We start from the raw sequence: 57,358 nt of genomic DNA, 5'->3' as shown, positions 1-57,358 counted from the left end.
CGCGCCGCCGGGCTTCCCGCCCGGCGGCGTTTCCCTTTTCAGCCGGCTTCGCCGTGCTTATGTGGGTGGTCTCCGCAAGCCCGCCTGATTCTTCTTATCGTCTATCTCGCGCCCGATTCCGGCGCCGCCACCCAGGGACATCCTCCATGCTTCGCGATCCGATCGAGACCTACAACAATCTCGTCCCGATGGTGGTCGAGCAATCGAGCCGGGGCGAGCGCGCCTTCGACATCTATTCGCGCCTGCTGCGCGAGCGCATCATCTTCCTGACCGGGCCGGTCGAGGACCATTCCGCCTCGCTGATCGTGGCGCAGCTGCTGTTCCTCGAGGCCGAGAACCCGAAGAAGGAAATCTCCTTCTACATCAACTCGCCCGGCGGCGTGGTGACGTCCGGCATGTCGATCTACGACACGATGCAGTTCATCCGCTGCCCGGTGACGACGCTCTGCGTCGGCCAGGCCGCCTCGATGGGCTCGCTGCTGCTGACCGCCGGCGCCAAGGACATGCGCTTCGCGCTGCCCAACGCCCGCATCATGGTCCACCAGCCCTCCGGCGGCTTCCAGGGCCAGGTCACCGACATCCTGATCCATGCCCGCGAGGTCGAGAGCCTGAAGCGCCGCCTGAACGAGATCTATGTCAGACATACCGGCCGCAGCTACGAGGACATCGAGGCGGCGCTGGAGCGCGACAACTTCATGACCGCCGAGGCCGCGCGCGACTTCGGGCTGATCGACAAGGTCATCGACAAGCGGCCCGAAGACGCGGCTCCCGCGGCGGCCTGAGGCGGGATGCCGGCCCGCGGCGCGAGAACCCGTTGCCTGTGGGTTGGCGCGGGCTCCGGGAAGGGCCATATTGCATGACATCCGGCCCCATGTTTGCATGGGGAATCGAGCGAGCGCAGCGACGCCGCCAAAAAGTCCGGTTTTGGGTCAGGCTGGGTTCGGACGCGCCGGATCGAGCGTTAACCGAATGATCGTGATCTCGGCGGCTATTATGACGGAGAGACGACGGTTGCATCCGCCCCGGCTGATGTGGATGCCGGCTCCCGGAATGGAGATGGATGATGAGTAAGGTCAGCAGCGGCGATTCGAAGAGCACGCTCTACTGCTCCTTCTGCGGCAAGAGCCAGCACGAGGTGCGCAAGCTGATCGCGGGCCCGACCGTGTTCATCTGCGACGAATGCGTCGAGCTCTGCATGGACATCATCCGCGAGGAGTCGAAATCCGCGCTGGTGAAGTCGAAGGACGGCGTGCCGACGCCGCGCGAGATCCGCAAGGTGCTCGACGACTACGTCATCGGTCAGGACCACGCCAAGAAGGTGCTCTCGGTCGCGGTCCACAACCACTACAAGCGGCTCTCCCACGCGACGAAGCACAACGACGTCGAGCTGGCGAAGTCGAACATCCTGCTGATCGGGCCGACCGGCTCGGGCAAGACGCTGCTCGCGCAGACGCTGGCGCGCATCCTCGACGTGCCCTTCACCATGGCCGACGCGACGACGCTGACCGAGGCCGGCTATGTCGGCGAGGATGTCGAGAACATCATCCTGAAGCTGCTCCAGGCGTCGGACTACAATGTCGAGCGGGCGCAGCGCGGCATCGTCTACATCGACGAGATCGACAAGATCTCGCGCAAGTCCGACAACCCCTCGATCACGCGGGACGTCTCGGGCGAGGGCGTGCAGCAGGCGCTGCTCAAGATCATGGAAGGCACCGTCGCCTCCGTGCCGCCGCAGGGCGGGCGCAAGCATCCGCAGCAGGAGTTCCTGCAGGTCGACACCACCAACATCCTGTTCATCTGCGGGGGCGCCTTCGCCGGCCTCGACAAGATCATCTCGGGCCGCGGCAAGGGCACCTCGATCGGCTTCGGCGCGACCGTGAAGGCGCCCGACGAGCGCCGCAGCGGCGCGATCTTCCGCGAGGTCGAGCCCGAGGATCTGCTGAAGTTCGGCCTGATCCCGGAATTCGTCGGCCGCCTGCCGGTGCTGGCGACGCTCGAGGACCTCGACGAGGCGGCGCTCAAGACCATCCTGACCGAGCCGAAGAACGCGCTGGTGAAGCAGTATCAGCGCCTGTTCGAGATGGAGGACACCGAACTCACCTTCACCGACGAGGCGGTGAGCCTGATCGCCCGCAAGGCGATCGACCGCAAGACCGGCGCGCGCGGCCTGCGCTCGATCATGGAAGGCATCCTGCTCGAGACGATGTACGAGCTGCCGGGGCTGGAAGGCGTCGAGCAGGTCGTAATCGGTCCCGAGGCCGTCGAATCGAAGTCGCGCCCGCTCTTCATCTATTCCGAGCGCGACGACGAGGTGAAATCCGCCTCGGCCTGAGACGCGATCGCCGACCGTCGCATTGCCGGACGCGCGCCTCTGGCGCGCGTCTTGCGTTCGCCGCCCGGGCGGCGGCCGGCCTGGCGGGCTTGCGACGATCGGCTTGGGGACGCGCCGCGCGGGCTCGCTTGAAAGCCGGCGTGGAAGTCTCCACTTTAGCCGCACCTGCGAGAATCGCATGCCTGTCGAGGGTGCGGTGCGCGGGGGCGGACGGGACGATGGTCGCCCCGGAACGCTACGCCGGACTGCTCCGCCCATCGCGGGGGACGCTTTCGGCGCAACCACAGAGGACGCATCATGACTGGCTCGGCGCCCCGCGCTCCCTTCGTCTCCGGCGAGACCGGCCTCTACCCGGTTCTGCCGCTGCGCGACATCGTCGTTTTCCCCCATATGATCGTGCCGCTCTTCGTCGGCCGCGAGAAGTCCATCCGAGCGCTCGAGGAGGTCGTCAAGACCGACGGGCTGATCCTGCTCGCCACGCAGAAGAACGCCGGCGACGACGATCCCGACACCGCCGACATCTACGAGATCGGCACGCTGGCGCGCGTGCTGCAGCTGCTGAAGCTGCCCGATTCGACCGTGAAGGTGCTGGTCGAGGGCGTCGGCCGCGCCAGGGCGACCTCCTATGTCGCCGACGACGCGTTCTACCAGGCCGAGGCCAAGGGTCTGGCCGAGGAGGACGGCAAGAAGGTCGAGGTCGAGGCGCTCGGCCGCTCGGTGATCAGCGAGTTCGAGAGCTATGTGAAGCTCAACAAGAAGATCTCGCCCGAGATCGTCGCCGCCGTCTCGCAGATCGACGAGCCGTCGAAGCTCGCAGACACGGTCGCCTCGCATCTCGCCGTCAAGATCGCCGACCGGCAGGCGGTGCTGGAGATCACCCATGTCGCGCACCGGCTGGAGAAGGTTCTCTCGCTGATGGAAAGCGAGATGTCGGTGCTGCAGGTCGAGAAGCGCATCCGCTCGCGCGTCAAGCGCCAGATGGAGAAGACCCAGCGCGAATATTATCTCAACGAGCAGATGAAGGCGATCCAGAAGGAACTCGGCGACGGCGAGGAGGGCCGCGACGAACTGGCCGAACTCGAGGAGCGCATCGCCCGGACCAAGCTCTCCAAGGAGGCCCGCGACAAGGCGGTCGCCGAGATGAAGAAGCTGCGCCAGATGTCGCCGATGTCGGCGGAGGCGACGGTGGTGCGCAACTATCTCGACTGGATGCTGGGCATCCCTTGGGGCAAGAAGTCGAAGATCAAGAAGGATCTGACCATCGCGCAGGGCGTGCTCGACGACGATCATTTCGGCCTCGACAAGGTCAAGGACCGGATCGTCGAATATCTCGCCGTGCAGCAGCGCGCCAACCGGCTCGCCGGCCCGATCCTGTGCCTCGTCGGCCCTCCCGGCGTCGGCAAGACCTCGCTCGGCAAGTCGATCGCCAAGGCGACGGGGCGCGAGTTCGTGCGCATGTCGCTTGGCGGCGTGCGCGACGAGGCCGAGATCCGCGGCCACCGCCGGACCTATATCGGCTCGATGCCCGGCAAGATCATCCAGTCGATGAAGAAGGCGAAGACCGCCAACCCGCTGATCCTGCTCGACGAGATCGACAAGATGGGCCAGGACTTCCGCGGCGACCCGTCGGCGGCCCTGCTGGAGGTGCTCGATCCCGAGCAGAACGCCACCTTCAACGACCATTACCTCGAGGTCGACTACGACCTGTCGAACGTGATGTTCGTGACCACGGCCAACACGCTGAACATCCCGCCGGCGCTGCTGGACCGGATGGAGGTGATCCGCATCGCCGGCTACACCGAGGACGAGAAGGTCGAGATCGCGCGTCGCCACCTGATCCCGGGCGCGATCAAGAAGCATGGCCTCGAATCGAAGGAATGGTCGATCGACGACGAGGCGCTGATGATGCTGGTGCGCCGCTACACCCGGGAGGCCGGCGTCCGCAATCTCGAGCGCGAGCTCTCCAACACCGTGCGCAAGGCGGTGAAGGACATCGTGCTCGGGAAGTCGAAGAGCGTCGCCGTCACGCCGGCCGTGCTGGAGGACTATCTCGGTCCGCCGAAGTATCGCTACGGGATGGCCGAGACCGAGGACGGCGTCGGCGTCGTCACCGGGCTGGCCTGGACCGAGGTCGGCGGCGAACTGCTGACGATCGAAGGCGTGATGATGCCCGGCAAGGGCAAGATGACCGTCACCGGCAATCTCAAGGACGTGATGAAGGAATCGATCTCGGCGGCGGCGTCCTATGTCCGTTCGCGCGCCATCGATTTCGGCATCGAGCCGCCCCTGTTCGACCGGCGCGACATCCACGTCCACGTGCCGGAAGGCGCGACGCCGAAGGACGGCCCCTCCGCCGGCATCGCCATGGCGACCTCGATCGTCTCGGTGCTGACCGGCATCCCGACGCGCCGCGACCTCGCAATGACCGGCGAGGTGACGCTGCGGGGCAGGGTGCTGCCGATCGGCGGTCTGAAGGAGAAGCTGCTCGCGGCGCTGCGCGGCGGCATCAAGAAGGTGCTGATCCCCGAGGACAACGCCAAGGATCTGGTCGACCTGCCGAAATCGGTGAGGGAAGGCATGGAGATCGTGCCGGTCTCGCGGATGGAGCAGGTGCTGCAGCACGCGCTGACGCGCCAGCCCGTGCCGATCGTCTGGGAAGAGGATCTGAAGGCGCTTCCGCCCAAGGGCGTCGAAGAGGACGGGGCCGGCGTCGTCGCGCACTGAGACGAGCGGAGCCGACCGAGAACCAGGCCGTCGGGAGCGATCCCGCCGGCCTTTTTCGTTGGCTCACGGCGACGCGGACTTTCGCCGCTAGTCCATATTTGGTAGGCAGCGCCGCGGAGGGCGGTTAGCTCAGTCGGTAGAGCGTCTCCTTTACACGGAGAGGGTCGGCGGTTCGAGCCCGTCACCGCCCACCAGCCTTCGCCCCGGGGCTGCGGCTCAGGCCCGGCCGGATGCTTGTCCGGAACGGGACCGGAGGACGAAGGCCGCCGCGCCGAAGTTGCGCAGCGACGGAGGCGAACCGGCGATGCGCGGTCGCGCCGGGCTCTCCGCCTGTCGCTCCAAAATCCACCGCCGCGTCGATTTGCCGGCGCTCCGTGCTTGACACGTCCGGCCCCGCGCCATAATCCCAACCCGCTGGAGGCCGAGGCCTCCGATGCCCTGCGCGGGCGTAGCTCAGTTGGTTAGAGTGCCGGCCTGTCACGCCGGAGGTCGCGGGTTCGAGCCCCGTCGCCCGCGCCATTAAAATCAAAGACTTACCTCTATCTAGGTGTCTTCGGTTACACTTTTTTGGGCCCCTTGGTTACACTTTTCGACCCGGTTTGTTCTTTCTGAGCTTCGCCCGCCCCTCTTTGCGGTCGGAATCAACGTCGCGAACGGTTGCGATATTGACCGGGTTATAGGTCTGTTGAAGCCGCGTCGATGCCGCGAGGGTGTTTGCCATCTTGGTTGAGATGGCTTGGGCACTCGCGCCACCGGCGGTCGCCTCGACAGTACCGGACCTGCGCATATCGGCGAGTTGCCTAGTTTCGCTCGGACCGAACTCAGCGGCCCGGACGACGCGAAAGTCGAACCCGAGCTTGTTCTTGGAGTATGGCGCGGGTTGGTGGGGCTTGCCGCCCTTGGATGTCGTGCCACTTCCTCGCGTGCGGAAGATCGGTGCGTTGGATAAAAGTTCGAAGCCCAGCGACAGGATGTAAGCATCCAGAAGCCGAGTCGCCCGTTTGCCGAGCGAACCAGCCGCAGGCCTGTTGGTCTTGGCTCTCGCGAGAGCAAATATCGCGCCGTAGAGGTCATCCGCACGCTGCCCCGTGGTCAGAGATCGCAGGTCAATGGGAGAAAGCTGACTGTCCCACGCGGCGGCCATGAGGGCGGCAAGACCCTTGTACCCCATCCTCCATGCGCGCTTGACGAGACGAACGACTTCGCCCTCAAGCCAGATCGTCTGACGAGGCGCAGCTGCCGTGTTTGCGACGGCCAGCGACGGGTCGGTCTTGCCGCGCGTATAGCCCATGGCAGCCATTCTGACCCACAGAGCGCGCCAGACCTTGATGACGCGATGACGTTCTGTCACCGAGACCTTCTGCTCGATCTTGGGGATTAACCCCTTGGCTTTGTTGGTAGCCGGATCGAGACACAGGAAGTGCTCAGTCTGGATTGTTGTTGGGTCGACGTCGCCGAACGCGGGACCGAGCCACTTCCATGCGCGCAGCCAGTCGTCCCGGCTTTCCTGATCCTTGTTGCGCTTCTGGCCCTTCATGACGCGACCTGCGTCACGAAGTTTCAGCGCGCGTTCATAGGCTTCACCAACGCTACCTGTCGGCCAGCGCGGCTTGGTGACTGTTTCGCCACGGCGAATTCGATCCCACTCGTCGTTGAGCCCGATAGCGCGTGCTTTGTCCTGGGCGCTGGGGTGGTTCTGCCCTCCGATGATCACGCCTTTGCTCAGGGTCGTGAATCTGAAGCCGTGAGGCTTCATCGCGGCAGAAGGTTTGTATCGCCACCTCTTCTTCATGAAGATTAGGTGGCGGATCTTGTCTTGTCCCATCTCACATCCGCTCGATGCGGTCATCGACCACCTCCCGAGCGTCGAGCGCGCGATTTCTCAGGGGTAGGATGAACCTATTGTCCATCCATTCGTCGATTTTCTTCAGGTCATAGTGGCCGGTATCGGCATCGGGCGACGGGAAGCCCCGGGCAAAAAGGCGCGGTAGCAGAGCCTGAAACTCCGCTTCCGAGAGATGCAGACGACGCGCGGCCTTGGCCGACGGAACATCACGTGGATCGACCGAAAACCGCAGACGCGAGGGCTGTGGCGCGACGGGCTTCAAACCGCACCTACAATCTGATGCGAGACTAGAGGTCCTCGGGTCCCGCGGGCCCGCCGCTCAGAGCGTTCGCTGCGCTTGGCCGCAAGGTTGTTCAAGTCTGGCTTGCCGCTATTCTTGCCCACTGCCGTCGCTCCTGTCGAGGAGCGAGAGGCTGGCAGGGCGGTGCCGGGGCCGACATGAATCTAATTGGGACCGACGTCCGTTTTCAGATTTAGGGCATGAGAGGAGGCAGGCGAAGAGTTCCGCTCTGCCCTGGCTGATCGCATCGACCGAGGACTTGCTTCAACGTGTCGAAGCCACAGACGCACTCGATCCGGGCGCAGATCCATTCGAGCCCGAAATGTACCGGGACAGTGTTCGGAAACAGCCGTACCCGCCACCACTGGTTGATGTTTGGGGCCTCTTTGTGAATCCGGAGATAGCGCACGAGATCCCAGGTGATGGGGGCCGGCTCCCCACGGTTCAGCCGACCGGCGAACACCGCCAAGTCGAACACCCTATGGTAGTCGATCGTCTCGGGAGCGCCATGATAGCACTGCCATATGCGGGACGCGTTCACGCCGCTGACGAAAGAGACAAGGATCAGCTCCATGATCGAGAGATCGGGCAGACTATCCAGCATGTCGCGGGAGATGGTCATGTCGCTGCGACGCTTGCCTTTGGCGATCTCGATCAGCGTCGCGCGAAACCCCTTCGCTGTCACCTGGGCTGCGTTTCGTGCCCGACCTACCAACTCGATCGCCTTGACGTGGCCATCCCGCAGTCCTTGCAGGGTTTCGGCATCATCCGCCGCAGCCAGGCGCGTGGCTTTCGCTGGGGTGAGATAGCCTCGGTAAGCGGTTTCCCACTGGGCCTCGCGCTCCCGGATGTGACACCTGCCCTTGGTCAACAGCGTCTCGACGGATGAAGGTCCCAGGACGATCGGCTTCAAGACGTCATAAATCGATGTCGGGACCGTCTTGCGATTTCGCGTCGCGTTCTTGCGGGTTTCGACCGCTGCGAACGCTTCCACGATGCATTCGAGGTCGGCGACAAGGCAGCTCTGAACGTGATCAAGCTCCGTCTCGAGTTCCGTCCGAGGCTTCATCCCTTTGCGGATGCCCGCATAAGGGTCCGGCGCTGGCGGCAATGTCGGGCGGAAGCGAATCGGAATGAAGTGTTGGGCGGCGCTTAGAGAGCGCATAAATTCCGGCACCAGTCGCGGGACCGTTCCCCAGATTTCCAGGATGCTCATGACGCAACTCCACACCCGAATCAGTTGCTCGATTCTACGCGAGCGTGACGTTCAGCCGTAGATGTCGCGGCAACGCGGTGAATTCGACCGAAAACCTGACAATTCTACCGAATTCGCGGAAGGGGTTTTCAGGCCTGCCTCCGATGCTCTCCGTCGAGCAAGGGCAGGGCTGCAGCAGATGACGGATATGTTCGAGGGACCGACCGAGGGTCCGTTCAGCGCTCACGAGCTCAAGGCCCGGACCTTTGCGCCGCTGCAGTTCATCGTCGATGGCCTGATCCCAAACGGCCTGACCGTGCTGGCCGGTGCGCCGAAGGTTGGCAAGAGCTGGCTCAGTCTCGATATCGCGCTGTCGGTGGCCAGGGGGACTGCTGTTCTCGATGAGAGAGTGCATCGATGCGGGGAGGGTGCCGTTCTCTATCTGGCGCTCGAAGATAGCGAGCGTCGCCTGCGAGGCCGCCTAGAGCAGTTGTTGGGCACAGGTCCAGCCTGGCCGGACAACCTGTTTTTTGAGACGACCTGGCCGCGCATGGACGCAGACGGTCTGGAACGGCTCGACCACTGGGCGGCCACGACCGATGCCGCTCGGTTGATCATCATTGACGTCTTTCACAAGGTTCGCGCAGCGACCGGGGCGCAGGCAAGTTATGAGCGGGATTATGCCGACCTCACCGCGCTCCAGAAGCTCGCCCGTGACAGAGACATTGGCATCCTCTTGATCCATCATCTGCGCAAATCTGGTGGAGAGCCCTTCGAGAGAATGACGGGCTCAACGGGACTTCAAGGTGCCGCCGACACGCTGATCGTTCTCGACAAGGGCCGAGGCACAACGCGCCTCCTCGCCCGAGGGCGGGACATCGAAGAAACCGAACAGGAACTTGATTTCGATAAGACGGCGATGCGATGGCGGTTGTCTCATTCAAGAGCCGCTGGCCGTCATTACCCCGAGCGCGACCGGATCAAGGCACTGCTTGCGCAGCATTCGACGGTGCTGTCCGCGAGCGAAATCGCACGGGCAACCGGGCAGACAGACGACGCTGTGCGACAGCTGCTCCGGTCCATGGTCACAGATGGTGAGATCGCCTGGGTATCCGGGGGCGATATGCCGCCCGCCAAACAGCTCATCTTTTGGCTTCAAACGGCAATCAGATCGATCACAACGATCATAACCATCACAACGCTCCTCTTGATGAGGACCGCGAACGCGCAGCCTACGAGGACGAACTGAAGCGTCGTGACGCAGCTCTACAGGCCTCGGCCGACGCCGACCCAGCTGGAGTCGAGGTCGCCGCCGACACCTTCGACATGATGCTCGATTGGCTCGCCCAGGTGAAGGCAGGGGCCGCCCGCTAACCCGCTCAGGCCGAGCGCGATCGCTGACTGGCGGAGCGCCAGTGGTTGGGCCGGCGCGCGATCTTCCCCATCACCCAGTCATAGACGATGCGTTCCAGGATGATGAGGAGCCTGTCGGAATCCTCACCCGTCGGGCGGAAGATGTAGATCTCCTCCGCCTTGTCGATGCGAAGGGCCTCACCGAACTTATAGCGGGTCCACCGGATCTGCTCCTCGGGGGCGAGGCCTAACGTGGCGCAATGCTGACGTCCGGCGGGCGTCTGCAGGAAAGCGTTGAAGCTGGCATTCCGGATCCGCTGATGGAGCAGCTTTTCGAAGACGCGCTTGCTCATATCGTGGGGGCGACGCAGCGCGAAAAGATGGCCGTCCAGGCTGACGGGCGAGCCGGGCAGGGGCTGTCTCCGAGGAGCGAACTGCTGGAACTCCCAGTCCTGGAAGCCGGTTTCCGGCCGATGCCCATCAGGTGTCAGGACATGCGAGGCGTAACGCATCCGGTTCAGGGCCTCGAGCCGGCCGCGCGGATCAGCGAGCTCGGTCGCCGAAAGCTTGTACAGCGGCATGTGGAGACGGTCGGCGACGCTCTTGAGACCGCTTGCTCGATCAGGCGTATCAAAGTCGACGCCGCAGCAGGCAACGTAGGGATAGGTCCAGACGCCCGGCTGGTAGCGGCCGATGAAGGCAGGATCTGTGAATGCCGTATCGGGGAGGGGCCGGATGCCTGGGCCGCCGACCCTCGGCCACTGCGTCTTGAGATAGCAGGAAACGGCGGCGGCGCTGCCAATGGGCTGGAGCCGGCGCAGAGAAGATTGGGGTGCGCCTGGAACGGTCGTGGTCATGGTCTTCATTCGTCTTTCTGTGTTTGATCGTCGGCTGGAGGTTCCTGAGGGGTCCGACCGTCCCTCACTCGCGTGCCTTCTCTCCCTTCGATGCTGATCGGATGAACCCGATCGGCCGTTTCGCGGCCTCTTTCCCGGCCAGCAGGACCCGCTCGGCGCCCTGAATGTCCGCGTCTATGAGGTCGCTGCGACCGGCTTCGCAGGCGAAACCCATGGCGATGGTCCAGAGGCGCGACAGGGTCCGAGGGTTATGCCCGGCAGTCGCCGCGAACAGTGCGGGCGCCGGCTCCGCGAAGGCTCGGCCAGCCCGGAGGTTTGCCTCATGGAAGATGCTCTGCTGGATGGCGAGCATCTCGGCCTCCTTTGTCTCGACCTCGAACACGATCAACCGGTCGATGATGCTCGGCGGCAGGGGATCGAGGCTGTTGGCGGTGGCGAACCAGAAGATGTGGTCGGCCCGGATCGGCAGATCGACGAACTCGTCGAGGAAGCAGGCGGCGTTCTCGCTCTCGAGGAGCGAGTGCAGGACCTGTATCGGGGTTTCATTCGGGTTGATCGGCGAGGCCTTCTCGATCTCGTCGATGATGATGAGCGGAGAAGCGTGGCTGGCCTCGATGAGCATCTTCGCCACCTTGCCAGGCCCTGATGCTTTCCAGACGGGTGAGAGCCCGCTGAACGTCGATCCGCGGTCCGTCATCATGTTCATCGCGATGACCTCGCTTTGAACGGCGAGCGCTTCGGCGAGCTTGCGGGCGTAGAAGGTTTTGCCGACGCCCGGCGCCCCGACCACAACGGCTGGATCGAGCCGCAGGGGCGTGTTGGTCACATAACTCAGCATCGCCGCCCTGACCGCCCAGGCCGTGACCGCAGCGAACTGCGGGCAGATGAGATCAAGGGCTTTCAGGCGCACGAGCATGGCCTCATCCGCAATAACGAGCTTGCGCCATGGGCCGCGGCTGTCGTGGAGCATGCGGCTCCAGAGCCTGATCTGGCGCGCCTGCGCGGTGTCCTCATCGTTGTTGGCTTCAGCGAGGTCGCCGATGAAGCCATCGCAACGCCCGAGCCGCCGCGCGAGCCGGTCGGCGTCGAAGATCTCGACCGCCGGTGCGGTGGGCTGGGACGGCTCCCTATCCGGCTCGGTTTCGCGGTGCATAGGTCCGCCGTCGGGGCGTTGGTCGCGCAGCCGGTCCATCAGAGCGCCGCGGCCGTGGCCACGCCACGCCGCTACAAGGTCGATGTCGTCGTCCGAATGAGCCTTGATCATGTTCATCACGCCCCTCACAGCTCAACGCCGCTGAGCGCGGTGATGAAGGGCGGACCTTGCCGCGCGATGCGGCGTCCGACGCCAAGGGCGATCTCGACCAGGGCTCGCATGTGATCGGGGTCGAAGCTGCGCTCGGAGATCAGGCGCTCGGCGTCGAGCTTGACGACCAGATCATCCGTGGTTCGCGCGGGCCAAAGGCCAACCCGACAGAGCTTTGCATAGGCGAGGACGAGGGCGCCACGCGTCGCTCCATACCAGTATGGACCGACCTCCTCGGGCTCCGACCAGGCATCGATAAATCCCAGGTGGACTCGGGCTTCGTTCAGCAAGGCGGAGAGCTTTGGAGGCCGCTTGAACCAAGCTTCGAGCGCGAGAGCGTCCTCCAGCCTGTAGCCCCCAGGCGCGGTGCTGGCGGCGTCCAAAGTGTGGCCGTAGACCTCGCCACGGAACCGGGTCGGGGTCTCTTGATGCTCCGGCGGGACGCGCCCGTCGCGGGTCAGGCCCATGATTTCGGAAGAGCGGTGGCGCTGCAGCGCGCGCATCATCAGCTCGGTGGCGTGGACGCCTCTGCCGCTTCGATACTGCTCATCGCGCTCGCGTGACAACACGGCCCGCGCGACGCGATCCTCAGGGGAGATCGCCGGCACGAGCAGCATGGCGATCTCGCTGGCGTGAGCGAGAATGGCGAGCGCATTGCCGGTGTCGACGCGTTCCTTGAGTGCGGGAGGGTCAGCCTCAGCGAGCGCAAGGAAGCGCGCATATTGACGAGCATGAACGAGAGCCTGATCGCGCAGGTCGAGGAGCGGCGGCAGGCGGTCGAACAAAGTCGCGTAGCGCTCGAGGTCGTCGGCCATCTCGGGCAGCCGCGTCTCGATCGCGGCAAGCGCATCGATGACGGTGGCTGTCTCCGTCGAGAGGTTGAGGTCACGAAGCGTTGCGGTGGTGATGTCGGTCATGGTCCTGGTCCCGTGGGTCGGCTCGGTTGAGCTGCACACAAGCTGCTGCCATCACGACGAAAGGCGCGACGAAGTCCGTCGCGCCTTTGGAAGCCTTGTCCGGACTGCCCCGGAGCGTTACTCGCTCACCGCCCCATGCCGTAGCCGCTGCGGGCGGCTGCCCATTCGATGGCGGCACGCAGGTGCTCGGGATCGCGATGGCGCGGTCCGATCAAGTCGAGCGCCTTTCGCTGGATCGCGACCTCGTCAGCGTCGCTAGCCGGCCACAGGACCAGCCGTGCCAGCCTTGCATAGGCCAGCAACATCGCGCCCCGGATGGCTGCATCCAATAGCGCTGGCTCGCTCACGCGTCGCTGTACCCGCCGCCAGAGGTCAACCTGCGCCAGCACGGCGCACGCACCGGCGAGCAAGTCGCCAGGATCGATCCCCGTCTCCAGCCAGAGCGCCATCGACGGCGCCAGCGCGAGCGGATAGGCCGCTGCCTCGCCTGGCTGTGCGGAGAGCGCATCTGGCGACGCCTGCGGCAGCCGGGGCTGGCGAAGGTGCTGCTCGCTCATCGCGACAAGCGCACCGCCGCAGATCATGTCCGTCTGGTGGCGGAGCGCCGCGTCGCGTGAACGTCTCGCCTGCGCGCGGAGCGCTCGACGGACACTGGCGAGCGCCCGATGATCCTCCGCATCGCGCGGCGCGATCAGAATCGTGGCGACATTGGTGCAGTCGATCAGCAGCGCGAGCGCTCTGGCGCAGCTGAGGACCTCGGCAGTGGCGGTGATCTGCCCCTCGCGCACCTGATCGAGCAGGCGGCCAAGCTCATCGGTATGGAAGCGGGCGCGGGCGCGGATGGCGACCAGTGAAGGCCGGTCCTGCCAGATCGCAGCGAAGCGCCGCAGTGGCCGCGCGTCATCGTCGATGAGACGCTCCAGCGCCTCGAGTTCGTCGGTCAGGTGAACGAGCGGAAACCGTCCGCGGGTCGTCCCCGCAGCATCCTGCTCGCGCTGATCTTGGTCCAGACCGTCGCTAGGCGGCAGGAACGGTTCGGGAATCTCGATATTCATGGTTGCTTCTCATCGGGGTCCTAGCCGGTCGGCTACGCACCTCTCCGTCACCTCCGGCAGCGAACGAGGACGCCGCAAACGGCGGCGCCCCCTTCGCGATCGGCGGTGTTTGCGCAGGGTGCGCCGGTCAGCGCTGTCGCTCGCTGTCCTCGACCCGCCGCTGCATGAGCCGAAGCTCCTTCAGCCGCTCGGCGGCGGCCTGCGCGAACAGGACGACGTCGCGCAGTCGCTCATCTTGAAGTCGATCGACGATCGCGTTGATGCGGCCTCCAGACGTCCCGTCGTCCTTGGTGGCGACGGAGGCGATCAGGCATGCCCGCGCCAGATCAGCAGCAGCCAGCAGCCTGGCGCCGTGGCAGGCGCCCTGGAGCCGGTCGAGGCGCTCGCGATCGAGCTCATCGGCCTCGCTGGCAACCGCGAAGCGATCGGCATCGTCGAGCTGCAGGCTGGCGCGCTCGATCAGCGTGCCCGCCGGCGCGAGGTTGCGCAGGAAGGTCATGAGACTCAGCCCCTGTTCGAGCCCGATCATCGCCGGCTGAGCGTCCCAGACCTCGTCGAGGCCGGGCACCGTCGCAGCGTCGAAGGTGAGGTCCGCATGGCCGGTGTCAGCCATGCCCGGATAGGCAAACGCCTTGCGGGCGAGCGCTGCGAACGCCTGGTCGCCGCCGACAGCGGCGACGACGTCGTCTAGAACGCGTCGGCGGGCCTCGAAGTCGCGCTGCGAGCGGGGCGGCGCGAGCGCAACCGTGACGGTCGCGGCGGCGTCGAGCAGCGAGAGCCCGATCAGCACGTCGAAGAGGTAGGTGATCTGTTGGCGGTCGGAGGTGCCGGCCAGCGCGACGAAGCGCGTCACCTCGTCGGCGTAGCCGATGGCATGGGAGCTGATCTCGCCGAGCGAGAAGCTCTTCGCCGCGAAAGCGGCATAGCCCTGCTCCAGCCCGGCTTTGAGCGACAGCTGGTTGCTGAAGCTGGCAAGCTCGTCGGTGATTGCCCGACCCGGCAGGTCGAGCTCGATGTCGGCGAGCGACAGCGCTTTGATGGTGGTCATGTTGTCGTCCCAGGTTCCTTGGGGGTCACAGCCACGTGGCTGCGCATTTCCGTCCGGTCCCGGAATCGAAGAGGCGCCCGCACGCGGACGCCTCCCTTGTTATGCCTTCAGATGGCCTGTGCTGCGCGCTAGCTACACCAGGGCACTCCACTCGAAGACAAGCCGGTCGCGGCTGTCCGGCGGCAGCGATTTGACCCAGGCGGCATCGGCCGTGACGTGCCGGATCGCCGCCTGCATGTGAGCAGGATCGCCCATCTCGCCGCGCAGGTTGATCAGCGCGACGATCTCCTTCTTGATCACCAGCGCGGCGCGGTTGTGCACCGGCCAGATCATGACCTGTGCCGCGGCGAGGTAGCCTGCGATGCGCGCGCCGTCGGCCGCGACCATCAGCTCGCTCGCGTTCTCCGGACCGCGCTGGGCCAGCGCGATCAGGCGGTCGCAAGTCTCGAACAGGCTCCGGGCCCGCTGCAGCAGGCGATCGAGATCGGGCAAGGCGCTGGCGTAACCGACCCATTCCGCGATTTGGTTATGGGCGTAGGCTGGCGGGCCGCCCCGGAGCTCGAGGCCGGTGGAGAGCTCCCAGCGCTCGAGCGGCCAGGTCGCCAGTCCGCGACTGTCGCTCGCTGGCGCCGCCGGTGCGGGCGGCAACATGAGCGCCGGCACGCTGAAGGCGGTGCGCTTCCAGCGCAGGCGGCACGCCAGCGTCGCGTCCATCGTCGAGACGAAGCTCTTGTCGCGGCGATGGTGCAGGGCGCCGGTCGCCTCGCCGAGGGCGAGCTTGGCCTCGGCGCTGTCCAGATTGTCCGCGGGCCAGATTGCCGTCAGCGCGACCAGGCTCAGGCTCATGATCTGAAGCCCGGCACAGGCGAGGTCGTACTCGCGCTCGCCGAGGTCTTTGGCGAGATTCAGCCGGAACTCCTCGTTCGAGAGGCTTTTTGCGTTGCGCGCCGCCGCCTTCAGGTCGATCGGCTGGCGGCGGAACGCCACCAACTCCGCGACGCTCGGGTCATCGCTGCTGATGATCTCGACCGCCATCGCGATCGGATCGCGCAGCGCCCGGTTCCCGGGCTCTTCCACAGGGCCTTCGCCGCGCTTGGCGAGCGAGCGCCCGCCATCCTCGGTATTTCTGGTCATTTGAGGGAACTTTCCTATGGGGTTACGACCATCTGGCCGCGTCATCCCTCCCTCCGCCATGGACAGAGGCGTCCCCGCCGGGGACGCCTCCATCAGCCCTTGCGGTGCTCGTTTGGTCAGACCACGGGCAGCCACATCGGTGCGAGTTCCAGCGTGGCGCCAAGCCTGAACTGCTTTGCGATCCAGTTCGCCTCGCTGATCAAGTGGCGGATGGCCGCCTGTTGATGCAGGGCGTCGCCTCGACAAGCCCGTTCGTTGACGAGCGCGACCAGCCGGTGCTTCGCCTGCGCATCGGCGGAGTGCAGCATCGCCGGCCAGATCGCAGCCCGCGCCGCCGCGAGATAGGCGAGCAGGCGCGCACCCTCGGCCGCACGGCGCAGCGGGCGAGGATCCTCGGAGGTGGTACCTGCCAGGACTATGAGCCTGTCGGACGTCGCCATCATCCGCGCAAAGCGATCGACGAGATTGGACAGCGTCGGATAGTCATCGACGAAGGCCGACCAGCGCATGAGCTGCTGGCCAGCGATCGAGGCGTCGCCGCCTTCGAGCGGCACCGTGTCGACCAGATCGAAGCGCGAGAGCGGCCAGGTGGCGAGCCCGCGGTCGGCCTCGGCGGGAGCCGCCGGGCCGGGAGGGACGATGAGATCACCGACCGCGAAGGCGGCGCGGTGCAGCCTGATCCGCTCGGCCGTCTCGGCGTCGAGGGAGGGCGCCTGGCCATAGTCGGTGTCGTCGCCATGGAAAGCGGTCGCTTTCGCCGCCGCCTTCTTGGCGTCAGCGTCCTGGACGGTATCGACCGGCCAGATCGCGACCATCGCGGTGCAGCTCAAGGCCACGATCTTCAGGCTGATCCGGGCCATCTTGACGTGATTGCCTTCGCTGAGCCGGAACCAGAGCCGCTCGGCTTCGTCCTCGCAGCGCTTCGCTTCGATGGCGAACCGTTTGAGATCAGGCGCGCTGTTCCTGAAAGCGATGAGCTCGGCGAGGGTGGGGTCATCACCAATGGCCCCCGTGACGGCGGCGAGCGGATCGCTGATCGAACCTTGCGGGTTCTGGCTGCCGGTGTCGGGGGCGGCTTCCATCGGAGCGAGGCTCCGGTCCTTGTCGTTGTCGGTCATGGTCTTGTTCTCGTGGGTCACAGCCCCATCGGCTGCGCTTCACCTCCGTTCGCTGAAAACGAGAAAGGCGCCCCACGCGGGGGCGCCATCTTGATGTCGGCCATGGTGCTGTGGTTCAGGCGGCGCGCGGCAATGGCGTGCCGCGCCCGGCCAGCCACCGCTCGATCGCGTCGAGCTGGCGGACCCGGGCAGCATCGCCCGGAATGGTCCCGGCCTTCAGCTCTGCGATGCGCTGCAAGGCGATGGGGCGCGTGAGCCAAGGCACGTTATCCTGCGTATCGAGGCGATGCGCGAACCACGCCGCGCCCTTCTCGCGCTCTGCGGCGGAAAGCTCCTCCGGCGCTTCCAACCAAGCCCAGCGGTTGGCGAAAGCTTTCAGCCTGACGTCGCCGAGAAGCTCGCGGCCGAGCCGCACCCGTTGGTCCCATTCGACCTCATGCCAGCGCCGCGAGGTGATCGCGTCCTCGCGGCTGATGAAGCCGCCGCTGTAGAGGCTATCGTCCGGCCAGGGGCTCGGCTCCTTGCCGGAGAAGCGCCCGGCCAGCGCAATCGCGAGGTTGTCGTGGAAGCACGCATGGCCGCGGATCCGGGCCAGACGGGCCTGCAACTCTCCATCCGGCGGGACCTCACCCTGTGCAGCGGGAGCCGCCATCCCCCAGGGCAACAAAATCGGCTGGGCATTGGTTTTGACCAGCCGGATCGGGCGCTCGCCCTTCGCGAAGAGCAATTCGCCGAGCTGCTCGGGTGTAGCGTCGAGATAAGCTGGATCGACCGTGAGATCGGCGACGGCCCAGGACGAGGCGTTCCCTGGCGTAGGCATGATGCCGCCGACCGGGATCATGCGGTTGAACAGGCCGAGCCCAAGCGGTTCGGGGCGAGCGAGCAGTCCGACCGGCCCGCTTTTATGGGCATTGGCCATCATCACCGCGATGATGGTGGGTGCGCGCTCGCGCAGGAGCCTGAACAGCGCGATCGTGGCATGAACGTCGTTCAACGCGTCGTGAGCGTCGGCCTCGTGGAAGGCGATACCGTTCGCGCGGCAGACCGGCCCCAGCCGCATCGTCAGCTTGCCCTGCGGCGTCACCGGGATGGTGATGGCGTCGAGCGCCAGCATCGCCACCGCCCTCAGCATGATCAGCACGTCGGCGCGGGCCAATCCCGGCATCGAGGTCGCATAGGGCGGGTGCAGCGTCTGCAGGGAGGCGTGACGGACCACCTCCTCGTCGTATGCCATCTGGTTAAAGCCCAGGATGGTGGCGGGCGAAGCGGCGTCGAGGATGCCGGCGATGGCCCGCATCATCTCAAGCTGCGAGAGCGGGGCGGCCTCGATCCTGTCGGGGTCGAGGCCGGTGACAAGCAGGGCGTCAGGAGCAGGCATCACATGGGCTGGCAACCGCGCCCGAAGCACGGTCTGGCGCTCGGGCCGAAGATCGCCGTCGGTCGTCACAAAGGCCGCCTGAAGCGGCACATTCCAGGCGGGTGCGAGCCCCGAGGTCTCGAGGTCGTAGAAGAGGAAGCTCATGGCGGCGCCCGTCAATGCCGGCTCGTCGAGCCGGGCTCGATCGCGACCTTGGTCAGGTTGATGCCAAGCGTGCGGGCATCGGCATGCATCGCCGCCTCGACCATCACCGCTGTATGCGAGCGCTCCATCTCGTCATCCTGGAAGATCATCGCCTCATAGACGGTGATTTTGCGCTCTAGGTGCTCGTCACGCTGCGCCGGCGCTTCCGCCAGCATGAACGCGAAGATCCGCGCCTGCGCCCTGGCGCCCTCGGCCAGCTGACGTCCGTTCAGTCCGCCGAACTCGGAATGAATCCGGTCGCCATCCTGCTCCAGTAGCATCGCATGCGCGCTCGAAAGCTGCCACAGCAGGAAATGCCGTTCGGCATGATCGCCCAGCTGCGCATAGGTGCGCGCATATCGCGATAGATCCTCGGCCCCCGGCAGCGCCTCGTTGCCGCCCGCTAAAGCCTTCCCATTCTTCGTCGTCATTCCACTCGTCCGGTCCAGTCCGTGACCCGGAAACGGCGCGTCGGCTCAGGTTCCCGGGGGTTCCCTGGATTGGGTTCCGGTGCTCGTGTCTCTTGCTATCTGTCCTCTAGTGGTGCCGGCGGCCAATGCGAAAGGTTGGCCCAAAGCTGCCATCTGGAGCGTCCGTTTTCCGGCGGTCCAGCTGGCGTGGCGATCGATCGGACCGAGCATGGCCCTAGGACGAGCTGCCGAGGGTCTCATCCTAGCCTCAGGAGACAAGCCTGAGGCGGTCTAGGGCCGCTTGATGAACCTGAGGGTCCGCCGCGTGAAGTCGCTCAACTCTGCATCATTGATGAGTTCGGTCGCGTAAGCACGGTTCGAGTCATGGTGATAGCGATTGGCGTAGTCCAGTAGCGCGCGAAGCTCCCGGACGCCGGCGGCGTCCATAATTGGGTTGCCGGCAGCGGCCTCCCGCATGCACTGGCCGTGAAACTGACCGAGCATACGTCCGGGCGGAAAGTCAGCCGGATAGGCGACGCGGCAGAAGCTCTCCATCATGGGCCGCAAGCTCTCGGCCACCTGCCGTTCGACCGCTGGATCGCCATTGTCGAGATAGGCGAGCGCCCGGGCATGACGGCGATCATGTTCCGTCACCATCGCAGCGGTCACATCCCAGGCGGCAAGAGTGGAGCCCTGACCCGAGCGGCGTACTTCGACGGCCGTCTTCTGGATCTGCTGACATCTATCCCACAGGCCGAGGAGAAATGGCTTCGAATGCGACAGCACGATCATGCTCGCGACGTCCTGAGCGAGCCGATCCATTTCCTGCAGTGTATGGAGCGTGCGATGTTCATCCAGACTCGTCATTGGGTCGTCGATGACCACGATCCGACTGGCTCGCTGCGGATCGTCCTGTAGGCTCGCGAAAAAGAAGGCGAGCGCGAGCGTGCTGCGGTCACCGGCACTCAGCGTGTTGCGGAAGCTCGCTCCGCCAGCAGCGGCGGCCAATGGTACCGGATGGCCATCGATCAGGAGTGTGTAGTTGGCTGATGAACCTGCGCGGTTGTTGACCGCATCGATCGGCCCTACCCGGAAACTCGCGTTGAATCGCTGCAGGAAGCTATTGATGGCGATGCCATAGGCCGGAAATGCTGCTTGACGATGTTGGTCAAGCGCCTGCCGGGCGGCATTGCGACGTCGCTCGGTGGCTGCCTTTGCCGTTCTTTCGGCCGTGTATGCCTCGCACAACGGTGCTAGTGCCGGGTCGATGCGCGCTTCGACGGCCTTCAGATTCTCTAGATCTGATGCAAGCGCCGCGAGATTGGCGTCGCGCGCCTGTTCCTTGACCAATTCCAGCTGCGGATTAACGGCGAGAAACTGCGCCGAGGTTTCGTCGATCTGCGTGCATAGCACGTGATATTCGTGGATCGCCGTCTCCACGTCTGGCGGCAGCACGATGCTATCTAGCGGGTTGCTCGCTTTGCGCTCGAGCAAGCCGTCGACCAGTTCACGCGCGGTTTTCCAAGCCCGCGCGATCATCGCCGTGTCTATGACCAACGCCGGCACTTCGGCGAACGGGTCCCAGAAGGCCTGGAGTTCGACAGCCTCGCGGATATTGCGTTCAAATGAGGCCGGGACATCACCGGCTTGCGCACTTTGGAAAGCGTCGCCCATGGAGACGATCTCCTCGCGCAGGGCATTGTAGGCCTTGCTAAAGTAGCCGCGATAATGCGCGAGCAGCGGCGAGCCACTCAGGTCCTGGGCACAGAACGGGCAGTCGTGACTGTGATGATCCGCAAGGCGATCGGCATAACGAAGACCCTGATCCACCCAGCCCTCGCCGCCTCGACCAAGACGCTCGATATGTGTCTGAACGCGTTGCAGCGCGTTTGCATCGAGCTCCGCCAGTCCCTTTCCCAGCAGCTGCCGCAAAGGCTCGATTTCAATGCGGGGGAGGCTCAGCGGCTGAAACACACCTCTGCGCGTCACGCGGCCTGCGTCCTGACCCGCGGCTAATCGCTTCTCAGCCTCGTCAATCAGTTTCGGCAGATTTTCGATCGGGACTAACGCCACGAATTGATCGACCGTCAGCCGCCCCCGCCGATCGGCCGGTATGGCCTGCTCCCGCTCACGCAGATCGCGGTTATGACGCTCCACCCTATCGACTTCATCCTGAAAGCTACGTGCCAGCGCGATCCCTTGGGCGCCGACGATCAGCTCGTGCAGGTTTTGCCGATGCGTTGCCCCAACCTCGATACCAGAGCACACATTCGCCGCGACGAAGGCATCATCGAAGACCACGAGTTCGGGGACGGTCCGACTCCACGCCCCGTTCTGGAAAACGGCAGGCGGTGCGACGCCGACATCGATGACGATGTGGGGAATTCGGGCGGCGCCCAGTCTGGTGCGCTCGGTGACCAGGTCGGAGGCGCCGGTGGCGAGGGAGCGCATGATCGCCGCGAGCGTGGATTTTCCCCGCGCATTTTCGGCATAGAGCACTGTCAGCCTTGTAAAGCCCAGCTGCGCGCCCTCACTGACATTTTCGAAACGCCCTATATTGCGCAGCAGATTGATCGACTGAACCATCAGCGCCCCCCCGAGGCATCTTAGGTTGCCCTTTTGGAAAGTCATGCTGCAGCTGCGTTCGTCGGGACGCTGTCCACTCCAGTGCCGCGAAGGCCTGCGGCCTTTTGGATTTGGGCCTGGCACGATTGGCTAATCAAATTGGCAGGGGACTGTCGCAATTCGCGTGATGACGAGCCATCGCACACCAACTGGTTGTGGACACGTTCGGCTAAACCCTTGTGTACCATAGCGTCGATAGGGAAGCCTTAGCCTCCGATAGATCGAGGCTCACATGGCAGCACCATTCGAGACGCGCACGCCGACTATCGAAGGCAATCCGCAGGTTCGGTCACCTCAGCAAGAGGCCTATGCGCACATCGCCGAGTTTGCCGTTGGCGACGATCGGGAGGCTGGCATCGTCCTACCCGTCGGCTGCGGCAAGTCCGGGACGATCGCCCTGGCGCCCTTTGCGTTCCAATCCCGCCGCACCTTGGTCGTGGCACCCAACCTTCATATCGCGCAACAGCTTCACGACACCTTCGACCCTGCCCATGCAGGGATGTTCTACAGGGCGCGGGCCGTCCTGACTGGCCCGCCCTGGCCGGAGCTCGCCGAGATAAGGGGCACATCGGTAAACCGGTCAGATCTGGAGGCCGCCGACGTTGTTGTGACCAACATCCAGCAGCTTCAGGGCACAGAAAATCGCTGGCTGGCCTCGCTGCCCAGCGACTTCTTCGACCTCATCCTGTTCGACGAAGGCCACCACAACGTCGCGCAGTCCTGGGAAGCCTTGAAGGCCGCTTTCCCAAACGCGCGCGTGCTGAACTTCAGCGCCACGCCGATGCGGGCGGACGGGCAGATCATGGCAGGGAGGATCATCTATTCCTACCCGGTAGCCCGAGCCATTCGGGAAGGCTTCGTGAAACGGCTTAAGGCGGTCGTGCTGAACCCCCGCACCCTTCGCTATGTGCGGCGAGAGGATGGACAGGAGGTCGAGGTAGATTTGGACGAAGTTCGGCGCCTGGGCGAGGAAGACGCCGATTTCCGACGCAGCATCGTAACCTCGGAAGAAACGCTGGCTACCATCGCCGATGCGTCCATCCGCGAGCTTGAAAGATTGCGGCGCGAGGCGAACGACGATGGCCTCAAGATCATCGCCTCCGCTCTAAACTTCGAACACTGCCACCAGATCGTAGCCGCCTATCGCGCTCGGAACCGGAAAGCGGATTTCGTCCATTCCCGCGAGGAAGGCGTCGCGAACGCAAAGGTCCTGCGCAAGCTCTCGAACGACGACCTCGACGTCATCGTCCAAGTCCGTAAGCTAGGCGAGGGCTTCGATCACCCGAAGCTGGCCGTCGCCGCTGTCTTCAGCCTCTTTGGCAATCTCTCCCCCTTCGTTCAGTTCGTCGGCCGGATCATGAGGGTCGTGCGGCAGAACGCTCCGAACGATCCCATCAACCGAGGGGTAGTGGTGTTCCACGCTGGCGCCAACTGCGCCCAGCGTTGGGCGGACTTCCAGAGCTACACTGACGCCGACAAGCAGTTCTTCGATGAATTGCTCCCCATGGAGGGGCTGGACTTCTCCAGCCGCGGCGAGATCGAGGTCCAGCCTGGCTTCCGGGATGCGGGCGAGGATCTGGAGGTAAGGTCTCAGTCCGAGGTCCACGTTCAGGAGATCCCGCTGATCGAGGAGGACGAGGAAGCGCTCGCCTTGATCAGACAGCTTCGCGACCGGGGATATGACTCTGAAGCCGTTGCGGGCGCCATGCGCCGGCTGGAACCGGTGCACGTGAGCCGCGTCCGTCAGAGGCAGGCCTCGCGAAGCGCTCTCGAATCGCGCGTCCAGATGGAGGTGGGCCGCATCTTCGCCGACCGCGGCATCAAACATCAAGGCCGTGACCTCGATCGCCGGCGGCTCGGTCGGCCGAACTTCGTCATCATGAAATCTGCGATCGACCGGCAGATCCAAGCTCTGTTGGGGGTCGGCTCCGGAGAGCGTAGCGAGCTATCGCAGCAGCAGCTCGACGATATCGAAGGGCAATTCAGCGACATCGTGTCCCGCGCCATCGCGGAGGTGTTCGATGCCTAGGATACGATCGCTCGTCACAACCATCCAGATCGACGTGGTTCAGCGCGCCCACAACTGCCAGGGCAATTCAGCCCATCGGCTTTCGAAGGGAGATCGCCGCATGGCGGTGCGCAAGCAGCGCGGCTGGGACAACTATTGCCTAGACTGCGGCAGGCGCATCCTCGAACGGGACGCGTCCAAGATCGCATCTTATCTCCAGTTCATCGCCGATGGCGGCACCGTCGAGGCCGACCTTGCCGGTGACGAACTGGCATGATCGGCTCTTTGGTCCACAGCCTCCTCGAACTCGGCCATGCTACGTCGCAGAACCTCGAATTCGCGCATCGGGAAGACGTCCACGTCAGCTATGGCGAGGAAACGATCACCGAGACGAATCTGCTGGAACTCCGGCGGAGACATCCGGACCGAGTCCAGCTTCGGACATTTGGAAAGAAGCATGAAGCGCTGAATGGCGCAGACTGGGAATGGCATATCCTTGGTCGGAGACGCCGGTTCTCAATGCGAGTGCAAGCAAAGCGCCTCCAAAGGGACGGTGTCCTAAAAATCCCCCATCGTGTCCAATCGTCCGGCCGCCAGCAGATCGACCTTCTGATCGCCGACGCCCATCTGCGCGGACTGAGGCCAGTCTATTGTCTCTATGCCCCGGCGAGCCGACAAACTCGGTGGAAAGCGCCCAGTCCGTGGTCTGGCTTTGAACGGTTCGAGCACGGGTGCCTTCTGGCCAGCGCTCATTCAGTCCTGGCGAAGAGTCCGACCGGATTGGAAGATGTTGAGGACCACTGCGTCCCATGGCACTTTCTCGCCGAGCGCCAGTCGTTCTATCAAAGGCGCTTTCAGGATACGGTGTTTACCGATCAAACTGGTTCGAACCTTAGCTTTCTCGCCACGGAACTGGCCGCTCCTCAGCACATTGGCGCGTCCGAATTTATCGACGGCAGCGACGAGTTTCCGACACTCGCCGAGCTCAACGAGGGCAAAACTGTAGCGAGTGGAGAAGGTATCTCTGATGAAATCATGCCCGCCGAAATGTTACCCGCTCACTACCTCGAACGCGGCATTGTGGGCGTGCTCACTATAGACACCCGCGACTGGCTGCCGATTGAACGGCAAGCCGAAAGGCGTTCCGAATGAGTGTCGGTAGCGGATAGTGGAATTCTATGGGGCAATTAACTCCGCCGCGTTGCCTTAGGGTTACCCGTCCATATGCCTGCTGCAAGATCGTCCTGCCGCGCCTCCGCTACGGGCCGTAAGCGATCTTCAGCCAACCTTGCCTTGCAATGTCCGCTTCCGGGCGAGCGCCGAACGGCGGCAAATGGCGCGAGCCGGATTCAGTCGACCTTTCCTGCCCAATTTACGGCCGTGCTAACGGGCCGGTCACACAGAGCGCTTCTGGAACGACGCTTGCGGCGGTGGCGGTCCGCCTCCTACTATGCAGTTGGGGAACCAGAGCTAGAAATCAGCCTTACCGAGGAAACGGCATGTCGGATGCCTTGCGCATCGCGCATGGAGCCTTTGGACGGGTGGCGCTGCTGGACATGGACCGGAGCCTGGTCCGGCACGCGCATCCGCATTGCCACGTGCTGCTCAAGGTCGATGGCGACGACACGCAGTTCCTGGTCGGCGACCATGTCGCGCCCCTGACAGATGACCTCGCCGTGCTGGTCAACGCCTGGGAGAGCCACGCCTATATCCACGACCCGCGGCGAAAGAACGCGCTAATTCTGGCGCTCTATATCGAACCCGACTGGCTGCGCAGCTTCAGGCCAAACTGGGCCGCTAGCGGCGCTCCGGGCTTCTTCGAACACTCGGCCGGCCAGGTCACCGCCCATATCCGCCAGACCGCGCTCGATCTCGCAGCCGAGATGGTTCACGAGCCTGGCGCTTCGCGCCGGCAGGAGGCCCTGCTGTCGGAACTGATGATCGCGGTGATCGAGCGCTTCACGCCCTGGCGCACGATCGGTGCTTCGCTGCGCGAGATCGCGCGTGCCAATGCGGTCGACTGGCGTGTCGGCAAGGCGATTTCGCTGATGCGCGCCGATCTCGCGGCGCCGCTGAACGTCGACAGGCTGGCGAAGGAGGCGGGTCTGTCGCGGGCGCACTTCTTCCGGGTCTTCGAGAGTTCGACCGGGGTGACGCCGCATGTCTTCCTGAACGTCGTCAAGGTCGAGATGGCGGTCGGCGCGATCGTCGAGGGCGACGAGACCTTCTCGGCGATATCCGACCGGCTCGGCTTCAGCGTACCCGCCCACTTCACCCGCTTCTTCCGCGATCATTGCAGCGTCGCGCCCAGCGCCTTCCGGCAGGTGGCCCGGCTGGGCCGGTAGACCGCGCCTGCCGACGCGTCTTTTCGAGACTTTTCGGTAAGTCGCGAGACCCTGCGGGATCGCGTGCCGCGTGCCGATCGCCGAGCCTTCCTCCCAGACGCCCCTCGAGAGCGCGTCATCGGGAGCGAGCGTCGGTGCGGCCAGAGACCATGTCATGGACGGGACAATCGGTAGAGCGCGTCGAGGACGCGGCCCTGCTGACCGGCCGCGGCCGTTTCATCGACGATCTCGGCGTCAGGCCCGGCACGCTTCATGCCGCCATCCTGCGTTCGCCCCATGCCCATGCCGATATCCTTGCCATCGACACAGCGGCGGCAGCCGCAATGCCGGGCGTCGCCGCGATCGTCACAGGCCGTGACCTCGCCAGGCTGACGACGCCGATGGTCGCCGGGCTGAAGGTCGCGGTCGAGAACTGGGCGATGGCCGTCGAGCGCGTACGCTATGTCGGCGAGCCCGTCGCGATCGTCGTCGCGCGAGATCGCTATCTCGCCGAAGACGCGCTGGACCTCATCGACGTCGAATACGCAGCCCGCGCCTGCGTCGTCGATCCGCTGGCGAGCCTTGCAGCCAACGCGCCCATGCTCCACGACAAGGCCGGTGCCAATCTCGTCAGCGACCGCCGCTTTCGCTATGGCGAGCCCGAGGCCGCTTTCGCGGACGCGGCGCATGTCATCAGCGCCTCCATCGCCTATCCGCGCAACACCGGCTCGCCGATGGAGACCTTCGGCGTCGTCGCCGATTTCGATCCCCATGAGGATGCCTACGAGATCCTCGCCAATTTCCAGGGGCCGTTCAGCATCCACGCGGTGATGGCGCGCTGCCTGAAGGTGCCCGGCAACCGGCTGCGCCTGCGGATGCCGCCGGATTCGGGCGGCAGCTTCGGCGTCAAGCAGGGCGTCGCGCCCTATGCCGTGCTGATTGGCGTCGCCGCGAGAATGGCCGGTGCGCCGGTCAAATGGATCGAGGATCGGCTCGAGCATTTGAGCGCCGCTGTGGCCGCGACCAACCGCGTCACCACGCTGAAGGCCGCCGTCACGAGGGAGGGGCGCATCACCGCGCTCGACTGGGACCAGGTCGAGGATTGCGGCGCCTACCCGCGCGCGCCCGAGCCCGCCACGCTCTACCGCATGCACGGCAACATGACCGGTGCCTACAACATTCGAAACCTCGCGATCCGCAACCGCGTCGTCCTGACCAACAAGGCCCCCACCGGCCTGGTGCGCGGCTTCGGCGGACCGCAGGTCTATTATGCGCTGGAGCGGCTGATGCAGCGCATCGCCGTGGAGCTCGGGCTTGATCCGCTGGCCGTGATCCGCACCAACCTCATTCGAAGCGGGGCGTTTCCCTACCGCACCGCATCCGGCGCGCTCTACGATTCCGGCGACTATCTGAGGGCCGTCGACCTCGCCGCGGCCGAGGGCAGGCTCGCCGCGCTGGAAAGGCGCCGCGACGAAGCCCGCGCTGCCGGCAGGCGCTACGGCATCGGCTTTGCGGCCGCCGTCGAGCCCAGCGTCTCCAACATGGGCTACATCACCACCGTGCTGACCGCGGCGGAGCGCCGCAAGGCCGGCCCCAAGAACGGCGCGCAGGCGACGGCGACCGTGTCGCTCGACCCTGTCGGCTCGGTCAGCGTGCATGTCGCGTCCGTGCCGCAGGGACAGGGCCATCGCACGGTGCTGGCGCAGGTCGTCGCCGATGTCTTCGGCCTGCCGCGCGAGGCCATCAGCGTGGTCGCCGATCTCGACACCGGCAAGGACGCCTGGTCGATCGCGTCGGGCAATTATTCGAGCCGCTTCGCCGCTGCGGTCGCCGGCACGGCGCATCTGGCGGCAACCCGCCTGCGCGACAAGCTGGCTGCGATCGCAGCCAGCCAGCTCGATGTCGCGCCCCAACAGATCGGCTTTGCGGGCGGTGCCGTGTTCGCCAGGGGCGATGCAGCCAGGACATTGCCCTTCGCCCGGGTCGCCGCGCTGTCGCACTGGTCGCCCGCCCTGCTTCCCGCCGGCATCGACCAGGCGATCCGCGAGACCGCGTTCTGGACGCCGCCCGAGCTGTCGGCGCCGACGGAGGATGACGCGGTCAACTCCTCGCTCTGCCACGGCTTCATCTTCGACATGGCCGGCGTCGAGGTCGATGTCGACACCGGCAAAGTCCGCATCGACCGCTACGTCACCATGCATGATTGCGGCCGCGTCCTGCATCCCGGCATGGTCGACGGGCAGATCAGGGGCGGCTTCGCACAGGCGCTCGGCGCGACCTTCTACGAGGAACTCGCCTATGCCGACGACGGCGCCTTCCTGACCGGGACCTTCGCCGACTATCTGCTGCCGACCGCGACCGAAACGCCAGATATCGAGATCCTGCACATCGAGACGCCGTCGCCCTTCACGCCGCTAGGCGCCAAGGGCGTCGGCGAAGGCAACTGCATGTCGACGCCCGTCTGCCTCGCCAATGCGGTCGCCGACGCACTCGGCGTCGCGGATTTGGACCTGCCGCTGACGCCGGCGCGCGTCGCCGCGCTCGTCGCTACTGCAGAGCCTGCACGGCCCAAAGGCCAGGACGGCCGGGCGGCGGCGCCGGGCACGGCCAGGCCGGGCGACCGCACGCTTCGCGGCGAAGGACAGGCCATGGTCGCGGCCACGCCGGAAGCGATCTGGGCGATGCTGCTCGACGCGGACCAGCTGGCGTCGATCATCCCCGGCTGCCACGGCGTCAAGAAACTCTCGGAGACGCATTTCAAGGCCGATGTGACGCTGGGTGTCGGCCCGGTGAAGGGCCGCTACAAGGCCGAGATCCGGCTGTCGGATCTCGATGCGCCCAAGGCCGCGACACTGACGGGCTATGTCTCCGGCGCGCTCGGTACCGGCGGTGGCTCCGGCCGCGTGACCCTGTCGTCCGGCGAGGGCGGGCTCACGATGATCTCCTATACCTACGAGGCGGCCGTCGGCGGCAAGGTCGCGGCCATCGGCGGTCGTCTGCTGGACGGCGCGGCCAAGGCGATCATCGGGCAGTTCTTCGCGGCGCTCGCGCGTAAGGCCACCCCCGCCAGCGCCAAGACCGGCTTCTTCGCCCGCCTGTTGCGGAGGCGCGCATGAAGCCCGCCGCCTTCGACTATATCCGGGCCGTCGATCTCTCCGAGGCGCTCGATGCGCTCGGGCAGCATGGATCGGACGCCCGCATCATCGCCGGCGGCCAGTCGCTGCTGCCGATGCTGAACATGCGGCTGGCGAAGCCTGCCGTCCTGATCGACGTGATGGGCATCCACGGTCTCGACGTGGTCCGGCGCGAGGGCGATGCGCTCGTCGTGCCCGCCGGCGTGCGGCAGGCCGCGCTGATGCGGCGGCCGAACCTCGCTGCCGAGCAGCCGCTGCTGGCGGTCGCGCTGCCCTGGCTCGGCCATTACCAGACGCGGGCGCGCGGCACCGTCTGCGGCTCCGCCGCCCATGCCGATCCGAGTGCCGAGATCCCGCTGTGCCTCGTGGCGCTCGACGGCGAGATCAGGCTGCGCTCGCGCAGGAAGAGCCGCAGCGTGAAGGCGAGCGAATTCTTCGCCGGCATGATGGTGACCGACAAGGGCGACGACGAGCTGATCGAGGCCGTCGCTTTCCCCGTCGCCAGGCGCGGCACCGGCCATGCCTTCCGTGAGGTCGCGCGCCGCCACGGCGATTTCGCCATCGTCGGCTGTGCCGCTATCGCGACGGCCGATGCGATCCATGTCGCCATCGCAGGCGTCGCCGACACGCCGCAGCGCCGAAGCTTCCCGCTGCTCGACGGGGCTGCCCTGTCGGACGCGCTCAACGCCTTCGCCTGGGATCTCGATGCCCGCGACGACGTCCACGCGACCGCGCGGCTGCGGCGCGACCTCGTGCGGTCGCTCGGCCGCGACACGATCGCGGAGGCCCTGTCATGTCGCGCCTGAACGCCAGCGCGCGCCACCGCGTCGCCTTCACGCTGAACGGCAGGCCGGTTTCGCTGGAGGCCGAGCCGCGCCTGCTCGCGACCGATGCGCTGCGGCACGGTCTCGGCGCGACCGGCACCCATGTCGGCTGCGAGCACGGCGTCTGCGGTGCCTGCACCATCCAGATCGACGGAGAGCCGGCGCGTGCCTGCCTGACGTTCGCGGTCCAGCTCGAAGGCCGCGATGTCACGACGGTGGAAGGCCTGAGCCCCGCCGCCGACAGGCTGTCGGTGATGCAGGCCGCCTTCCGCCGTCACCACGCGCTGCAATGCGGCTTCTGCACCGCCGGCATCCTGATCTCGCTCGACGCATTCCTGCGCGAGCGGCCCGATCCGAGCGAGCAGGAGCTGCGCGAGGTCCTCGGCGGGCATCTCTGCCGCTGCACCGGCTACACGCCGATCGTCCGGGCGGCGCTCGACGCCGCCGCGCAGCTACGCGCCGCGTCTTGTCCGGAATCCGCCCATGTTTGACCTCGGCACCAGCTTCATGGCCAGCGTCGCGCGCGATCCAGGCGCGCTCGCCATCGTCGATGGCGATGTCCGGCTGAGCTATGGGCAATGGCTCGAGCGCATCTCGTCGCTCGTCGCGGCCTTCGACGGCATGGGGCTGAGGGCGGGCGATCACCTCGTCACCGTTCTGCAGAACCGCTGGGAGGCTGCGACCCTGCACTGGGCCTGCCAGTTCGCGGGCCTGACGATCGTGCCGATCAATTGGCGCGCCAAGGCCGAGGAGATCGATTTCGTCATCGAGAACTGCGGCGCGAGGGCGATCGCGTTCGAGGCGGTGGCAGAACAAGCGCTGACGGAAAGCCGGCTGGGCCGGTCTGTCCCGCGCATCGCCGTCGGTCCTGACGCGGGGACGGCTGAGGTGACCTTTGCCGAGATGGTGGCGCTGCCGGTTCCGTCCGCCATGCCGCGCGCCGCCGCCGATGCCTGGTCGCTGATGCTCTACACCTCGGGCACCACGGCCAGGCCCAAAGGCGTGCCGCGCCGGCACCGGGCCGAGCGCGTGGCGGGCCTCGCCCATGTCGCCCAAAACCTCTACGCGAACGGCGAGCGCACGCTCGGCGTCATGCCGCTCTATCACACCATGGGCGTGCGCTCCCTGATCGCCATGTCGCTGATCGGCGGCGTCTTCGTCTGCCTGCCGCGCTTCGATGTCGGCCACGCGCTGGCCCTGATCGAGGCGGAGGCGATTACCAATCTCTATCTCGTACCAACGCTCTATCACGACGTCGTCAACCACCTGCGCTTCGCGCAGACGGACGTCTCCAGCGTCCGCAAGCTCGGTTTCGCCGGCGCGCCGATGACCGACGGATTGCTGCGAAAGCTCACCGACGCCTTTTCGCCCGAGCTCTTCGTCAATCACTACGGCTCGTCCGAAATCTACACCTTCACGATCAACCAGAAGGCCGCAGACAAACCCGGCTCAGCCGGAAAGGCCGGGTTGAACCAGCTCATCCGCGTGGTGAAGCTTGGCGCCGCCTCGGCCCATGATCTCGCTCGTCCCGGCGAAGAGGGCGAGATCGTCGCCCTGGCTTCCAGCGACGAGGCTTTCGAGGGCTACTGGAAGCGCCCGGAAGCCGACGCGAAGTCCCTGCGCGACGGCTGGTACTTCACCGGCGACACCGGCTATTTCGACGTCGAGGGCGACCTCTACGTCTCCGGCCGCGTCGACGACATGATCATCACCGGTGGCGAGAACGTCTCGCCGGTCGAGATCGAAAGCTGCCTCTCGCTGCACCCCGGCGTCTCCGAGGTCGCCGTCGTCGGCCTGCCCGACGAGCGCTGGGGCAAGATCGTCGTCGCCTTCGTCCAGCGCGCCGGCCCGGTCACCGCCGACGAACTCGACCAGCATTGCAAGTCGGCGGGACTGGCCAACTTCAAGCGGCCGCGGCGCTTCGAATTCGTCGCGGCGATCCCGAAATCGCCGGTCGGCAAGCTGCTGCGCCGCCAGCTCGTGGCCGGCGAATACGAGCCCGAGCAACCCGGCCTCGCCGCCGAATGAACCCCCTCACACCCGCTCCGCCCGAAAGGCCCGCCCGATGAACGCCAGCGCTTCGATCCATCCCGCATTGACCGATCTCGACGGCTTCACCGTCGAGATCGACCCGGCCCGCGAGCGTGCCGACATCGTCCTCAACCGGCCGCCGATGAACGTGATCTCGATGCCGCAGCGCGACCAGCTGCGGAAGGTGTTCGAGACGCTGGACGAGGACGACCGCGTCCGCGTCATCGTGCTGCGCGCCATCGGCGAGAACTTCTCCTCGGGCGGCTACATCAAGGGCTTCCTCGAGGCCTCGCCCGAGCATGTCTCCAAGCTCGCCTGGAACATCGCCGCACCCGCGCGCTGCACCAAGCCGGTGATCGTCGCCAATCGCGGCTACGCCTTCGGGGTCGGCTTCGAGATCTCGCTCGCCTGCGATTTCCGCATCGTCTCGGAGACCTGCCGATACGCGCTGCCCGAGCAGAAGCTCGGCCAGATTCCCGGCTCCGGCGGCTCGGCCCGTCTGCAGAAGATGGTCGGCATCACCCGCACCAAGGACATCGTGATGCGGTCCAAGCGCATCTCCGGGAAGCAGGCGCTGGACTGGGGCGTCGCCACCGAATGCGTGCCCGATGCCGAGCTCGAAGCAGCGACCGACCGGCTCGTCGACGAACTGCGCGGCTTCTCGCCGATCGCCCAGCGCACCGCCAAAAAACTCCTCAACGACACCGAGGACTCGACGCTCGCCATCGCGATCGAGCTGGAGGGTCACTGCTACAGCCGCCTGCGCCAGTCCGACGATTTTCGCGAGGGCGTCGAGGCCTTCCACGCCAAGCGGGCCCCGAAATTCCTGGGGAGCTGAGACACGCCCGCGGCGAAGGACACGCCGCGGGATCGCCGACGCCGTCCGACAACAAGAAGCCAGAAGGGAAACGACCATGAAGACCGCGACCATCATGACATTCACAGCCGGCCTGCTCGCCGCCACTACCCTCGCCAGCGGCGCATTCGCCCAGTCGGGACCGATCAAGGTCGGCGTCGTCACCCCGCTCTCGGGCACCTATACGCCGATCGGCCAGCAGGTCCGCTGGGGACTCGAACTCGCGGCTAAGGAAATCAACGCGGCCGGCGGCATCGCCGGGCGGCCGGTCAATCTGCTGTTCGAGGACGAGGAGGCCAACCCCTCCGTCGCCGTTCAGAAGGCCGAGAAGCTGTTCCAGGTCGAGAAGGTCGATTTCCTGACCGGCACGGTGAATTCCGGCTCGACGCTGGCCGTCGCCCAGCTCGCCGAGCGCAACGCCAAGCTGGCGGCGACGACGGTGTCCTTCGCCGACTCGATCACCACCGACAAATGCTCGCCCAACATGTTCCGGGTGAACGCGCGCGCCGAGCAGCAGTCGGTGGCGCTCGCCGCCTGGCTCGCCAAGGAGAAGCCCAAGGCCAAGGTCTATTATCTCGGTCCCGACTACGAGATGGGCCGCTCGACCGTCGCCGCCTTCAAGAGCAGCGCCGAAAAGACCGGCTCGGCGACCGGCGGCGAGGTGTTCGCACCGCTCGATTCCAAGGACTATACCCAATATTTCGGCCAGATCCGCGCAACCCGGCCACAGGTGCTCTACACCTCCGTCGCCGGCAACGACACGGTGCGCCTGCTGACGCAGCTCCAGGATTTCGGCCTGCTGACGGGGCTGACCGTCGTCGGCGCGTCGGGCACCGTGACCTCGCAGAACATCACGGCGATCGGCGCGGCCGCGGAAGGCTTCGCCACCGGCGTCGGTTACTCGCCGCAGATAGATTCACCCGAGAACAAGACGTTCGTGGCGGCGTTCCGCGCGGCCAACAAGACCGATCCCGACCTCTACGGCGCCGACAGCTACGGCCTGCTCTTCGCCTACAAGGCCGCCGTCGAGAAGGCGGGCTCGACCGAGACCGGCAAGGTCCGCGAGGCCTTGCGCGGCCTGACCTGGCAGACGCCGCAAGGCGCCAAGACCATCCGCGCCGGCGACCATCAGGCCATGCAGCCGATGTATGTGGTGCGCGTCACCAAGGGCAAGTTCGACATTGTCGACAAGGTCTCCGCCGAGAACGCGATCGGACCCGACGCCTGCACGCGCTTCTGAGCGCCGCCAACAGGCCTCCTCCCCACCGGGAGGAGGCTTCGTGTCGCGTCCCGCAGAGAGGCTCCGCCATGTCCCCGATCGACTACCTCCAATTCGTCCTCGCCCCGCAGGTCGTGAACGGGCTCGCGCTCGGGGTCGCGGTCGTGCTGGTGGCGCTGGGGCTGACCATCATCTTCGGCATGCTCGACGTCATCAACATGAGCCATGGCGAGTTCTACGCAATCGGCGCCTATGCGGCGCTGGCGCTCGGTGCGGCCGGCATCGGCTTCTGGTTCCTGCTCGTCCTGGTGCCGGTGCTGATGGTGCCGCTGGGCATGGCGGCCGAGCGGCTGCTGATTCGGCCGGTCTTCGACACGAAGGACAGGCACGTCACCACGCTGCTCGTGACCTTCGGGCTGGGCCTCATCGTCGAGGACGTGCTGAAGATCGTCTTCGGCGCCAACACCCAGCGCCCGCCGACCCCGATCCCCGGCGCGACCGAGATCTTCGGCATCATCCTGCCGAACTACCGGATCTTCCTCATCCTGGTCGGCGCGGCGATCGTGCTCGGCGTGGCCTATGTGGTCTACCGGACGCGGCTTGGCGCGATGGTCCGCGCGGCGGCCTTCGACCGCAACATGGCCGCCTCGCTCGGCGTGCCGGTGTCGCTGGTCTATGCCGGCACCTTCGCCTTCGGCGTCAGCCTCGCGGGGCTCGCCGGCGTGCTGCTGGCGCCGATCTATTCGGTGTTTCCGACCATGGGGCGCGACTTCATCCTGCTCGCCTTCACGGTCGTGATCGTCGGAGGGATGGGCTCGATCTGGGGCGCGGTCGTCGCCGGCCTCCTGCTGACGCAGGTGCAGGCGCTGGCGAGCCTCGTGATCTCGCCGGTCTGGACCGACCCGATCGTCTTCGGAACCATGGTCGCCTTTCTCGTTTTCCGCCCGCAGGGCCTGTTCGGGAGGCTCGGCCATGCATGACCGGCTGACGCAATCCATGCGCGCGAGCCATTGGCTCGCGGTGCTCCTCGTCCTCGCCGCGCTGGGGCTTGCAGCCATCGGCGCCACGACCGGCGACACCTTCTATCTGCGGCTCGGCACGGAGGCGCTGATCTTCGCCGGCCTCGCCCTCTCGGTCGATCTGCTGCTGGGATATTCCGGCGCGCTTTCGCTGGGCCAGGCGCTTTATTTCGGCATCGGCGCCTATGTCTCGGCGCTGACCTTGATGAAAGTACCGTCCTTCTGGCTCGCCATGGGCGCGGCCCTTGTGGCGTCGCTGATGGCCGCCGTCATCGGCGGGCTGATCGCCAACCGGGTGCGCGGCGTCTATTTCGCGCTCATCACCTTCGGCTTGGCGCAGGTCATGGCCAAGGTCGTCTACAACACGCGCGAACTGGGCGCCTCCGACGGCATGATCGGCATCCCCGTGATCGAGGTCGGACTGGGACCGATCTCGGTCTCGGCAGGCAGTCCCGTCGGCTTCTTCCTGATCGTGCTCGCCATCATCATGAGCCTCTATGTGCTGACGGCCTACCTGCTCGACACCCCCTTCGGCCGCGTGCTGACCGCGCTGAAGGCGAACGAGCGGCGGGTGCCGTTCCTCGGCTATTCGGTCTGGCGCGCGCGCATGGCGGCCTATGTCCTGGCCGGCGCGATCGCGGGCCTGTCGGGCGCGCTCTATCCGATGCTTCGCGGTTTCGTCTCGCCGGAGCTGATGTTCTTCGCCACGTCGGGCAATGCGGTGATCTCGGTGGTGCTCGGCGGTGTCGGCACGCTGATCGGGGCGATCTACGGCTCGGTCCTGCTGATCATCCTGAAATCGATCATCGGCAGCTGGACCGAGCACCATCTCATCGTCATCGGCCTGCTCTTCATGCTGTGCGTGATGTTCCTGCCCAAGGGACTGGTCGGAGTCGTGCGTCCCCGCATCGAAGCCTCGCTCTCGCGCCGCCGCCTCGACCCCGATGACGCGGCAGGTCCCGCGGCGCTGCCTGCGATCGCCGCCGAAATCGAGAGGCCCGCCCGATGACGCCCGTCCTCGACATTCGCGACCTCGGCATCGCCTTCGGCGGCCTCAAGGCCGTCGACCAGGTTAGCTTCCAGGCGCAGCGCCACAAGATCACGACCGTGATCGGGCCCAATGGCGCCGGCAAATCGACGCTGTTCAACCTGATCAGCGGCGCGCTGAAGCCCCATCGCGGCCAGGTCGTGATCGACGGCGTCGACATGACCGGGGCTGCTCCCGAGCGCGCCAAGGCGGCGGGGCTTTCGCGCTCCTTTCAGATCACCAGCCTGTTTCCGGAGCTCACCGTCGCGGAGAACCTCAGGCTGGCGGCGCAGGTGCTCGAGCCGGCCGGGCGTGCCTTTCTTCCGGTCGGCCGCTCGACGCGGGCACTCGCCAAGACCGGCCAGATGCTGGAGCGCTTCCAGCTCGCCCGAAAGCGCGACGAACTCGCCGGCAATCTGTCCCATGGCGACCAGCGCCGGCTCGAGATCGCGGTCTGCCTCGCCTCGGAGCCCAAGATCCTGCTGCTCGACGAGCCGACGCAGGGGATGAGCCATGGCGACACGGCCGACACCGCAAAGCTCGTCCGCAGCCTGACCGAGGATGTGACGGTGCTGCTGATCGAGCACGATATCGGCCTCGTCATGAGCCTGTCGGACCATGTCGTCGTCATGCATCAGGGCCGCAAGCTCGCCGAGGGAGCGCCCGACGCGGTGCGCGCGAACCCGCCTGTCCAAGCCGCCTATTTCGGACATCACTGAAATGCTCCAGATCAGCGGACTTCACAGCCATTACGGCCTCAGCCACGTCATCCAGGGCATCGACATCGCTGCCGCGCCGGGAGAGGTGATCGGCATTTTCGGGCGCAATGGCGTCGGCAAGACGACTCTGCTCAAGACCATCGCAGGCTGGGTCCGGCCCAGCGAAGGCGCGATCACGCTCGATGGCCGGACGCTGACAGGCTTGACGCCCGACAGCATCTGCCATGCCGGCGTCGGCTTCGTGCCGGAGGATCGGCGCATCTTTCCGGGCCTGACCGTCGAGGAGAACCTGTCGCTGGGGCTGCTCCAGGTGAAGGGCCGATCCTCAAGGGACGAAAGGCGCGTGATCGAGGGAATCTACGACCGCTTCCACCGCCTCGGCGAGCGGCGCCACCAGCTCGGCACGACCCTGTCGGGCGGCGAGCAGCAGATGCTGGCGATGGCGCGCGTCATGGTCGGCCGGCCGCGCCTCGTCCTGATCGACGAGCCGAGCGAAGGACTGGCCCCGATGATCGTCGCCGAAATCTTCGCGATCGTCCGCGAATTGCGCGACCAGGGCGCTATCGTCCTGCTGGTCGAGCAGAACGTGCATGAGGCGCTGTCGGTCGCCGATCGTTTCCATGTCGTCGAACGCGGCCAGATCGTCTTCAGCGGCGACGCCGAGCATCAGCCGGATCGCAAGCGACTGCTGGAACTCATCGCGGTCTAAATCAAAGCGCCGCTATCGGTCGCCCAAAAAACTCTTGGCGCCTTATGCTTGAGCCTGTTGGCTTCGCGCTGCGCTGCAATGTCTGCTTAATGGCAGAGAAGCAATGGCAGGAAATGGCGCCGGGGAGACGCGAAGGCGTTGCCTGCCGCCCTTGGTCGAGCAAACCGAAAGTTACAGCCCGATCGGCCCATTGGAAAATATGCAGCGCGGACGGCGGATCGGGCGGTTGCACGGCAACTTTCGTGGCCTCGCGTCCATGAATCGATCTACAGCTGCCGACAAGACGGCCGAACGAGGCGTGCGTGCCGCATTCGAACAATGCTGTGGCGCGTCAGGCATGCTCGGCACTCGGTGGGATCGGTTCGGAGTGCATCGCAGCGACCCGTGCCTTCAAAGCGGCCAATTCATCTTCGACGCGGCGCAGTCTGGCCTCGTCGATTGCAACGCGGCCTTTATCCAGCGCGGCCAGCGCCTCGCCGTAGGCCCTTAGTTCCGCGGCTAAGCCCGACCAGATCGTGCTCGTCATCGGCTGCTTCCGGCGAATGGGCCTATCACGCCTCACAGCCCGCTCTGCTTGCGCAGGCTCTTGTCGAAAGCCTCCGCCGGAACGAACCGGCGCAGCATGGCGACGCGTCCCGCCAGGCGCCCCGCGGTGTAACGGCGGCGCGGCCGTTCCGCTCCGGCGGCCTCGACAATGCGATCGGCCACGATCGATACGTCGTCTCCCGCCTCGTTCGCCATTCGCATCGCGGCGACGACCCGGGCGCGCATGTCGTCATAGGCTGCGATCGTCCCGGACGCCGGCGCGGTGTTGGCCTCGAACGATGTGCGCGTATAGGCGGGCTCGAGGAGGACGACACGGATGCCGAGTGACCGCACCTCATGGTCGAGAGATTCCGAATAGCCTTCGACCGCATGTTTCGAAGCGGCGTAGAGCGCGGCAAAGGGCGCCGGGATCAGTCCGAGCAATGAGCTGACATTGACGATCCGGCCCGAGCGCTGCCGGCGCATCGCGGGCAGGACCGCGTTCGTGACGCGAAGCAGACCGAAGAAATTCGCCTCGAACAGCTGCTGCGCCTGCGCCATCGACGCCTCCTCCGCCGCGCCGAACAACCCGACGCCGGCATTGTTGACGAGGAGGTCGATCCTCCCGGCATCCTTCAGGACCTGAGCGACGCAAGCCTCGACGGACACCGGATCGGTCACGTCGCAGGTCAGCATCCTGAAGGCTCCAGTATCGGCAGGCGCGGCGCTGCGCGTTGTGCCGTAGACGCGATAGCCGGCACGGCACAGCGCCTCGGCCGCGGCGCGACCGATACCTGAGGATGCGCCGGTGACGAGGGCAACCTTCTGGGCGTTGTTCATGCGGGAATGACCTCCAAGGAGACAGAGTTGGAAATTCGGACCTTCATGCCGACGCGTCGCACCAGCGGCGAAACAGCAAGCTCGCGTTGACGCCGCCGAAGCCGAAGCCGTTCGCCATGGCGAACTCCATCGCCGCCGCGCGCGCCTGGCCGGAAACGATGTCGATGCCGGCGGCAGCCGGATCAGGGGTCGTCTGGTTCAGGGTCGGCGGTGCGATCTGGTCCCTCAGGGCCAGGATGGCGAAGATCGCGCCCAGCCCTCCGGCGGCGCCCAGCAGGTGACCGGTGGCGGATTTAGTCGCGCTGACGCAGAGGCGGGGGTTCGCGCCGAACAGCATCCGGATCGTGGCGATCTCGCCGAGATCTCCGACCGGCGTCGAGGTCGCGTGGGCGTTGAGATGGTCGACCTCCGCCGGTGAAATCCCGGCCTGGGCGATGGCGATCTCCATGGCTCGCCGGGCGCCGCTGCCGTCCTCCGGGCCGGAGGTGATGTGATGGGCGTCGGCAGTCGTGCCGTAACCGACCAGCTCCGCGATCGGCTTCGCGCCCCGATCGAGCGCATGGTCGAGCGCCTCCAGGACGAGCAGCCCCGCGCCCTCTCCCATGACGAAGCCGTCGCGCCCGGCGTCGAAGGGACGCGACGCCTCGGCCGGCCTATCGTTGAAGCCGGTGGAGAGCGAGCGGGCGGCGGCAAAGCCGCCGAGCCCGACTTCGTTGATGCAGGCCTCCGTGCCGCCGCAGAGGGCGATATCCGCTTCGCCTCCACGGATCAGGCGGGCCGCGTCACCTATCGCCTGAATGCCGGCGGCACAGGCCGTGACGGGTGCGCCGATGGGGCCTTTGAAACCGTGGCGGATCGAAATCTGACCAGCGGCGAGGTTGACGAGAAACGAGGGCACCGTGAATGGAGACAGCCGGCGCACGCCACGCGTGTCGACCGTGCGCACTGCCTCGGTGATGGCAGGAAAGCCGCCGATGCCGGAGGCGATGACGGTCGCTGTCCTAGCCTTCCGCGCCTCATCCTGCGGAGTCCAGCCCGCCATGGCGATGGCCTCGTCGGCGGCTGCCAGGGCGAAGAGGATGAACCGGTCGATCTTGCGCTGGTCCTTGGCGGGGAGGACCCGGTTGGGGTCGAACCCGCCGACCGGGTCGTCATCCAGGGACGGCACGACGCCGCCGACTTTCGCCGGCAGGTCGCCGACGATGGCATCGGGGAGACGGCGCAAACCGGATTGGCCGGCGAGCAGGCGTTCCCAGGACCGGCCCACGCCGGAGCCGAGCGGGGTGACGGCCCCCATGCCGGTGATGACGATCCTACGCATCGGTTACGACCTTCACATCAGTGACATCCGATGACGGGCGGACGCGCTCGGGCCGATCACGGAAAGCCGGCGCGAAGGCCAGAAGCGCCAGCACGGCGGCTACCATCATCACGATGGCGAGCGATGTCGCAGCCGGGAACGGCAGAACGCTCGCCACGGTCGAGCCGAGCGCGGCGCTGCCCATCTGCAGGAAGCCGAGAAGTGCCGAAGCCGACCCGGCCTGATGCCCGAAGGGTTGCAGGGCGATTGCGGTGCCGAGCGGATTGATCAGCCCCATTCCGAGCAGCACGATCGAGATGGCCGACGTGAACGTGAGGTAGCTCGGCTGCCAGGCGACGGCGATCATGGCGAGCGAGCCGGCGGCAAAAACGATCAGCCCGAGGAGTCCGACTTCATGGCTGCCATGCCGGCGCGCCAGCCGAGGCGCCAGCAGGCCTGCCGCGAAGACGATCAGAACGGTCGCCGCGAAGGACAGACCCAGTTGCAACGGGGTCAATCCGAGCTGGCCCATCAGCACCCCAGGCGCCGCCGCGAAGAAACTGAAGAGGCCACCGAGAACCATGCTGACGGCCAGTGCCGGTCGGATGAAGCGGCGATCGATGGCGAGGGAGCGATAGGTCGCGGCGACGCTGCGCAAGGCGAGTTCGCTACGCGCGCCGACGGGATGGGTTTCGCCGACCCGCTTCATGTAGAGAATCGCGAGCGCCGCGGCGCAGAAGGCGACGAACAGGAAACTCATGCGCCAGCCGGATAGTTCGACGAGAACGCTCCCGAGCAGCGGCGAAAAACCGGGCGCGACGGCGCCGGCGATCATGGTGAGCGACAGCACCCTGCCCAGCGCCTCGCCCTGAAAGAGGTCGCGGGCGATGGCGCGGGCGAGCACCGAGGCGGCGCAGGCGCCCATGGCCTGGATGACGCGGCCCAGCACCAGCAGCCAAAAGCTGCCCGCCAGGGCCGCCACCAGACTGCCCGCGACGAATATGACCAGCCCCCCGAGGACCAGGCTGCGTCTCCCGAACCGATCCGAGAGCGGCCCGACAACCAGTTGGCCCAGGGCGAAGGTCAGGAAAAAGCTGCTCAGGAGCAGACCGAGCTGAGCGCCGGTCAGCCCGAGTTCGGTCCCCATCCGCGGGAAGGCCGGCAGGATGATATTCGTGGCAAGCGTCCCGATCGCAGCCAGACCGGCGAGGAGAATGACGATATCGCCGGTGACCTCACGAGCTGCGCTGGCAGCGGGGCCGTCGCCCACGCCTGGAAAAGGGCGCGGATGACTCAAATCCGCAGGGGCAGCCTTCATTGCATCCGCTCCGGCTGGACAATGGCCGCGTCGCCCTGGCGCCCGACATCCTTGCTGGTCACGCTGACAGCAGCCGTCTCCAGAAAGCGCCGTGCCAGAGTTTCGTCATTCACGGCCCTCGACAGGAGCAGCGCGCCGACCATCGTCGAAAGCACGACCATCGCCTCGTCTTCGCGTCCCTCGCCGAGCCATCCCGTGACCATGTCGAGATAGCCGAGCATTCCAGCCTCGAAGACGGCTTTGACGTCGGGACCCTGCCGCGCCGCGTCGGACCCCAGTGCAACGATCGGGCAGCCATCGGCGCGTTCGGCGGAATGGCCCTGGCTCAGATAGAACTCGCTCACCGCCCGCAAGCTATCGTCCGGCCGCGCCGCCGCCGCCTTCGACCAGCGCTCGGAAACGCTCTCCAGCGCGCGACGCGTCGCCAGCGCCACCAACTCGTCCTTCGACGCAAACTGCTTGTAGAAGCCGCCCTGTGTCAGGCCTGCTCCCGCCATCAGGTCCTTCAGGCCGATGCCGTCGAAGCCGTTCTCGCGAAACAGCCTGCTGGCCGTCTCGATCACCCGCTTCCTGTTCTCCGCCGCCTGTTGCCGTGACACTCGCATGCTGAACCTCAAAATTAGATTGCGTTCAAACTCTATATTCGGCATAGATGCCAAACGCAATCTATTTCGGTGAGGTTCATGTCTCGAAAATCCAAGCTCGCTTTGGCGGCGGGCGCCGTGACCCTCGCAGCCGCGGGCATCGCCGGCGCCATCATGCTGGTGGGGCCGAGATCCGCAGCCTCCGTGAAGGTCGATCCGCGCCAGGATGCACCGACCGTGCTTGTCTCGATCGCCAGCCCTGTCGTTCGCGCGGAGCGGCGCTTCACCGGCGTCATCGCGGCTCGGGTTCAGAGCAATCTCGGGTTCCGTGTTCCCGGGAAGATCGTCGAGCGGCTGGTCAATGTCGGACAGGCGGTGAAAGCCGGGCAGCCCCTCCTGCGGATCGACGAGACCGATCTGCGATGGGCCGTAACTGCAAAGCGCAATGCCGCCATGGCCGCCCGCGCCGTGCTCACCCAGGCCAAGGCGGACGAAGCGCGATACGCGGTCCTGGTCAAGAACGGCTTCGCCGCCAGCCCCCAGCGTTACGAACAGGCCAAGGCGGCATTGGACACCGCGACCGCGCAGGCTGCCGCGACCGATGCGGAGGCGAGGGTCGCGGAGAACGAACTCAGCTATGCCGTGCTCGTCGCCGATGCGGACGGCGTCGTCGTCGACACGGCGGGCGAGCCTGGCCAGGTCGTCACGGCGGGGCAGATCGTGATCCGGCTCGCTCAGGCCGGGCCACGGGAGGCGGTGGTGGCGTTGCCCGAAACGATGCGGCCAACGATCGGGTCAGTCGCGCAGGCAGCGCTCTATGGATCCTCCGGTCGGAGCATGACTGCCCGGCTGCGGCAATTGTCGGATTCCGCCGATCCGCAAACCCGGACCTACGAAGCCCGCTACATCCTCGACGGCGATGCCGCCGCAGCGCCGCTCGGCGCGACCATCACGATCGGCATCGCCGCAAGCGGGCCGGCAGCCGACATGGAGGTGCCTCTCGGGGCGGTCCTCGACGATGGACACAGGACCGGCGTCTGGCGGCTGGAACATACGGGGTCGCTCGTCACCTTCCAGCCGGTGCGTGTGGTCCGCGTGACCGGCGAGACCGCCATCGTCTCCGGGCTCGAGGCCGGCCGTCGGATCGTCTCGCTGGGAGCGCATCTCCTGCGCGAAGGCCAGCTGGTCAGGCCGTCCTCCAACATCGAGGCGGCCTCGCGATGAACCTCAATCTCTCAGCCATCGCCGTCCGCGAGCGGGCGGTGACCCTGTTCGCGATCATGCTGCTCATGGCCGCCGGCGCGTATGCGTTCGTCAAGCTCGGGCGCGCGGAGGACCCGAGCTTCACGATCAAGACCCTGACGGTCACCTCCGTCTGGCCGGGCGCGACGGCCCGCGAGATGCAGGATCTGGTCGCCGAGCCCCTCGAAAAACGGCTCCAGGAACTCGCCTGGTACGACCGTGTCGAGACGACGACGCGACCGGGCTTCGCGTACCTCACCGTCAACCTGAAGGATTCCACCCCGCCCGGGCGCGTGCAGGAAGAGTTCTATCAGGCCCGCAAGAAGCTCTCCGACGAGGCCAGGAACCTGCCGCAAGGCGTGCTCGGCCCCTTCGTCAACGACGAATACGCCGATGTCAGCTTCGCCCTCTACGCACTCAAGGCGAAAGGCCTGCCGATGCGGGAGCTGGCCCGGCAGGCGGAGGTCATCCGGCAGGATCTCCTCCACGTTCCCGGCGTCAAGAAGGTCAACATCCTGGGCGAGCGTCCCGAGCAGATCTTCGTCGAATTCTCCCATGAGCGGCTGGCGACGCTCGGCATCTCGGCCCAGGACGTCGTCTCGGCTCTGCAGCGCCAGAACACCGTGACGCCGGCGGGCACCGTCGAGACAAAAGGACCGCGCGTCTTTATCCGCGTCGATGGCGCCTATGACGGCATTCGCGCCATCGCCGACACGCCCATCGTCGCCGGCGGCCGCACGCTCAAGCTGTCCGACATCGCCGATGTCCGGCGCGGCTATGAAGATCCGCCCGGTTTCATCATCCGGCACCATGGCGAGCCCAGCCTGATGCTAGCCGCCGTCATGCAGGACGGCTGGAATGGGCTGGCGCTCGGCAAGGCGCTCGAAGCCAAGACCGGCGCCATAGGCCGGACGCTGCCGCTCGGCATCTCACTGGAGAAGGTGACCGACCAGGCCGTCAATATCGCCTCGGCCGTGGACGAGTTCATGATGAAATTCGCGATGGCGCTCGGCGTCGTGCTTCTCGTCAGCCTGCTCAGCCTCGGCTGGCGGGTCGGTATCGTCGTGGCGGCGGCGATCCCGCTGACGCTGGCCGTCGTGTTCTTCATCATGCTGGAGACAGGTCGCTTCTTCGACCGTATCACGCTGGGTGCGCTCATCCTCGCGCTCGGGCTTCTCGTCGACGACGCCATCATCGCCATCGAGGTGATGGTGGTGAAGATGGAAGAGGGCATGGATCGCATCAAGGCGGCCGCCTATGCCTGGAGCCACACCGCGGCGCCGATGCTCTCGGGCACGCTGGTCACGATCGCCGGCTTCCTGCCGGTGGGCTTCGCCCCTTCGACGGCCGGCGAGTATGCCGGCAACATCTTTTGGGTCGTCGGCTTCGCCCTGATCGTGTCATGGATCGTCGCGGTGGTGTTCACGCCCTATCTCGGCGTCAAGATGCTGCCGGAGATCAAGCCGGTTCCCGGCGGCCACGCGGCGATCTACGACACGCCAAACTACCGCCGCCTGCGCAAGCTCATCACCTTCGCAGTCGACCACAAATTTCTGACCTGCGCGGTCGTCGCCGTCGCCTTCGCGGTGTCCGGCGTCGGGATGGGCGGGCTGAAGCAGCAGTTCTTTCCGACATCGGACCGACCGGAGGTGCTCGTCGAGGTGCGTCTGCCCGAAGGCACCAGCATCGAGACGACGACGGCTGCGGTCGCGAAGATCGAGCGCTGGCTGGACGCGCAGCCTGAAGCCAAGATCGTGACGAGCTATATCGGCCAGGGCGCGCCGCGGTTCTTCCTGGCTCTGTCGCCCGAACTCCCCGACCCGGCCTTCGCCAAGATCGTCGTGCTGACGCCGGATGCAGGCACCCGCGAGACGCTGAAGCAACGCCTTCGGCAAGCCATCGCGCAGGGACTTGCGCCCGAGGCCTATGTCCGCGCGACGCAGTTCGTCTTCGGTCCTCCGTCGGTGTTCCCGGTCGAGTTTCGCGTGACCGGACCCGATCCGGCACAGCTCTATGAGATCTCGGAGCGGGCTCTGGAGATCATGCGCGGCGTACCCGACGTCAGGGAGGCCAATCGCGACTGGGGCAACCGCACGCCCGTGCTGCGCTTCGTGCCGGACCAGGACAGGCTCAATCTCATCGGACTTTCGCCGGCGCAGGTCAGCCAGCAGCTTCAGTTCCTGCTCAGCGGCGTCGCCGTCACGCAAGTTCGGGAGGGCATCCGCAATGTGTCCGTCGTGGCGCGCAGCGCCGGCCCAGAGCGCCTCGATCCGACCCGGCTCGCGGATTTCTCGTTGATCAGCCGTGATGGTCGCCAGATTCCGCTCGATCAGGTCGGGCATTCGGAAATCCGCTTCGAGGAGCCGATGCTGAAGCGCCGCGATCGCGTGCCCACGATCACGGTGCGCTCGGAGATCGATGAGGCGACCCAGCCTCCGGAAGTCTCCAAGCAGGTCCTGACCGCACTCCAGCCGCTGATCGCGTCGCTTCCAGCGGGCTACCGCATCGACATGGGTGGGTCGATCGAAGAAGCGGCCAAGGCCAACGACGCGCTGGCGAAAATCTTCCCGCTGATGATCGCCATCACCCTGATCGTGGTCATGCTGCAGGTGCGGTCGTTCTCGATGATGACGATGGTGCTGTTCACCGCGCCCCTCGGCCTGATCGGCGTCGTTCCGACGCTTCTCGCCTTCAACCAGCCCTTCGGATTCAACGCGATCCTGGGCCTGATCGGCCTGGCCGGCATCCTCATGCGTAACACGCTGATCCTCACCGACCAGATCCAGGAGAACAAGCTCGCCGGGCTGGACGACTACCATGCGGTCATCGAGGCGACGGTGCAGCGGACCCGGCCGGTCATCCTCACGGCGCTTGCAGCGGTGCTCGCCTTCATTCCGCTGACCCACTCGGTGTTTTGGGGCTCGATGGCCTACACGCTGATCGGCGGGACCGCCGTCGGCACGGTACTGATTCTGCTGTTCCTGCCGGCGCTCTACGCCGCCTGGTTCAGGATCTCTCCGACCCCGGCCAACCGGAGCCATGAGGCGCAGCCGGGCTTCGGACCGTTGCCCGCAGAGGTGCATGGCACGTCGAGTGAACGACCCGCCGACCATGAGGCGCTGCAGGAGCAACAAGCGATGGTATGATGCGGGTGGATGCGGCCTCCTCAGGGGGATGCACGATGCCGATTGAGCACCACAACGTCACTCTGCGTCAGCCGCGTCATATCTGGGCGATCCGAACGCGGCTTCAGCACGATCGTAGCGTACGTGACCTCGCGATGTTCAACCTGGCGATCGACAGCAAACTTCGCGGCTGCGATCTCGTTCGCCTTCGGATCAGCGATGTCGTGCTGGGCGGCACGGTGAGACTTCGGACTTCGATTATTCAGCAGAAGACCGGCCGGACCAGTGCCCTTCGAACTGACCGATCCAACGCGCGAAGCGCTGACCGCTTGGCTTCGGCGTCGACCATCCGTCGAAGCCGACTGGCTGTTTCCCAGCCGTAGCCACCAAGGCGACCACGTCACCACCAGGCAATATGGACACCTGCTCGATGACTGGGTTTCGCTGATTGGCCTCGATCCCGCTTTATACGGTACGCATAGTCTCAGGCGCACCAAAGTCGCACTGATCTACAAGCGCACCGGAAATCTGCGAGCCTGCCAGCTTCTGCTCGGCCATTCCATCGAGGTTGATGACGCTCTAATTTTGTCTGAACAGACCGATATCTGATCGAGACGGCGCGGCGGCCTCCGCCGCGCCGTAGCGGACCAAAAATCCAGCTGAACGTCGGCTTCTCGGCAGAGCACGAATGTCAGGAAGTGGCGCGCTGCAGATCAGCGGCATCGTGCTACGTAGTAAGCTGGGGACGGCATCCTGAAGGAGGATGCGCTATGTCGCCTGACTTCCAACAGAGCCAACAGCGTCCAGCCTGGAATACGGGGCGGTTGATCGGCCCAAAACCGCCACTGAAGCCACGTCATATCTGGGCTATCCGGACACGATTGCAGCATGATCATCGTGTGCGCGACCTTGCGATGTTCAATCTCGCGATCGACAGCAAGTTGCGAGGCTGCGATCTCGTCCGGCTTCGCGTAAGCGACGTCGCGCTGGGCGGGACGGTGAGGTTGCGAACCTCGATCGTCCAGCAGAAGACAGGCCGGCCGGTGCCATTCGAGCTGACCGATACCACGCGTGAAGCTCTGACTGCATGGCTTCGACGACGCCCCTGCGCTGCCAACGACTGGCTGTTTCCAAGTCGCAGCCGCACTGGCGATCACGTTACGACCAGGCAATATGGGCGATTGCTCGACGAGTGGGTCGCACTCATCGGCTTGGATCCCGCGCTCTACGGGACTCATAGCCTGCGGCGGACAAAAGTGACGCTGATCTACAAGCGCACCGGTAACCTTCGAGCCTGCCAGCTCCTCTTGGGCCATTCGAAGCTAGAAAGCACAGTGCGATACCTTGGCGTCGAGGTCGATGACGCCTTGATCCTCTCTGAGCAGACCGATCTCTGATAGCCAAACGGCGCGGCGGTGACCGTCGCGCCGTCACTTGCGTCAATGACGGTTCCAAACTGCCAGATGAGAAATGCGGAACGTCCGTTTCACGGTGCGGCATCCACGTCCCCTCGCGGCGCAATTCGATTGCCTGCGGCATCCGAGCCTATGATCCGGCCAGTCGCTGAGAAGACCGGCGGACCACCAGTTCGACGGGCAGGAGCCGCTCCCTGTCGACCGCCTGACGCGCGATCATGGCCATCAGGGTCTGTGCTGCGAGATTGCCGATCCGGCCCGTCGGGACGTGTACGGTCGTTAGTCCCGGCGACACATGCGCCGACATGTCCAATCCGTCGATCCCTACCACACTGAGGTCTTCGGGCACCGCCATGCCGCGTGCATGCGCCTCTTCGAGGCACCCGATCGCGAACAGGTCGATGCCTCCGATCAGCGCAGTTGGCGGGTCATCCAGCTCCAGCAGCATCGCGCAACCGGCTCGTCCGCCGGCGAGGGTCAGCGCCTGTTCGACGACCATGGAATCGGGCAGCGATAGCCCGGCCTCAACCAGCGGCGATCGTGCGCCGTCGAGCCGTGCCCTCTGGCGATCATTGAACTGAAGATGTCCGACGATCATGCCGATGCGGCGATGGCCGAGCCCGATCAGGTGCTCAGCCGCCAGGCGTCCGGCCAAGGCGTTGTCGATGGTGACGGCCGTGAAGTGTCCGTCCCCGCACCATGTCAGCACGACGGGCAGGCCGGACGCCTTCAGCAAAGCGGTGGTTTCCGGGGCCCGCTCCGCACCCACCAGCATCAGCCCATCGACACCGCGCCCGAGCAGGGCCCGAACAGCCTGTGTTTCGGCCGCGGGGCTGGCCTCGTGCGAGGCGACCAGCAGCAGATAGCCAGACTGCGCCAATGTGGCCTGCATCGCCTGCAGTGCTCGCGCGAAGATGGCGCTGTCCAGCGTGGGGACGATCGCGCCGATCGTCATCGAACGGCCAGACGCAAGCGCGCGCGCCGCGCCGTCGGGCAGGTAGCCCAGGCGCAGGGCGCTCGCCCTGACGCGGGCCAGAGTATCCGGCGAAAGCAGGTCGGGCTGGGCGATGGCGCGTGACACCGTCGCAGGCGACACGCCGGCGTCCCTGGCGACATCGCTCAGCTTGACGCGGCCTCCGCTCAAGATCGCTCTCCATGAAATTTCTTTCACACGGTCTAGCCGCGAAATCCCGGATCAACAAGCAGATCGAGAGAAGCGAGGAGAGTTTTCGGGAACGATTGACATCTTTGCGACGATCTGGGACGTTTGCTGAAAGCGCTTTCATCAGAAGAGTGCATTGGGAAACGCCATGATCGGAAGAGGGGCATGGGTCGGCTTGGGCTCGGTGGCGGCGGTGCTGCTGCTCTGGTTCGGCCTGACTACGGCGACGGGCCTCGTCTCGCCCGGCCGTTTTCCGTCGCCCGCGGATTTCTGGCTCTCGCTGAACCAGATCGCATCGCGCGGCTATGCCGGCGGCGGGCTCGCCGCCCATGCGTTCCAGAGCGTGAAGCTTGTGGTGATGGGCTTTCTCGTGGCGATCGCGACCGGCGTGCCGCTCGGTCTCTGGATGGGCTGGGACCGGCGGGCCGAGGCCGCGATCAACCCGATTTTCCTGATCATCCGCCCGATCCCGCCATTGGCCTGGATCCCGCTCGCCATCCTGTGGCTGGGCCTCGGCGACGGCGCCAAGATCATGGTGATCTGGTTTGCCGCCTTCGTGCCCTCGGTGATCAATTCCTTCGCTGGCGTGCGCAACATCGAACGTCCGATCATCGAGGCCGCGCAGATGCTGGGCACGCCGCGCTGGCGGATGGTCACGGAAATCATAGCGCCGGCCGCCGCGCCGATGATCTTCACCGGCTTGCGCCTGTCGCTCCAGGCCTCCTGGACCACGCTGGTCGCGGCCGAGCTGGTGGGTGCGCTGGCTGGCATCGGCTTCGTCCTCAACATGGCCCAGCAGGACATTTATCCCGGCATGATCCTGGTCGGGATGGTGACCGTCGGCGTGCTCGGTTGGGCGACGACCCATGCGCTGGGCCTGGCGGAGCGCCGCGCGCTCGCCTGGAACGTGGCGGGGAGGGATTGAGCCGATGCAGCCGCTGCCCCTCCGCATGAGCGAGAAATGGGCCTGGGGCGCGCTGGGGCTTTTCGGCTTCATCGGACTCTGGGCGGCGCTGTCGGCCTTCGGCATCGTGCCGCGCCAGTTCCTGCCCTCGCCGCTCGACGTGCTGGCGCGCTTCGTCCATCTGCTGACCAACCCCTTCGCCGGTGCGACGCTGCCGCAGCATCTGGCCTCGAGTTTCCAGCGCTACGCCTATGGCGTCCTGCTCGCCGCCTTCATCGGCGTGCCGCTGGGCCTGCTGATGGGCTGGTTCCGCTGGCTCGACGACGTCGTGACGCCGCTCTTCGACGGCCTGCGTTTCATCGCTCCGATCGCCTGGGTGCCGTTCGCGGCGCTGTGGTTCGGCGTCGGCATCGGCGGGCCGATCCTGATCATTTTTGCGGGCGCGTTTCCGCCCTGCCTGATCAACGCCTATCGCGGCGCGCGCTTCGTCGAGCCGCGCCTGATCGAGGCGGCGCGCATGCTCGGCACGGGCAATACCCGCATGATCCTGGAAATCCTGCTGCCGGCCGCGACGCCCTCGATCGTCTCCGGCCTGCGCATCTCGGCGGGGCTGGGCTGGCAGTCGCTGGTCGGAGCGGAGCTGATCGTGGCGGCGGCGGGCGTCGGATTCATGATGGTGCAGGCCCAGGCCAATGTCGCGACGCCGACCGTGATGGCCGGCATGGTCGCGATCGGCCTCGTCGGCATGGCGATCGACGTGATGCTGCGGCAGGGCGAGGCCTGGCTTCGCCGCCGTCGCGGCCTTCAGGCGTAAGGGACGAGCACGATGGGATCGATCCGCTTCGACAAGGTCGACAAGATCTTCGGCCCCGCCTCGGGAGGCGTGAAGGCGCTCGACGACATCAATCTGGAGATCGCAGACAAGGAGTTCGTCGCGATCGTCGGCCCGTCCGGCTGCGGCAAGACCACCTGCCTGCGCATGGTCGCAGGCTTCGAGCCACCCAGCGCCGGCATCGTCAGCGTCAACGGCAAGGCGGTGACGCAGCCGGGGCCGGACCGCGCAGTGGTCTTCCAGCAGTTCGCGCTGTTTCCGTGGAAGACCGTGCGCGAGAACATCGAACTGGGCCTGCGCAACGAGAACCTGCCCAAGGGCGAGCGCGACGGGTTGGTCGCCGGCGCGCTCGGGCTGATGAACCTGGAAAGCCATGCCGACGCCTTCCCGCATCAGCTCTCGGGCGGCATGCAACAGCGCGTCGCGATCGCCCGCGCCTATGTGCTCGATCCGGAAGTACTGCTGATGGACGAGCCGTTCGGGGCGCTCGACGCGCAGACCCGCGTCGTGATGCAGGAGGAGCTTGTGCGGCTGGCGCGGGTCAATCCGCGCACCGTGCTGTTCATCACTCATGCGGTCGAGGAGGCGGTCTATCTCGCCGATCGCGTCGCAATCATGACGCGCCGGCCGGGCCGCATCAAGGAAGTGCTCGACATCCGTTCCGTCAGGCAGGCGGAGAACTGGGACCGTCACGAGCGCATCGAGGACGTGATGGACCTCGAATCCTTCGTCCATCTGCGCACCCAGATCTGGAAATCGCTGCGCGAGGAGAAGGGCGCCCATGGCGTCTGAGCGCACCCCGCAGCCGCACCTGCAGCGCGACCTCACGGAGCCGGAGCCGATTCCGGATGCGGGTATTGCGCGTGCCGTCGAGCTCATGCGTTCGGGCCGGCTCTTCCGTTATGGCGAGATGGGGGCGGATCAGAACGACGTCGCGCTGCTGGAGCAGGAGTTCGCCGCCTTCGTCGGGCGACGCTATTGCGTGGCGGTCAATTCCGGTGGCGCGGCCCTGTGCCTGGCGCTCAAGGTGCTGGACGTGCAGCCCGGCGATCCGGTGCTGGTCAACGGCTTTACGCTCGCGCCCGTGCCCGGCGCCATCCTGCATGCCGGAGCGCGGCCGGTTCTGATCGAGATCGGCGCGGATTACGTGATCGATTGCGACGATCTGCGCCGGAAAGCCCGCGGTTCGGGTGCGCGCATACTGCTGCTCTCGCATATGCGCGGCCATATCGCCGACATGGATGCGGTCATGGCGGCCTGCGACGAACTTGGGCTGCTGCTGGTCGAGGACTGCGCCCACGCGCTCTGCGCCGCGTGGGACGGCCGGGCCATCGGCAGCTTCGGCGCAGCGGCGGCCTTCAGCGCCCAGACCTACAAGCATTTGAACGCCGGCGAGGGCGGATTTCTCGTGCTGGACGATGCCGATCGCGCCGCCCGCGCCATCCTCCATTCCGGCAGCTACATGCTGCACGGCCAGCATCTCAGCGCCCCGGCTCCCGGCATCATCGGATGCTGGGAAGAGGAAACGCCCAATTTCAGCATGCGCATGACCGCGCTGGCCGCCGCGCTGCTGCGCCCGCAGCTGCAGGACCTGCCGCGTCGGGCCGCACGCTGGAACGCGATCCATGACCGGATTGCCGCCGGCATCGCCCGCTCGCAGCATGTCCGCCTGCCGCAGCGCTCTCCGAAGGAGCTCTATTCGGCGACATCGGTCCAGTTCTCGCTGCCGGGCTTCGCAAATGGCGAGGTCGCCACGGTGCTCGATCGCTGCGCCGCCCGCGGCCTGCCGATCAAATGGTTCGGCGCCGGGCGGCAGCGCGGCTTCACTAGCGCGCCGCGCCATTGGCGCTATGCGGGCGAGCAGGGGCCGATGCAGCAGACCCACGCCATCCTGGCCGGGCTCTGCGACATCCGCACGCCGCTGTCGCTGACCGATGAGGATTGCGACCTCGCCGCCGAGATCCTGCGCGAGGCCATCGAGACCGTCGTCGCCGCGCGTGCGGGGACAGGGGAAACCGGGCGAGCCGCGACAGGCTGAGACCGGGCTAACGACAACAGGGAGAAAGCCACTATGAAACGCATCATTGCCGCACTTGGTGTCGCCGCCGCGCTGACCTGCGCCGCGGTTTCGCCGGCGCAGGCCCAGACGACGATCGGGGTCAGCTACCAGCCCTCGCTCTACTGGGCGCTGCCCTTCCACTACGCCACGGTGAAGGGCTGGTGGAAGGACGTCGGGCTGACGCCGAATTTCTCGACCTTCCCGGCTGGCGCGCCGCAGATCGCCGCTTCGGCGGCCAAGTCCTGGGATGTCGGCGGCACGGGCTCGGTGCCTGCGGTGCTGGGCGCGGTGCGCTTCAACATCCTCACGATCGGCATCACCAACGACGAATCCAAGACCAATGCGATGATGGTTCGCGGCGACAGGTTCGACGCGATCAAGGCCGACCCGAAGCTGCTGAAAGGCCAGAAGCTCCTGCTCACCACCAACTCCACGGTGGATTATGCGGCGCGCAAATGCCTGAACAAGTTCGGACTGCAGAACAACGACATGCAGTTCGTCAATCTCGGCCAGGCCCAGATCATCACCGCGATCACGTCGAACAATGGCGACGTCGCGGGCGTCTGGGCGCCCAACACCTACACGCTCGAGGAGCGCGCCAACGCGAAATATCTCTGCTCCGGCGCCGATGCGAACGCGATCGTACCCGGCGCGCTGATCGTGCGCGGCGATTTCGCCAAGGAGAAGCCCGACGATGTGGCGAAGTTCCTCGCCGTCTTCCTGCGCGGCTGGTCCTGGGCCAAGGCCAACCCGGCCGAGGCGCGCACGCTGGCGCTCGACTTCTATAAGCAGGGCGGGCTCGAGGTGACGCCCAAGGCGATGGATCAGGAGTTTGCGCTGCGGCCGACCTTCGGCCTCGACGAGCAGCTCAAGCTGATGGCGCGGGCGTCGGGCGCCTCCACCGTCGATGGCTGGTTCTCCGAGATCGGCAAGTTCATCACCGAGGTCGGCACGATCCCGGCGAACCCGGACGCCAAGAGCTACGTCACCGACGACTTCCTGAAGCGCGTCGCGGCCGATCCTAAGCTTAAGGCCTTCGCGACCGAATTCGACAAGAAGTGACCTGACACGGCGACATGACGAGCGGCGGCGGTCTCCGGACCGCCCCCGCATCCCTCCATCTGATTTCAAGCGGACAGCGCCATGGCCATCACGCATCTGAAGACCGCCACCAAGACGCCCGAGACCGAAACCGACGCGGCGCGCGAGGTGGTCAGCGCCATGCTGGCCGCGATCGAGGCCGGCGGCGAGCAGGCCGTGCGCGACTATGCCCTGAAGCTCGACAAATGGGACGGCGAGATCGTGCTGGACAAGGCGGCGATCGCCGCGCGCGTCCGCGACATCCCCCAGAGCGTCAAGGACGACATCAGCTTCGCGGCGGGGCAGGTGAAGCGCTTCGCCGAGGCACAGCGCGAGTCCTGCCGGGATTTCGCGATCGAGATCTCGCCCGGCCTGCATCTCGGCCAGAAGCTCGTCCCGGTGAACACGGCCGGCTGCTATGTGCCGACCGGCCGCTACGCCCATATCGCCTCGGCCTATATGTCCGTCGCCACGGCCAAGGCCGCCGGCGTCAAGACCGTCGTCGCCTGCTCGGCGCCGTTTCGCGGCCAGGGCATCCATCCCCATGTGCTCTATGCGCTGACGGTGGCCGGCGCCGACATCGTCATGTGCCTGGGCGGCGTGCAGGCGATCGCCGCCATGGCCAATGGTCTGTTCACCGGCAAGCCCGCCGACATCATCGTCGGGCCGGGCAACAAGTTCGTCGCCGAGGCCAAGCGCATGCTGTTCGGCAAGGTCGGCATCGACGTCTTCGCCGGCCCGTCTGAGGTCGCCGTCCTCGCCGACGACAGCGCCGACCCCCTGATCGTCGCGACCGATCTCGTCGGGCAGGCCGAGCACGGCCATGAAAGTCCGGCCTGGCTCATCACCTCCTCGCGTCGCATCGCTGAGGAGGTCGCGAGGTTGATGCCCGACTTGATCGCGACGCTTCCGCCGACGGCGCGCGACGCGGCCGGCTCGGCCTGGCGAGACTACGGTGAGATCGTGCTGTGCGATACGCGCCAGGAAATGGTCGAGGTCTCGGACCGTTACGCCTGCGAGCATCTCGAGGTGCATTGTGCCGATCTCGACTGGTGGCACGCCCATCTGAGCAATTACGGCTCGCTCTTCCTCGGCGAGGAGACCAACGTCGCCTTCGGCGACAAGGTTTCGGGCCCAAACCATATCCTGCCGACCAAGTTCGCCGCCCGCTATTCGGCCGGGCTCTCGGTCCACAAGTTCCTGAAACCCCTGACCTGGCAGCGCATGGACCGAGAAGCCTGCCAGCGCGTCGCGCCGGTCTCGGCCCGCATCTCGCGGCTGGAAGGCATGGAGGCGCATGCCCGCACCAGTGACGCGCGGATGGCGAAATATGCGCCCGGCTCGAATGTCGATCTCGGCGATCCGGTCGAGGTCTGAACGATGTTCAGACTGACCTCGCTCTTCGATCTCAGCGACAAGACGGCGTTGGTCACCGGCGGCAACAGCGGCATCGGCCTCGCCATGGCGCGGGCGCTCGGCCTCGCTGGCGCGCGGGTCGTCATCGTCGCGCGGCGCGAGCAGGCTCTTCGCGAGGCGGCCCAAGAGCTGACGGAAGAGGGGATCGAGACTGACATCATCCCCGCCGACCTCGCGTCGCCGGATGCGGGCACGCACCTGGCGGCTGCCTGCGAGCGGCTCGGCCTCTCCATCGACATCCTCGTCAATGTCGCCGGGCTGAATCTGCGTCATCCCTTCATGCAGGTCACGGCCGAGGCCTTCGATCTGCATATGGCCGTGCATCTGCGCGCGCCTTTCCTGCTGACGCAGGCTTTTGCGCCGGGAATGGCGCAGCGCGGCTATGGCCGCATCGTCAACGTCGCCTCGCTGCAGAGCTATCGGGCTTTTGCAGATTGCGCGCCCTATGGCGCGGCGAAGGGCGGCGTGGTGCAGCTGACGCGGGCCATCGCCGAGGAGTGGTCGCGCCACGGCGTCACCTGCAACGCCATCGCGCCCGGCTTCTTCCCGACGCCGCTGACGGCGGCCGTCTTCGCCGACGGCGCGCGTGCCGCCAAGAACGCGGCGCAAACCGCCATCGGCCGCAATGGCGAACTCGACGATCTTGCCGGCGCGACCGTGTTCCTGGCCTCTCCCGCCTCGGCCTATGTCACCGGCCAGACCCTGACGGTCGATGGCGGCTTCACCGCGAAATGAGGAGATCGGCGGCATGAAAGCGCTGGTCTACACCGGCCCCAACAGCCTGGTCTTCCGCGACGAGCCGGATCCCGTTCCGTACGCCGACGAGGTCCTGGTCCGGGTCGAGGCGGTCGGCATCTGCGGCTCTGACATGCACGCCTATCACGGCTTCGACGCGCGCCGCCCACCGCCGCTGATCCTCGGCCACGAGGCCGCAGGGCGGATAGCGACAGGCCCGCGTGCCGGTCAACGCGTGACGATCAATCCGCTCGTGGTGGACCCCGATTGTCCCTATGCGATCGAGGGACGCTGGCATCTCTCACCAACGCGGCAGATCATATCGATGCCGCCGCGACCGGGCGCGTTTGCTGAGCTAGTGCGCATTCCGCTGCGCAATCTGACGCCGATCCCCGATGTGATGCCGGTCGCCCATGCCGCGCTTGCGGAACCTGTCGCCGTCTCCTGGCATGCGGTGCGGAGCGGGATGCAGCGGCTGCACCAGCCTCTTTCGGCCTGCCGCGTGGTAGTACTCGGGGGAGGCGCGATCGGGCTGGCGGCCGGGCTCGTCGCCCGACTGTTCGGCGCGCGCGATCTTCTGCTCGGCGAAACCAATCCGCTGCGCCGTGCAACGGTTATGGCGGAAGGGTTTTCCGTCTATCATTCCGGGCACGACGAGCCGCCCGACAACACCATCGACCTCGTCATCGACGCCGTCGGCGCCGATGCGACGCGCGCAGCCGCATGTCGTCTGGTGCGGCCCGGCGGCGTGATCGTCCATGTCGGCCTGCTCCCCGGCGAGGCTGGCCTCGACGTTCGCAAGATCACCCTGCAGGAGATCACGCTTGCCGGTGTCTATTGCTATACCCCCGCCGACTTCGCCCAGACCGTCGAAGCCCTCGCCATGGGGCGTCTCGGCGATCTCGGCTGGATCGAGCAACGCTCTCTGAGCGTGGGCGACCATGCCTTTGCCGATATCGATGGCGGGCGGGTGAGCGCAGCAAAAATCGTTCTCAACACCTGACGTCGAATCCGCAGTTCACCGGGATGGGCTGGCGCAGTCATTGGTAAGCATGCAACGTCTGCTCCCGGGCGTTGAGCCAATGGCAGCTCGTGGCGCATCCTGCCTGGATCAGCGCCCAGCGCTTGTGGCAAGCCGTGCGGCTAGCCTGAAAGCGCTTCATCCTTCTTTCCTCCGCGCTGAACCACATGCA

General features: G+C 66.1%; 49 protein-coding genes, 2 tRNA genes and 1 pseudogene (1 of these 52 cut by a window edge). 32 read left to right on the top strand and 20 right to left on the bottom strand.

What is annotated here, in order from left to right:
• Positions 1-146: 146 nt before the first annotated feature.
• From AC1RRW_RS04550 to AC1RRW_RS04530, 5 genes are all read left to right on the top strand, one after another.
• Entirely contained in the window at positions 147-782 is a 636-nt protein-coding gene (locus AC1RRW_RS04550) for an ATP-dependent Clp protease proteolytic subunit (protein WP_492899339.1), read from the top strand.
• A 281-nt stretch (positions 783-1,063) separates the two neighbouring features.
• Complete coding sequence (gene clpX, locus AC1RRW_RS04545; protein WP_492899338.1) at positions 1,064-2,332, top strand: ATP-dependent Clp protease ATP-binding subunit ClpX; 1,269 nt, start codon at positions 1,064-1,066, stop codon at positions 2,330-2,332.
• 297 nt (positions 2,333-2,629) lie between these two features.
• Positions 2,630-5,056, top strand: coding sequence for an endopeptidase La (gene lon, locus AC1RRW_RS04540; RefSeq protein ID WP_492899337.1), 2,427 nt, complete (start codon positions 2,630-2,632; stop codon positions 5,054-5,056).
• A gap of 118 nt (positions 5,057-5,174) precedes the next feature.
• Positions 5,175-5,250, top strand: a tRNA-Val gene (locus AC1RRW_RS04535).
• Positions 5,251-5,498: 248 nt separating this feature from the next.
• Positions 5,499-5,575 (top strand) — tRNA-Asp (locus AC1RRW_RS04530).
• A 61-nt stretch (positions 5,576-5,636) separates the two neighbouring features.
• Here the strand turns inward: AC1RRW_RS04530 and AC1RRW_RS04525 are convergent.
• The 3 genes from AC1RRW_RS04525 to AC1RRW_RS04515 all read right to left on the bottom strand — a co-directional run bounded on the left by AC1RRW_RS04525 (position 5,637) and on the right by AC1RRW_RS04515 (position 8,398).
• Complete coding sequence (locus tag AC1RRW_RS04525; protein WP_492899336.1) at positions 5,637-6,905, bottom strand: hypothetical protein; 1,269 nt, start codon at positions 6,903-6,905, stop codon at positions 5,637-5,639.
• Positions 6,883-7,164, bottom strand: coding sequence for a hypothetical protein (locus AC1RRW_RS04520; protein WP_492899335.1), 282 nt, complete (start codon positions 7,162-7,164; stop codon positions 6,883-6,885). Before AC1RRW_RS04520 ends, AC1RRW_RS04525 begins: the two co-directional genes overlap by 23 nt.
• 211 nt (positions 7,165-7,375) lie before the next feature.
• Positions 7,376-8,398 (bottom strand): hypothetical protein, encoded by a 1,023-nt coding sequence (locus AC1RRW_RS04515; RefSeq protein ID WP_492899334.1) that lies wholly within the window; start codon positions 8,396-8,398, stop codon positions 7,376-7,378.
• A 178-nt stretch (positions 8,399-8,576) separates the two neighbouring features.
• Between AC1RRW_RS04515 and AC1RRW_RS04510 the strand changes: the two genes are divergently transcribed.
• Complete coding sequence (locus AC1RRW_RS04510) at positions 8,577-9,626, top strand: AAA family ATPase (protein ID WP_492899333.1); 1,050 nt, start codon at positions 8,577-8,579, stop codon at positions 9,624-9,626.
• 130 nt (positions 9,627-9,756) lie between these two features.
• On the opposite strand, the gene AC1RRW_RS04505 is transcribed toward AC1RRW_RS04510, so the two are convergent.
• The 10 genes from AC1RRW_RS04505 to AC1RRW_RS04460 all read right to left on the bottom strand — a co-directional run bounded on the left by AC1RRW_RS04505 (position 9,757) and on the right by AC1RRW_RS04460 (position 21,764).
• Entirely contained in the window at positions 9,757-10,596 is an 840-nt protein-coding gene (locus AC1RRW_RS04505; protein ID WP_492899332.1) for a hypothetical protein, read from the bottom strand.
• 55 nt (positions 10,597-10,651) lie between these two features.
• The gene (locus AC1RRW_RS04500) at positions 10,652-11,857 is read right to left on the bottom strand and encodes an AAA family ATPase (RefSeq protein ID WP_492899331.1); all 1,206 of its coding nucleotides are present in this window, start codon (positions 11,855-11,857) and stop codon (positions 10,652-10,654) included.
• 8 nt (positions 11,858-11,865) lie between these two features.
• On the bottom strand, positions 11,866-12,807 hold the full coding sequence (locus AC1RRW_RS04495) for a hypothetical protein (protein WP_492899330.1): 942 nt from the start codon (positions 12,805-12,807) through the stop codon (positions 11,866-11,868).
• Positions 12,808-12,932: 125 nt separating this feature from the next.
• Positions 12,933-13,862: a hypothetical protein gene (locus AC1RRW_RS04490; RefSeq protein WP_492899329.1), complete on the bottom strand. Its 930-nt coding sequence runs from the start codon at positions 13,860-13,862 to the stop codon at positions 12,933-12,935.
• A 127-nt stretch (positions 13,863-13,989) separates the two neighbouring features.
• Positions 13,990-14,910 (bottom strand): hypothetical protein, encoded by a 921-nt coding sequence (locus tag AC1RRW_RS04485; protein ID WP_492899328.1) that lies wholly within the window; start codon positions 14,908-14,910, stop codon positions 13,990-13,992.
• 132 nt (positions 14,911-15,042) lie between these two features.
• Positions 15,043-15,945, bottom strand: a complete 903-nt coding sequence (locus tag AC1RRW_RS04480; RefSeq protein WP_492899327.1) for a hypothetical protein — start codon at positions 15,943-15,945, stop codon at positions 15,043-15,045.
• Positions 15,946-16,160: 215 nt separating this feature from the next.
• Complete coding sequence (locus AC1RRW_RS04475) at positions 16,161-17,126, bottom strand: hypothetical protein (protein ID WP_492899326.1); 966 nt, start codon at positions 17,124-17,126, stop codon at positions 16,161-16,163.
• 151 nt (positions 17,127-17,277) lie between these two features.
• Entirely contained in the window at positions 17,278-18,459 is a 1,182-nt protein-coding gene (locus tag AC1RRW_RS04470; protein ID WP_492899325.1) for a hypothetical protein, read from the bottom strand.
• A 236-nt stretch (positions 18,460-18,695) separates the two neighbouring features.
• The gene (locus AC1RRW_RS04465; RefSeq protein ID WP_492899324.1) at positions 18,696-19,154 is read right to left on the bottom strand and encodes a hypothetical protein; all 459 of its coding nucleotides are present in this window, start codon (positions 19,152-19,154) and stop codon (positions 18,696-18,698) included.
• Positions 19,155-19,424: 270 nt separating this feature from the next.
• Positions 19,425-21,764, bottom strand: coding sequence for an AAA family ATPase (locus tag AC1RRW_RS04460; protein ID WP_492899323.1), 2,340 nt, complete (start codon positions 21,762-21,764; stop codon positions 19,425-19,427).
• A gap of 226 nt (positions 21,765-21,990) precedes the next feature.
• Between AC1RRW_RS04460 and AC1RRW_RS04455 the strand changes: the two genes are divergently transcribed.
• The 14 genes from AC1RRW_RS04455 to AC1RRW_RS04390 all read left to right on the top strand — a co-directional run bounded on the left by AC1RRW_RS04455 (position 21,991) and on the right by AC1RRW_RS04390 (position 37,628).
• Entirely contained in the window at positions 21,991-23,787 is a 1,797-nt protein-coding gene (locus AC1RRW_RS04455) for a DEAD/DEAH box helicase (protein WP_492899322.1), read from the top strand.
• 100 nt (positions 23,788-23,887) lie between these two features.
• A complete protein-coding gene (locus AC1RRW_RS04450) occupies positions 23,888-24,043 on the top strand; it encodes a hypothetical protein (protein ID WP_492899321.1) in 156 nt (51 codons plus the stop codon).
• The gene (locus AC1RRW_RS04445) at positions 24,040-24,918 is read left to right on the top strand and encodes a DUF6615 family protein (protein ID WP_492899320.1); all 879 of its coding nucleotides are present in this window, start codon (positions 24,040-24,042) and stop codon (positions 24,916-24,918) included. The genes AC1RRW_RS04450 and AC1RRW_RS04445 overlap by 4 nt, the downstream gene beginning before the upstream one ends.
• Before the next feature lie 347 nt (positions 24,919-25,265).
• Complete coding sequence (locus AC1RRW_RS04440) at positions 25,266-26,111, top strand: helix-turn-helix domain-containing protein (protein WP_492899319.1); 846 nt, start codon at positions 25,266-25,268, stop codon at positions 26,109-26,111.
• Positions 26,112-26,260: 149 nt separating this feature from the next.
• Complete coding sequence (locus tag AC1RRW_RS04435) at positions 26,261-29,206, top strand: xanthine dehydrogenase family protein molybdopterin-binding subunit (RefSeq protein ID WP_492899318.1); 2,946 nt, start codon at positions 26,261-26,263, stop codon at positions 29,204-29,206.
• Positions 29,203-30,030, top strand: coding sequence for an FAD binding domain-containing protein (locus AC1RRW_RS04430; RefSeq protein WP_492899317.1), 828 nt, complete (start codon positions 29,203-29,205; stop codon positions 30,028-30,030). Before AC1RRW_RS04435 ends, AC1RRW_RS04430 begins: the two co-directional genes overlap by 4 nt.
• Complete coding sequence (locus AC1RRW_RS04425; protein WP_492899316.1) at positions 30,018-30,539, top strand: (2Fe-2S)-binding protein; 522 nt, start codon at positions 30,018-30,020, stop codon at positions 30,537-30,539. Before AC1RRW_RS04430 ends, AC1RRW_RS04425 begins: the two co-directional genes overlap by 13 nt.
• Entirely contained in the window at positions 30,532-32,076 is a 1,545-nt protein-coding gene (locus tag AC1RRW_RS04420; protein ID WP_492899315.1) for an AMP-binding protein, read from the top strand. Before AC1RRW_RS04425 ends, AC1RRW_RS04420 begins: the two co-directional genes overlap by 8 nt.
• A 37-nt stretch (positions 32,077-32,113) precedes the next feature.
• Entirely contained in the window at positions 32,114-32,917 is an 804-nt protein-coding gene (locus AC1RRW_RS04415; protein ID WP_492899314.1) for an enoyl-CoA hydratase/isomerase family protein, read from the top strand.
• 76 nt (positions 32,918-32,993) lie between these two features.
• Positions 32,994-34,175: an ABC transporter substrate-binding protein gene (locus AC1RRW_RS04410; protein ID WP_492899313.1), complete on the top strand. Its 1,182-nt coding sequence runs from the start codon at positions 32,994-32,996 to the stop codon at positions 34,173-34,175.
• A 68-nt stretch (positions 34,176-34,243) separates the two neighbouring features.
• The gene (locus tag AC1RRW_RS04405; RefSeq protein WP_492899312.1) at positions 34,244-35,134 is read left to right on the top strand and encodes a branched-chain amino acid ABC transporter permease; all 891 of its coding nucleotides are present in this window, start codon (positions 34,244-34,246) and stop codon (positions 35,132-35,134) included.
• Positions 35,127-36,182 (top strand): branched-chain amino acid ABC transporter permease, encoded by a 1,056-nt coding sequence (locus AC1RRW_RS04400; RefSeq protein WP_492899311.1) that lies wholly within the window; start codon positions 35,127-35,129, stop codon positions 36,180-36,182. Before AC1RRW_RS04405 ends, AC1RRW_RS04400 begins: the two co-directional genes overlap by 8 nt.
• Positions 36,179-36,919: an ABC transporter ATP-binding protein gene (locus AC1RRW_RS04395; protein WP_492899310.1), complete on the top strand. Its 741-nt coding sequence runs from the start codon at positions 36,179-36,181 to the stop codon at positions 36,917-36,919. The genes AC1RRW_RS04400 and AC1RRW_RS04395 overlap by 4 nt, the downstream gene beginning before the upstream one ends.
• Position 36,920: 1 nt before the next feature.
• A complete protein-coding gene (locus AC1RRW_RS04390; RefSeq protein WP_492899309.1) occupies positions 36,921-37,628 on the top strand; it encodes an ABC transporter ATP-binding protein in 708 nt (235 codons plus the stop codon).
• A gap of 331 nt (positions 37,629-37,959) precedes the next feature.
• Here the strand turns inward: AC1RRW_RS04390 and AC1RRW_RS04385 are convergent, their stop codons facing one another.
• Genes AC1RRW_RS04385 through AC1RRW_RS04365 form a run of 5 tightly spaced genes read right to left on the bottom strand, consistent with a single transcriptional unit; the run spans position 37,960 to position 42,216 of the window.
• Positions 37,960-38,154: a hypothetical protein gene (locus tag AC1RRW_RS04385; RefSeq protein ID WP_492899308.1), complete on the bottom strand. Its 195-nt coding sequence runs from the start codon at positions 38,152-38,154 to the stop codon at positions 37,960-37,962.
• A gap of 32 nt (positions 38,155-38,186) precedes the next feature.
• Positions 38,187-38,993, bottom strand: a complete 807-nt coding sequence (locus AC1RRW_RS04380; RefSeq protein ID WP_492899307.1) for an oxidoreductase — start codon at positions 38,991-38,993, stop codon at positions 38,187-38,189.
• 43 nt (positions 38,994-39,036) lie between these two features.
• On the bottom strand, positions 39,037-40,314 hold the full coding sequence (gene fabF, locus AC1RRW_RS04375; RefSeq protein ID WP_492899306.1) for a beta-ketoacyl-ACP synthase II: 1,278 nt from the start codon (positions 40,312-40,314) through the stop codon (positions 39,037-39,039).
• A complete protein-coding gene (locus AC1RRW_RS04370; RefSeq protein ID WP_492899305.1) occupies positions 40,307-41,611 on the bottom strand; it encodes a multidrug effflux MFS transporter in 1,305 nt (434 codons plus the stop codon). The genes fabF and AC1RRW_RS04370 overlap by 8 nt, the downstream gene beginning before the upstream one ends.
• Positions 41,608-42,216, bottom strand: coding sequence for a TetR/AcrR family transcriptional regulator (locus tag AC1RRW_RS04365; protein WP_492899400.1), 609 nt, complete (start codon positions 42,214-42,216; stop codon positions 41,608-41,610). The genes AC1RRW_RS04370 and AC1RRW_RS04365 overlap by 4 nt, the downstream gene beginning before the upstream one ends.
• Before the next feature lie 78 nt (positions 42,217-42,294).
• Between AC1RRW_RS04365 and AC1RRW_RS04360 the strand changes: the two genes are divergently transcribed.
• The 4 genes and pseudogenes from AC1RRW_RS04360 (at position 42,295) to AC1RRW_RS04345 (ending at position 47,959) form a co-directional block, all read left to right on the top strand.
• A complete protein-coding gene (locus AC1RRW_RS04360) occupies positions 42,295-43,419 on the top strand; it encodes an efflux RND transporter periplasmic adaptor subunit (protein WP_492899304.1) in 1,125 nt (374 codons plus the stop codon).
• On the top strand, positions 43,416-46,583 hold the full coding sequence (locus AC1RRW_RS04355) for an efflux RND transporter permease subunit (protein WP_492899303.1): 3,168 nt from the start codon (positions 43,416-43,418) through the stop codon (positions 46,581-46,583). Before AC1RRW_RS04360 ends, AC1RRW_RS04355 begins: the two co-directional genes overlap by 4 nt.
• 35 nt (positions 46,584-46,618) lie before the next feature.
• Positions 46,619-47,171: pseudogene (locus tag AC1RRW_RS04350) on the top strand (tyrosine-type recombinase/integrase).
• Between the two features lie 161 nt (positions 47,172-47,332).
• Positions 47,333-47,959, top strand: a complete 627-nt coding sequence (locus AC1RRW_RS04345; RefSeq protein WP_492899302.1) for a tyrosine-type recombinase/integrase — start codon at positions 47,333-47,335, stop codon at positions 47,957-47,959.
• A gap of 148 nt (positions 47,960-48,107) precedes the next feature.
• On the opposite strand, the gene AC1RRW_RS04340 is transcribed toward AC1RRW_RS04345, so the two are convergent.
• Complete coding sequence (locus AC1RRW_RS04340) at positions 48,108-49,121, bottom strand: LacI family DNA-binding transcriptional regulator (protein WP_492899301.1); 1,014 nt, start codon at positions 49,119-49,121, stop codon at positions 48,108-48,110.
• Between the two features lie 166 nt (positions 49,122-49,287).
• On the opposite strand from AC1RRW_RS04340, the gene AC1RRW_RS04335 reads away from it, so the two are divergent.
• The 8 genes from AC1RRW_RS04335 to AC1RRW_RS04300 all read left to right on the top strand — a co-directional run bounded on the left by AC1RRW_RS04335 (position 49,288) and on the right by AC1RRW_RS04300 (position 57,168).
• Positions 49,288-50,064, top strand: a complete 777-nt coding sequence (locus AC1RRW_RS04335) for an ABC transporter permease (RefSeq protein WP_492899300.1) — start codon at positions 49,288-49,290, stop codon at positions 50,062-50,064.
• Positions 50,065-50,068: 4 nt separating this feature from the next.
• A complete protein-coding gene (locus AC1RRW_RS04330) occupies positions 50,069-50,857 on the top strand; it encodes an ABC transporter permease (RefSeq protein ID WP_492899299.1) in 789 nt (262 codons plus the stop codon).
• 12 nt (positions 50,858-50,869) lie between these two features.
• On the top strand, positions 50,870-51,667 hold the full coding sequence (locus AC1RRW_RS04325; protein ID WP_492899298.1) for an ABC transporter ATP-binding protein: 798 nt from the start codon (positions 50,870-50,872) through the stop codon (positions 51,665-51,667).
• Entirely contained in the window at positions 51,657-52,913 is a 1,257-nt protein-coding gene (locus AC1RRW_RS04320) for a DegT/DnrJ/EryC1/StrS family aminotransferase (protein ID WP_492899297.1), read from the top strand. Before AC1RRW_RS04325 ends, AC1RRW_RS04320 begins: the two co-directional genes overlap by 11 nt.
• Positions 52,914-52,946: 33 nt before the next feature.
• On the top strand, positions 52,947-53,996 hold the full coding sequence (locus AC1RRW_RS04315) for an ABC transporter substrate-binding protein (protein ID WP_492899296.1): 1,050 nt from the start codon (positions 52,947-52,949) through the stop codon (positions 53,994-53,996).
• A gap of 81 nt (positions 53,997-54,077) precedes the next feature.
• Positions 54,078-55,391, top strand: coding sequence for a sulfopropanediol 3-dehydrogenase (gene hpsN / locus AC1RRW_RS04310; protein WP_492899295.1), 1,314 nt, complete (start codon positions 54,078-54,080; stop codon positions 55,389-55,391).
• Between the two features lie 3 nt (positions 55,392-55,394).
• On the top strand, positions 55,395-56,165 hold the full coding sequence (locus tag AC1RRW_RS04305) for an SDR family NAD(P)-dependent oxidoreductase (protein WP_492899294.1): 771 nt from the start codon (positions 55,395-55,397) through the stop codon (positions 56,163-56,165).
• A 13-nt stretch (positions 56,166-56,178) separates the two neighbouring features.
• Positions 56,179-57,168: an alcohol dehydrogenase catalytic domain-containing protein gene (locus AC1RRW_RS04300; protein ID WP_492899293.1), complete on the top strand. Its 990-nt coding sequence runs from the start codon at positions 56,179-56,181 to the stop codon at positions 57,166-57,168.
• A gap of 140 nt (positions 57,169-57,308) precedes the next feature.
• On the opposite strand, the gene AC1RRW_RS04295 is transcribed toward AC1RRW_RS04300, so the two are convergent.
• On the bottom strand, positions 57,309-57,358 hold the 3' end of the coding sequence (locus AC1RRW_RS04295; protein WP_492899292.1) for an SOS response-associated peptidase. 679 nt of this gene lie beyond the right edge of the window; only the last 50 of its 729 coding nucleotides appear in the window; the start codon falls outside the window, past its right edge; the stop codon is at positions 57,309-57,311.

The sequence above is a fragment of the Allobosea sp. GW821-FHT12C12 genome, from assembly GCF_058807355.1.
This window is presented reverse-complemented; position numbering and strand designations above follow the sequence as displayed.

Coding starts and splice junctions, on each gene's coding strand:
- AC1RRW_RS04475 (WP_492899326.1), bottom strand. CDS start 17,126: ATGGAAGCCGCCCCCGACACCGGCAGCCAGAACCCGCAAGGTTCGATC.
- AC1RRW_RS04485 (WP_492899328.1), bottom strand. CDS start 14,910: ATGACCACCATCAAAGCGCTGTCGCTCGCCGACATCGAGCTCGACCTG.
- hpsN (WP_492899295.1), top strand. CDS start 54,078: ATGGCCATCACGCATCTGAAGACCGCCACCAAGACGCCCGAGACCGAA.
- AC1RRW_RS04450 (WP_492899321.1), top strand. CDS start 23,888: ATGGCGGTGCGCAAGCAGCGCGGCTGGGACAACTATTGCCTAGACTGC.
- AC1RRW_RS04430 (WP_492899317.1), top strand. CDS start 29,203: ATGAAGCCCGCCGCCTTCGACTATATCCGGGCCGTCGATCTCTCCGAG.
- AC1RRW_RS04370 (WP_492899305.1), bottom strand. CDS start 41,611: ATGAAGGCTGCCCCTGCGGATTTGAGTCATCCGCGCCCTTTTCCAGGC.
- AC1RRW_RS04360 (WP_492899304.1), top strand. CDS start 42,295: ATGTCTCGAAAATCCAAGCTCGCTTTGGCGGCGGGCGCCGTGACCCTC.
- AC1RRW_RS04515 (WP_492899334.1), bottom strand. CDS start 8,398: ATGAGCATCCTGGAAATCTGGGGAACGGTCCCGCGACTGGTGCCGGAA.
- AC1RRW_RS04440 (WP_492899319.1), top strand. CDS start 25,266: ATGTCGGATGCCTTGCGCATCGCGCATGGAGCCTTTGGACGGGTGGCG.
- AC1RRW_RS04300 (WP_492899293.1), top strand. CDS start 56,179: ATGAAAGCGCTGGTCTACACCGGCCCCAACAGCCTGGTCTTCCGCGAC.
- AC1RRW_RS04320 (WP_492899297.1), top strand. CDS start 51,657: ATGGCGTCTGAGCGCACCCCGCAGCCGCACCTGCAGCGCGACCTCACG.
- AC1RRW_RS04365 (WP_492899400.1), bottom strand. CDS start 42,216: ATGCGAGTGTCACGGCAACAGGCGGCGGAGAACAGGAAGCGGGTGATC.
- AC1RRW_RS04315 (WP_492899296.1), top strand. CDS start 52,947: ATGAAACGCATCATTGCCGCACTTGGTGTCGCCGCCGCGCTGACCTGC.
- AC1RRW_RS04390 (WP_492899309.1), top strand. CDS start 36,921: ATGCTCCAGATCAGCGGACTTCACAGCCATTACGGCCTCAGCCACGTC.
- AC1RRW_RS04420 (WP_492899315.1), top strand. CDS start 30,532: ATGTTTGACCTCGGCACCAGCTTCATGGCCAGCGTCGCGCGCGATCCA.
- AC1RRW_RS04415 (WP_492899314.1), top strand. CDS start 32,114: ATGAACGCCAGCGCTTCGATCCATCCCGCATTGACCGATCTCGACGGC.
- AC1RRW_RS04455 (WP_492899322.1), top strand. CDS start 21,991: ATGGCAGCACCATTCGAGACGCGCACGCCGACTATCGAAGGCAATCCG.
- AC1RRW_RS04435 (WP_492899318.1), top strand. CDS start 26,261: ATGTCATGGACGGGACAATCGGTAGAGCGCGTCGAGGACGCGGCCCTG.
- AC1RRW_RS04445 (WP_492899320.1), top strand. CDS start 24,040: ATGATCGGCTCTTTGGTCCACAGCCTCCTCGAACTCGGCCATGCTACG.
- AC1RRW_RS04510 (WP_492899333.1), top strand. CDS start 8,577: ATGACGGATATGTTCGAGGGACCGACCGAGGGTCCGTTCAGCGCTCAC.
- AC1RRW_RS04345 (WP_492899302.1), top strand. CDS start 47,333: ATGTCGCCTGACTTCCAACAGAGCCAACAGCGTCCAGCCTGGAATACG.
- AC1RRW_RS04355 (WP_492899303.1), top strand. CDS start 43,416: ATGAACCTCAATCTCTCAGCCATCGCCGTCCGCGAGCGGGCGGTGACC.
- AC1RRW_RS04480 (WP_492899327.1), bottom strand. CDS start 15,945: ATGGCGGTCGAGATCATCAGCAGCGATGACCCGAGCGTCGCGGAGTTG.
- AC1RRW_RS04550 (WP_492899339.1), top strand. CDS start 147: ATGCTTCGCGATCCGATCGAGACCTACAACAATCTCGTCCCGATGGTG.
- lon (WP_492899337.1), top strand. CDS start 2,630: ATGACTGGCTCGGCGCCCCGCGCTCCCTTCGTCTCCGGCGAGACCGGC.
- AC1RRW_RS04410 (WP_492899313.1), top strand. CDS start 32,994: ATGAAGACCGCGACCATCATGACATTCACAGCCGGCCTGCTCGCCGCC.
- AC1RRW_RS04525 (WP_492899336.1), bottom strand. CDS start 6,905: ATGACCGCATCGAGCGGATGTGAGATGGGACAAGACAAGATCCGCCAC.
- AC1RRW_RS04325 (WP_492899298.1), top strand. CDS start 50,870: ATGGGATCGATCCGCTTCGACAAGGTCGACAAGATCTTCGGCCCCGCC.
- AC1RRW_RS04470 (WP_492899325.1), bottom strand. CDS start 18,459: ATGCGGGCCATCGCCGGCATCCTCGACGCCGCTTCGCCCGCCACCATC.
- AC1RRW_RS04385 (WP_492899308.1), bottom strand. CDS start 38,154: ATGACGAGCACGATCTGGTCGGGCTTAGCCGCGGAACTAAGGGCCTAC.
- AC1RRW_RS04465 (WP_492899324.1), bottom strand. CDS start 19,154: ATGACGACGAAGAATGGGAAGGCTTTAGCGGGCGGCAACGAGGCGCTG.
- AC1RRW_RS04490 (WP_492899329.1), bottom strand. CDS start 13,862: ATGAATATCGAGATTCCCGAACCGTTCCTGCCGCCTAGCGACGGTCTG.
- AC1RRW_RS04405 (WP_492899312.1), top strand. CDS start 34,244: ATGTCCCCGATCGACTACCTCCAATTCGTCCTCGCCCCGCAGGTCGTG.
- AC1RRW_RS04305 (WP_492899294.1), top strand. CDS start 55,395: ATGTTCAGACTGACCTCGCTCTTCGATCTCAGCGACAAGACGGCGTTG.
- AC1RRW_RS04500 (WP_492899331.1), bottom strand. CDS start 11,857: ATGAACATGATCAAGGCTCATTCGGACGACGACATCGACCTTGTAGCG.
- AC1RRW_RS04335 (WP_492899300.1), top strand. CDS start 49,288: ATGATCGGAAGAGGGGCATGGGTCGGCTTGGGCTCGGTGGCGGCGGTG.
- AC1RRW_RS04495 (WP_492899330.1), bottom strand. CDS start 12,807: ATGACCGACATCACCACCGCAACGCTTCGTGACCTCAACCTCTCGACG.
- AC1RRW_RS04425 (WP_492899316.1), top strand. CDS start 30,018: ATGTCGCGCCTGAACGCCAGCGCGCGCCACCGCGTCGCCTTCACGCTG.
- AC1RRW_RS04330 (WP_492899299.1), top strand. CDS start 50,069: ATGCAGCCGCTGCCCCTCCGCATGAGCGAGAAATGGGCCTGGGGCGCG.
- AC1RRW_RS04395 (WP_492899310.1), top strand. CDS start 36,179: ATGACGCCCGTCCTCGACATTCGCGACCTCGGCATCGCCTTCGGCGGC.
- fabF (WP_492899306.1), bottom strand. CDS start 40,314: ATGCGTAGGATCGTCATCACCGGCATGGGGGCCGTCACCCCGCTCGGC.
- clpX (WP_492899338.1), top strand. CDS start 1,064: ATGAGTAAGGTCAGCAGCGGCGATTCGAAGAGCACGCTCTACTGCTCC.
- AC1RRW_RS04380 (WP_492899307.1), bottom strand. CDS start 38,993: ATGAACAACGCCCAGAAGGTTGCCCTCGTCACCGGCGCATCCTCAGGT.
- AC1RRW_RS04505 (WP_492899332.1), bottom strand. CDS start 10,596: ATGAAGACCATGACCACGACCGTTCCAGGCGCACCCCAATCTTCTCTG.
- AC1RRW_RS04400 (WP_492899311.1), top strand. CDS start 35,127: ATGCATGACCGGCTGACGCAATCCATGCGCGCGAGCCATTGGCTCGCG.
- AC1RRW_RS04460 (WP_492899323.1), bottom strand. CDS start 21,764: ATGACTTTCCAAAAGGGCAACCTAAGATGCCTCGGGGGGGCGCTGATG.